This window comes from Roseofilum sp. Guam (genome assembly GCF_017746735.1).
In the GTDB taxonomy this organism is placed as follows: domain Bacteria; phylum Cyanobacteriota; class Cyanobacteriia; order Cyanobacteriales; family Desertifilaceae; genus Roseofilum; species Roseofilum reptotaenium.
Map to the genome: position 1 here is coordinate 1 of NZ_JAGHZN010000061.1, position 57,671 is coordinate 57,671.

Below are 57,671 nucleotides of genomic sequence, written 5' to 3' on the forward strand. Positions count from 1 at the left end.
TTAATTTCACCTGTTGCGTTTTGGGTTGAATGAGAATATTTGCGGGTTTAATATCTTTGTGGATCACTTGTTGCCGATCGAGTTCTTGTAGGGTATCAGCGAGTTGGATGGCAATATCTAAACAAGTTCCTAAATCTAACGATCCATTTTCGGTTAATGTTTTATCTAGAGAGATAGCTCCTTCCTCGGGCATAACTAAGGCGTAACCATTACCATAGCGCTCCAAGCTTAGGGGGACGACAATGCCCGTTGAGTTGAGGTTTTTAGTGATGCCATACTGGTTGCGAAATTGTACCAGTTCGCTAAAACTGGGGTAGGAGTTGCGTAATAATTTGATCGCGACATTTAGGGAGTCGGATAGGCGTGTTCCTTGATAGACTAGGGTTCGCTCTCCTTCATAAATTTTTGAGCCAATTTGATAGCCAGGAAGTGTTGGAGTCATGAGATTGGAGCTTTTTTGCTATTCTCTTATGGTAATGATAGATATTTTATTCGCTTCAACTTCGGGATCGCCATCTCCTCTTTTAGCTGTGGTATCTAATCTAGAAGGGAATCGTTGTTTCCAGAGCAGTAACTCTCCATTCATTTTCTTTAATCTCTTGAATATCTCCATCTTGCACAAGTTCGAGTAATTGTTCTAAAATCTCTTGACTTGGAGGCACGATCGCTTCCAAATCCCCTTGGCTTTCAGGGTCGCGCTCTTGATAGATCCACTCTAATTTCAGAAATTCCTGTAATGCTTTGAGTAATTGGTCGGCTTGCACGGGTTTGGGTAAAAATACATTGGCTCCCGCATCGATTGCCTCCTGTTGATTGCTCTCAAAAATACTGGCAGAAGAGGCTATAGTCACGATATTCTCAAAGGTTTCTGAGGTACGGATCGCCGACAGCAATTCATAACCATTCATCTCCGGCATCATTAAATCGGTGATGACGGCATCCGGTGGGCTTTTTTGCATGTTCTCCCAAGCCTCCCGACCGTTTTCTGCTTCGGTCACTTCAAAGCCGATAGGTTCGAGCAAACTGACGACCACCGACCGATTTTCCCAGCGATCGTCTACCACCAGAATGTGGCGTTTTTCTCCCTGATAGCTGGCGATCGCCCCTTGCTCGACGGTTTTGGCAATCGCGACCCATTCTCTCGATTCCGGGATTTCCATCTCGAACCAAAAGGTACTCCCCCGACCCAATTCACTTTTAACTTGCAATCGAGACCCCATTAATTCGACGATCTGTTGGCTGATAGAAAGCCCTAAACCCGTTCCTTCTGTCTGTTTCTGGCGATCGCCCACTTGCTCGAAGGGTTGAAAGATGGTTTCGAGTTGTTCCGGTTTCATCCCCGCTCCGGTATCGATGACGGAAAAACGGAGGTGGTGGCGTTCGGCAGAGGGGGACTCTAAGACCTCTACAGTGAGGTTGACGGAGCCGCGATCGGTAAATTTGATCGCATTGCCCAAAAGATTAATCAACACCTGTTGCAGGCGTTTTTCATCGATGACAACGGCTTCGGGTAAATTTTCTGGGGGATGATAGATAAATTCTAAGCCCTTGCGATCGGCACGGATGCGACAGATTTCAACGACCCCTTGTAGGAAGGCGGGGAGATAAGACGCATTGGGATTAAGTTCGAGTTTGCGCGCTTCAATTTTGGCCAAATCCAAAATATCGTTAATCAGGTTCAACAGGTGAGAGCCGCATTGATGGATAATACTCACCCCCTGTTTTTCCCTGTCGCCTAAAGATAGGGAGCGATTGAGGACTTGAGTGTAGCCGAGAATGCCGTTGAGGGGGGTTCGCAACTCGTGGCTCATGCTGGCAAGAAAGTCGCTTTTGGCTTGGTTGGCGCGATCGGCAGCGAGTTTAGCCGTTTGAAGTTGTTGGGTGCGCTCTGCTACCTTGCTCTCAAGCGTAATAAACGCATCTTGAAGTTGGCGAGTCATTTGAGTAAAAGCGGCAGCCAATTGGCCGAGTTCGTCTTCTCGTTGAGTATCGAGAGCAACATTAAACTGTCCTGCTGCAACCTGTTGCGTTGCTCCGAGTAATTCCCGAAGTGGTGTGGCAACTCGTTGGCGCAGGACGAGTAAGAGCAGCAAAACTTCTAAAACCAAGGAAGTCAAGCTAATAAATAAGAGAAACCAAGTTGCCCTGAAGGCTTGTTCTCGCAGGAGAGACTCCGGATAAACAGTAATGAGATACCAGTTCGGCCCGTGCAGTCGAGCGATCGCCAAATATTCGCGATCGCGACGATTGTAAACTACGCTATTGGCCCGAGAGGTCTGTCCGGCCAGGGCAAAGAGCCGCAGGAGATGGGCATCTCCTGCGGTTTGCACACTTAAATTTCCTGCCTCGGTTTGAATTTGTGCCATTAAATTCGGCTCGGCAATTAACTGACCGTCAGGACGAACCAACAGGTTATAAGTCCCTTCTAAATGGTCTTCGATGACCCGATGGAGCAGATCGTTCAAGACAATATCGTGTTCGATCGACCCCAAATGACGGCCATCGGAGTCATCAATAGGAGTCACTGCCGACACCATCGAATCATGGGTAACCGGATCGGTATAGACTCCAGTCCACAAAGTTTTGCGTTCGGGATTGTGCTGCCAATCTCCCAGATAAACCGATTCTAGCGCTGTCATATCCAAGTCGCTTTCCGCCGTCAGTCCCCAAGGTGCCTTGGGGTAAAATGTTGTTGTTCCGCCCTCGGGCAATGCGATATAGGTACTGAAAAAGCGATCGCGCCACCCGATCCCATAGCGTTCGACTAAGTCATAGCTGAGGGTCATGCGCTTTTGAAAATCCGGCGTTAGGGTTACGCCTCTCTGGATGAAGGATGTGGCGTGATGGTTCGGGTCAAAGTCTTGAAGTTCAATATCTTCGGGAAGATTGCGGATTGTCCCATCCGTCCAAGGAAAAAAGTGGCGATCGAAGCGTTGTTGCCAGTCGATTGGTGAATCTGCGGTAAATTCTTCGAGAAAGTCATCGTGCAGGAGAATGTGATTATCTTCTGCTAAGACAAAGATGGTTTCTTCTCGCTGGGCGCGCTCGGTAATATAGCTCAGTAGATTAGCTCGAGTATCTTCGGCCAGTTGAGACATGAGATGCCAGTAACTAATAGCCGAAATGGCAATGACGACCAATGCCAGTCGCAAACCCATATTAACCAGGGTATTGAACGTCAAGGATTTGTTGTATTGCTCGCCAGCCTCAAAGGGAGAGCTAAAAAGTTTTTTGAGAAAGAGAAAGACAATTGCAACATTCCTTCCCTTGTTTTTGATGCTTACCATAAAATTTTAGCCTCTTAACTCAAAACGATATTTTCTTTTAATCAAAAACCATTTAACTGATGTGTCTTTTATAGGGAATTTGAATACAGCAGTTTCCTCTGCTATGAAGTACATTAATGACGGTTTTTAACGATAGCTAGAATAGCTCAAAGCGCCACCGAGTCTGTTGTTTGTTCCCCCCATCCCCCCATCACAGCGCAAAGCGCTGTATCTATTCACGATCGCCGAGGGGCATTTCGATTGCAAAGGTCGTTTCTTGTCCGATTTGAGATTGCACGGTAATACTTCCCTGATGCTTTTCCATCACAATTTGATAGGCGATCGCCAGGCCTAAACTGGTTCTTTTACCAATGGGTTTGGTGGTCAAAAAGGGTTCAATGCGAGGGTGCTTTCTCGGTCCATTGCAACCCGAAAGGGTCATCCTTCCACGGTTAGAGCTTCAGACAGGACGGCGAGATTGTTAGAATGGTCATCTACAATTAGGATGAATCCGGAATTCGTGTTTTTTGACACAACCGTATTTCTCCAACGATGATGCAGCACCTTGTTCTCTTCCGAGAGATATCTCGATCCCCTCCAACCGCCCTCAAAAAGGGGGATGAATAGGGGCTTCAAAACCTACTGTCCATCAATACAGCTTCGATCGCTTAGAATTTTTGTCAAGCTCAGTAAGATCATCATTGTTTTATTGTTAAATTCTATAAATATAATAAGTAGTCTAGAAAAAGATTGTGAAAATCTTGTGAAGATTGGTCTCAAATTGATGATTTGATAGAGAAAGAATGACCGATCAATGGGAATAAAAAACTCCGATTGACTGCGTCTTTTTACTTAGTTTCAACCCACAGAATATCGGCTTTATTTTACAGACAGAGAAACAACCAATTCCGTCCCTTTACCTAATTCCGAATTACAAATGATCGCCCCACCATGTTTTTCTTCCACGATAGACTTAGCGATCGCCATTCCTAACCCCGTTCCTTTACCCACTGCTTTAGTCGTAAACCCTTGCTCAAAGATACGTTCTTTAACTTCATCTGGCATCCCCATACCATTATCGGCAATGCAAATGGTGACCTCCTGGGCTGTCGCTGAGGTGCTAATCTTAATCTGATTGGCAATCTCGTCAAAACTTCGTCCTTGGTTGCCCTCATCTAACGCATCAATCGCATTAGCAATCAAATTCATAAATACTTGGTTGAGTTGTCCCGGAAAACATTCCACTTCTGGCAATTCTCCATAGTCTTTGACAATTGCAATCGCTGGACGCTCATCATTAGCTTTTAGGCGATGCTTGAGAATCAGCAGGGTACTCTCGATACCTTCATGCAGATTAAACGGGACTTTATACTCCTTATCTGTGCGCGAAAACGTTCGTAAAGACCTACTAATGTGCCTGATGCGATCAGTTCCTTCTTGCATCGAATCCATCAATTGCGGTAAATCCGAGCGCAAAAACTCCAAGTCTATTGCTTCTCTTTCTGCTTGTATGATTTCACTCGGATGCGGATATTCTTGCTCATAAAGCTCCAGGAGTCCTAACAAATCTTCCAGGTAATCTCCCGCTGGTTCTATATTTCCAGCAATAAATCCCACGGGATTATTAATTTCATGGGCCACTCCTGCCATCAAGTTGCCTAAAGCCGACATTTTCTCGCTCTGCACCAATTGTAGTTGGGCTTGTTGCAGGTCTTCAAGAGATTGTTCGAGTTGATAAGCATAGTCTTGGGATTGCTTGGCGTAGTCTTGGGATTGTTCGTAGAGGCGAGCGTTTTCCAGAGAGATAGCCGCTTGGGAACAGAGCATAGAGAGTAGTTCCACCCGATCTCTGTTAAAGGCTCCAATCGCCAGATAATTTTCCAAATAAAGGATACCGATGAGCTGTCCTTGATTGAGGATAGGCGCACACAGAAAACTAAGGGGTTGTTCTTGCTGTAGATAGGGGTCCCCTGCAAACTGGAGATCGCCAGAGAAATTGTTAACGATAATTGCTTCTTTGCTGCGTTTAACCTTATTAATTACTCTCATGGGAATTTCCAACTCTTCCGATACGTCCGAGCAACATAAATCCCAGTCATTTTGACCACCTTTTTTTGCATATCGGGTAGCCATCTGCCAACCATCGGGCTGTCGCAAGAGTAGAATACCACCATCAGCTCCGGCATTTTCCATCGTTGCTCTCATCAACGCCGAGACCAACTTATCCAGGTGCATTTCGCTCGATAGAGATTGGGAAGCTTTCATCGCCGTTGCCCAATCGAGGATGAAGTCGCTTTTACTGCTACTCAAACCTGTCGTCTGCGTTAAAGTGCTAGTTACGCTTGGATCGTTCTGTAACTGTAAGTAAGGCTGTTGCAGAATGGAGGAAAGTAGCTGGGGATAGGTTCTTTCAAGTTGATCGATTTTGGCCTTTGCTCCCCAGCGGGCGTAGCCGTAATAGGCATCGGTCATGTAACCGATCGCGACCTTTTGTTTGCCCCAATCGAGATAGAATTTTGCGGCCAGTTCGTTAGCTAGCGCTTCTTCCTGGATGTAGCCATTTTCTTTCGCTCCGGCTATGGCCAAGTCGTAGTGTTCGATCGCCTTGAGTTTTTGATTCAAAACCCGATGCTTTTCTGCTGAGATTAACTGGAATTTATGAGCATAGTTCATCGGGGCATGATTGGCCCAGTCTTCCATTTTATTTTGATAAGATAATATTTTTTCATCGGCTTGTTCTTTTTCTTGATTTTCTAAGGTATGATAAACATCAAGCCATGATAAACTAGCATAAAAATAAAATATTGTGACAAAAACTTGTCCTGGAATTCCTTCCAGATATGACTCCACTTGATTACTTAGGTCGATCGCTTGGCTGCTATTGCCAAATAAATAGCAGAGAAAAAGTTTATCTATATAAAATAAAGCTAGAGAACTAAAATGATTTTCTTCCTGGTGGATAGCTCCCATTTTTTCTTCATCGTAGGTCTTCCCTTGGATCAAAGATAATGGTTTATTGCCTTCAATCAAATTCAAAACCATTTGCCGATGAAGTTCATTGAGCTGAAACATCATGGTTTGTTGAAGTTTCTCGATGGCTTGGCTATAATACAACATTTTTTTTTCTAATTCTATGAGATTAAGTCCCGATACAAAAGAATGGGCGCAATAATCATAGGCCGCAAAAGCCGCAGATTCAAAATCTCCTAACTCTAAACCTATTTGATAAGCCTCGATCAGCATTGATAAAGTTGTGTTGATATGTTTTTTCCAATGTTGAACAGAAAGGCAAACGATTTCGATCGTTTTAGCATGGAATTCTCGAGACTCAATTCGCTCCAAGAGATTCAGCGCCAAATTGCCAAAGCTGAATCCCAGATCGATATCGTTAACAATACTGCAAAGAATTAAACCATAGTTTGCATAAGCAGAACATGAAACATCTGTATTACCGTAGTTTATTGATAACTCAACCTGTTTAGCAATAATAATCGGTAGCAAGTTTGGTTGTCCTAAATAGGCTGCATTTAAAATCCCCGAAAGAATTCGCATTGCTGCTAATTGTCGTGCATCGGTTGAGATGGGCAAATCTTTTAATAATCCTATGGAATGAGGGTCAAGTTTGCGATCTAATTCAAATAAAACCCGTTCGATATCACAATCATCAGGGCATTTGGGGATTTTTATATCTAATTGGTCTAGAAATTCTAAGCCAGATTCAATCGCTGTAAATATACGTTTTTCGCTGATGGCTATCTGAATTTTAATTTCATAAGCTTTAGTTTTATCTAAAATGTCTATTGCCCGCTCACAAATCTCAGTATTCATGACTTCTGCCATCTTGAAGTCTCCATTGAGATAAGCTATTTCTGAAGCTAATTCAAACACCGATCGCACAAATTCAAAATCTTGATGCCAATCCTCTTCTGATAGCAAGGAGCGTGAGGTATCAATATATTCATAAGCTGCTGCATAGGCAGTGGAAAGTTTTGCTTTCTTTGCCGCCACCCAATTCAATTTTGCTAATTGATACTTCTCAGACAATTGGGTAATCAGGTCTAGACCGAGATTAATTTGGTTGACAATATCAAAGATTCTCTCGTCAAGATGGAAATCGGGAGTACAAGCGAGTAATTGCCTGCCAATTCTTAAATGAGTACCTTGCTTTTGCTTTTCATGGATTAAAGAATAGGCAGCTTGTTGAACGCGATCGTGTAGAAACTTATAACCAACACAGAGATCTTCAATTGAGGTCTTTCGATCCTGGTTAGCTGGGAAAAACTTATAGGTTTGGCCTAGGGGCAGAACCAATCCCTCTTGCAGCGCCCTCCATAAGGAAGCGGCCACTTCCGTCTGCTCGCGCTCGCTGACAATGGACAAAGTTTCCAAATCAAACGGGTTGCCGATACAAGCGGCTAACTTCAACACCTCTTGAGTGTCTTCCGGTAACTTGTGTAGCTCTGTGGCCATAAACTCAACCACGTCCGAAGTCAATGTCAACTGGCGCACTCTAGTTATGTAGCAGTGCCAATAGCCGAGATCGCGATCAAAGGAAATCAACCCATCTTCATGCAATCCTTTGAGAAATTGAGTAGCAAAAAAGGGATTACCCTGAGTCTTTTGATAGACTAATTCTGTCAAAGGTCGAGCTATTTGTTGGCTACAACTGAGAGTATTTTCCACCAAGCAATTGAGATCTAATTCGGTTAAGGGCGCTAGAGCGATCGTATTAATCCTCACTCCTGATTTAGCGATTTCCTCTAGAGTCAGCATTAACGGGTGGGTAGGAGAGACCTCATTATCTCGATAGGCTCCTAGCAATAGCAGATAATCCGTTTCACTCTCGCTCATCAGCAGTTTGATCGACTTCAGAGATGCCGCATCTGCCCACTGCAAGTCATCAATAAAGATCGCCAACGGATGCTCTTCGGTAGTAAAAACCTGAATAAATTTCTGAAACAATCGGTTAAAGCGATTTTGCACGGCAGTACCAGAAAGTTCGGGTACCGCGGGCTGCTTGCCAATAATTAACTCTAACTCCGGAATCACCTCAATAATCACTTGAGCATTTTCTCCCAAAGCCGCGAGAATTTTGGTCTGCCACTGGGCTAATTGAGCATCTGATTCTCCTAATAACTGCTTCATCAAATCCCGGAAAGCACTCACGAAAGCACTGAAGGGAATATTGCGCTGGAATTGGTCGAATTTCCCTTTGATAAAATAGCCCCGTTCTCGCACAATGGACTTGTGGACTTCGTTGATGACAGCGGTTTTACCGATGCCAGAGAATCCGGCAACGAGCATCATTTCCGTCTGTCCTTTGGAAACGCGATCAAAAGCCTTTAGTAAGGTTTGGACCTCGCTTTCGCGTCCGTAAAGTTTTTCTGGAATCAGGAAGCGGCTACCAATATCTCTCGTGGCCAACTCAAAGGCTTCTATTTTGCCCATTTCTTGCCATTGCTGAAGACAATTTTCTAGGTCGAACTTTAACCCCAATCCACTCTGATAGCGATCTTCAGCATTCTTCGCCAGTAATTTCATCACGATCTGCGACACTACTAGGGGAATTCCAGAAACCGGGTTTCTAACCGATGGCGGTACTGGCTGTTGGGAAATATGACAATGCACCAACTCTATAGGGTCCTTACTGGTGAAGGGTAACGTTCCTGTTAGCAGTTGGTATAAGGTCACCCCCAGGGAATAGAAGTCGCTGCGGTAGTCGATCGCCCGATTCATCCGACCCGTTTGTTCTGGGGAAATATAGGCTAGGGTTCCTTCTAGGACGTTGTAATTCTTGATTTCTTCCACTTCTTTTGGCAACAGGGAGGCAATACTGAAATCAATCAGTTGGATCTGTTGGCTCTCTGGGTGAATCAGAATGTTTGCGGGTTTAATGTCTTTGTGAATGACTCGCTGCTGCTCGAGTTCTTGCAGGATCGACGCTAGTTGAATGGCGATTTTAAAGCAGCTTTCTAAGTCTAATGACTCATATTCTACTAATACTTTATTCAGAGAAATTGCTCCCTCCTCTTTCATGATCAAAGCATAACCATTACCAACGCTCTCTAGGCTTAAAGGTTGGACAATGCCGGGATGATTCAGGTTTTTGGTAATGGCATACTGGTGACGAAACTGTAGGAGTTCGGTAAAGCTAGGGTATGAGTTACGCAGAAATTTGATGGCGACTTTTAAGGAGTCAGAAAGTCTAACCCCCCGATAGACTAGAGTTCGTTCTCCTTCATATAGATTTTCGCCAATTTGATAGCCCGGTAGTTCTAAGATCATTTCTCTAGGAATTATTGCTGTACTTGGAAGGTTATAGTGATATTTATCACCAGCAAAGATCTCGATCGCGCATAGGCAGCGATCGCTCTATGGGAATGTTTACATAATAATTAATATAGAATTTATTGGCTTTAATTGAGGGGAAGGCAGAGCGCTAATTCCGTTGCTTTTCCCATTTCAGAGTTACACGTCATGGTTCTCCCCTAAGTACAAGACAAAAGTTGTATGGGTTGAAAGAGAGAATGAGCAAAAGAGAGTGGCTCAAAGAAAAAGCGGCATCATAGGTCAAAACCATAGCGAAATAAGCTATAGGCACGGCGACCATGAGCTTCAATGATACGAATCGGCTTTTGAGCGGCCATACCAGCCTTCATCGCCCAGACAAAGGACAGAGCTAACAGAGCCAGTAGCTTAGACAGACGAGAGCCATCAGTAAAATGAGTCGATTCCAGACAAAATCCCTGGGTCTTGAGTGCCTTTTTGTCCTGTACTGAGTCTATACATACCGGATTTACTATTACAATTGAAGCCGTTTTATTTGCAGTTGCAGATAATCCTGGCTCGAGGCCTCTTACAGCGCTTTGCGATGTTATGGAGTACAGTTTTTAATATTCAAATGCATGTACCACAACCTTATTCCCTATCCCTCTTTTGTCACTCTAGGCAGAGGAAAATAAGAAATCAGGGTCAAGAGAGAGGAAAGAGGTCAAGACAAACACGATTAATCAAGGAAATTAATCGTGGGAACCCCAAAGATCAGTGAGGAATAGAAAAGACCTCTAACTAATAGAGAATTAAGTTAAAGCAAACTAATTGACTATATTTCATTAAGCGCTGCCAGCTTTCACCAAATCAACCGGCGAGCTGGGTGTATTTTTCTGGTAGTCGGTGACAATTTGTCGGAAGCGATCGCCCTCAATGGTTTCCTGGTCTAATAAAATATCAACCAATTGATCCATTAGGGGGCGATGTTCCCGTAGGAGTTTGCGAGCCTGTTGATGGCAGCGCACGGCAATTTCCCGAATTTGATGGTCAATTTGGGTGGCGACTTCCTCAGAATATTCGGAACGAGTCATTAAATCTCGGCCTAAGAATACTTCATTGCCTTCGCTTTCTAGGGCTAGAGGCCCCAAATCTGACATTCCCCACCGGGTGACCATTTCTCTGGCGAGTTTGGCTACCTGTTCAATATCACCAAAGGCTCCAGCCGTTACTTCCGCATGACCAAAAACTTCTTCTTCGGCAGCTCGTCCGGCAAGAAGGATAATAATTCGATCGAGTAGCCATCCCCGACTGAACAAACCACTATCTAAGTTTTCTTCATTCAAGATTCCTTGAGAAAATCCACCAAGTCCCCCAGATCTAGGAATAATCGTGACTTTGTTCAGAGGGTCTGCATTTTTGAGTAAAGTCCTTGATAGGGCATGGCCAATTTCGTGGTAAGCAAGCAAACGCTTTTTCTTGCTATCGAGTAAGGGTTTGAGGCTCATACCAATACTAACGCGATCGATCGCATCCTCCACTTCCAGAGGAGTTATGGCTTCCTTGCGTCGTCTGGCGGTGAGGATAGCAGCTTCATTAAGAACGTTGGCTAGATCAGCACCGGAAAATCCAGGGGTACGTCGGGCGATAAGCTCTAAAGAGACATCAGCCGAAACTTTCTTATCGCGAGCATGAACCTCTAAAATCCCTAACCGGCCTTTATACGTCGGCAAATCGACCATTACTTGACGGTCAAACCTGCCAGGACGCAAGAGAGCCTGATCCAGCACATCCGGGCGGTTCGTAGCGGCAATGATGATAATGCCACTGTTGCCTTCAAACCCATCCATTTCTGTCAACAATTGGTTGAGGGTTTGTTCCCGTTCATCATTACCTCCGCCAATACCTGTACCCCGTTGACGACCAACGGCATCAATTTCATCGATAAAGACTAAACAGGGAGCATTTTCCTTGGCTTTCTTAAACAAATCTCGTACCCGCGAAGCGCCCACACCGACAAACATCTCTACGAACTCGGAACCGGAAATGCTGAAAAAGGGAACTCCTGCTTCACCGGCGATCGCCTTAGCCATCAGGGTTTTCCCGGTTCCGGGAGGCCCGACTAATAACACTCCTCTAGGGATTTTCGCGCCAATGGCTGTAAACCGCTCCGGTTGTTTTAAGAAGGTGACGACTTCTTGTAACTCTTCCTTGGCTTCTTCCACTCCAGCGACATCATTAAACACCACTCCAGTTTTGGCTTCCATCTGGAATTTGGCCTTAGATTTGCCGAAGCTTAATGCATTGCCCGCCGACTGAGAAGAGCGCTTAATGATCATCATTAATCCGATTACCACCAACAGGATTAACAACAAATTGGCTACACTACTGACCACCATGCGATTATCCGCGCTGGCTTGTTCCCCAAACTTCACCTTATTGGCCTTGAGTTCTTCAATCAATTCAGGATTACGCTCAAAAATGATGACCTCTTGTTTGGTTTGCGATCCGTCTAAGGTCACTTGAGCGCGGTTCTTCGTGGGGTCAATTTCTACAAACTCTACCTCTCCCGCTTCAATTTTTTCCAACAATTGGGTATAACTAAGCTGCTGGGACTGAGCCTGGACTGGACGATTTAAGAGACTCCAGGTGAACAGTAAGGAACTGCTCAGGGCCAAAGTCGCGCCCAGGGACATTCCTTTGCGTTTGAAGGTTTGAGCCATAGTTTTGAATTGAGAACTGTTCATAGCGTCAGATCAGGTGGTGCGATCGCCCAAAAATAGATTAGTGGATAATTTTAGTGTAACTGGGGAATGGGGAATGGGGGAAAGGTAATAGGCAATAGGCAACAAGCGATCTCCGTGTCCCCGTGTCCCCGTGTTCCCCCTATCCCCCTATCCTCCTATCTCCCCATCCTCGGATGACTCCTTGACCGCGCAGTAAGCCGGTATTCGCTCCGGGGCAGATATATTCTAGGGGTTTATCTTTGAATATATCTAACAACCGTTCGACGCTAGTTAATTGTCGCTTCCAGTGGAAAGTTTTGCTCGTGCGTAGAGGGGTGGGATGGCCTTGGGCATTGGGGAGTAGATGGCGACCGGTAAATAAGATTCCCCCTAGGGCCCGATCGTAAAGACACGATGATCCCGGAGAATGGCCCGGAGTCCATAAGGCTTGGATTTGTTCGTCAGAAAACGTTAATTCGTGCTGGAATGGGGTTACACTCAAATTGGGTAAAAGATAAGCCTCCTGTTCTTGGATGATAACTTCACAGTTAAACATTTGTTGAATTTCACGAACTTTGGCGATCGCTCCCCGATGGGTCAAAAACAGGAACTTTACTCCTCCTTGGTTTTGTAAGAAGTCTTGGTTTGTCTGATTCCAAGCGGGACAGTCAATGAGGATATTCGCTGAGTTACCTACAATAAAATAGGAGGTTGCGCCCAAGGTCTCTCGATTAGGGGGAAAGGCAAATCGGTTTTCTAAAATAACTTTAGGTTGTTTTGGAGGCTGGCTCTGCTCCTTGGGATTTGCATGATTTAAAGATGCCATGACTTTGTTATTTCTATTGTTGCTTGGACTGATCACTTATTTTATTGTGCAGCGTGGTGTGGCCAGCAGCACAAGCACTCCGGTGTGGATCTTGTGGTTGGTGATGATGACTCCGGCCTTGGCCTGGACAGTGTGGATATGGGTTCAAGGGGAAGATCAACCGCCGCCTTTGGGGGTGATGATTGCCTTGTTTGTTTTCTCTTCTCTGTTGTATTTGTATCTGATTCAGGTCGGCCGGTCTTCGCCACCGAATCGGGATACTGCTGAGTCAGAGCAGGAGTCCAAGGTTGCCCCTCCCCCTGCCTTGACCGTGGAAGAACAGCGCCAATTGCAACAGTGTTTTCCGTGGTCTGCCTATGCTCTCCATGAGACGGAATGTAAGGGCCAGGTGGTGGTTTGTCGCGGTCAGTTGCGTACCTCTTCAGACGTAGCCTATCAGACAGTGCGGGAGAAAATCGAGGCTCACTTTGGCGATCGCTTTTTGATTGTGTTTCAAGAAGGGTTTGAAGATAAGCCATTTTTTGTCTTGATTCCCAATCCCCAGTTTCAGGCAAAATCTGCCCAACCTCGTCTGACTCGACCGATGATGGCTTTAGGATTGTTGGCTCTAACGGTCTTAACCACTACACTTATGGGAACTCTGGCTTTTTCCGATCTGGTGTCCCCAGAAGTCGAAGATAATCCCAATTTGTTGCTGGAAAATCCCAGTCTTTTGGCTCCCGGCTTGCCTTATGCGATCGCCCTCATGACCATTTTGGGTATCCATGAGTTGGGCCATTATCTCATGGCTCGTCGATACAAAATTAAGGCGACTCTGCCCTATTTTATCCCCATTCCTTTTTTCCTAGGAACCTTTGGAGCCTTTATCCAAATTCGCTCCCCCATACCCCATCGTAAAGCTCTGTTCGATGTGGGAATTGCAGGCCCCTTGGCGGGTTTGATAGTCACGATTCCCATTTTTATGTGGGGGTTGTCCCTCTCCGATGTGATTACCGCTTCGGAAAATACCAGCATGTTTAATTTTGATTCTCTCAATCCTAAAGCGACAGTCCTGTTAGCTATCCTCAGTAAAATTGCTCTAGGAAATCAGTTAACGACCGATATGGCTGTGAATTTGCATCCAGTAGCCGTGGCTGGCTTTTTGGGTTTGGTGATTACAGCCTTGAATTTAGTTCCCGTGGGTCAGTTGGATGGCGGCCATGTGGTTCATGCTATGTTTGGTCAACGAACAGCCGTCGCTATTGGTCAGATCTCTCGGTTATTGGTGCTGATTTTAGCATTTTTGCATCAGGAGTTCCTCTGGTGGGCGATCTTTTTATTGTTAATGCCGATCGCCGATGAACCGGCGTTAAATGATGTGACAGAATTGGATAATGTGCGGGATTTCTTGGGATTATTGGCTTTGGTGATTTTAGTGATGATTGTGTTACCGGCTCCCCCCACGTTAATTGAATGGTTCTATGGCTGATGATATCCGACAGTGGTTAGAGCAAATTCGTCAATTGCAAGAGCAAATGAGGGATGTGCAACAAGAGTGCGATCGGGCCTATGCGAGTGCTGCCAATTGGCAGCGCTTGTATGAAACGGAGGCTCAACAACGCCGAAATGATACCAAACTAGCCGGGCAAAAAATCAAACGGCTTAAAGGTCAGTTGCAGAGTTTGCAGCAACCCCGACCCCAGTTATCGGGGGAAGTTACCCCCGTGGAAGAGGAGGTAGAGAAGCTTGAGTCTGTGGAGGAGATGAAGGCTAAGTTAGTGGAGATCATACAAGAGCGCGATCGACTCTTGCAAACAGTCAACAGCCTATCCCAAGCTCTGCAAACGGAAAAGGAGCAACATATCCAAACTCGCCAAAATTTAACTTCTGCCTTGGGAGATGCGATCGAGCGATTAAATCAATTGAAAAATCGGTGATTCGTAATCAATAACACCAGTTCGACGGTAGTTAAAAAATGATAAAAATCTTGATTAAAAACTATAAACAGGAGCCTCGACTCTCAGCTTAAACTCTTCCACTATCAAGAACCAAAGAGTATGGAATACGACAGGGCTAAGAATTTTGGGGGGGAACATAAACCACTCGTAGTCCCTGATCGTCGAATTCCCTAACCGGAATAATTCCGAAACGATACGCAGAACGAGATTCCCAAGGGATTGTGCTCCAAGAACCACTGCGTATTACTTTCATCACATATTCCCGATCAGACCTCCAGACACCACCATCCTCTGACGCTCCTTCATGGTCCTTGTGCCAATCATCTTCACACCATTCCGAGACATTTCCAAGTAAGTCATACAATCCGAAAGCATTGGGGGGAAATTGCCCGACTGGGGTGGTTTCTTTTCTATATTCTCCTTGGGGTTCGTCGGCATAGGTATAACTAGCTCTGTAATTCGCTAACTCGCTTGTCAGAGTGTCTCCAAAGTAGAAAGCGGTTGATGTTCCAGCTCGGCAAGCATACTCCCACTCTGCTTCGCTTGGAAGTCGGTACTCTCCTCCTGTCAATTTCGAGATCCGCCCGCAGAATTCCATCGCACTGTACCAATCGACTTCTGCTATGGGATGGAGACGCTGTTTTCCTTATCTGCGAAATAGAGAGGATTGGGGTTAAGGTCGAACGCGACCTTCAAATCATGGCGATCAGCAATCGCGCGCCACTGTCGCTGAGTAATCGGATATTTTCCCATAAAGAAATGTTCGAGCGTGACTTTATGTTGGGGTTTGGCAACATCAAGCGCTCCTGTTCCTCGGCTTTCTGCTTCTGAGGCACCCATCAGGAAAGTTCCGCCAGGAATGGCAACCATATCCAAAGTGGTCTCATTGCCCAAATTCTCGATGAAATATTGGGCAGTGTGGTTTTCGCGTTTGATAATTTCACCACGACGATTGACTGTAACCGTTTCAAAGTCGAAAGCTATTAGTTTGTTGCCACTGAGAGATAACTGACTCATGATAACTTTTTAAGTTCTCCCTATCTTTAAGAAAGTAAATACCAACTTCTCAATTTCCTTGGTCTATTTGACCGAGTTTGGGTACTCACTAAAAATCATCTCCATCCATTGCCAGAAATTCATCTCTCGCATTTTCATAGAATTCTCGATCCTGTTCGCTTAAATGCAAACGATGAAAACCCGGCCATTGAAACCCTTGCTCTCGTGCTTCCTTCCACACTCGTTCAAAATATTCTGGAGCGAGACGGTGGTCTGAAAATGGAATTCCTTTATGAATAAAAGATCGGGCTATCCAAAGATCGATTGATTTTTTATAGGCATCAGGATCTAATCCCTGTGGACGCTCATCCTCCCAAACTAAAGAATCTCTCATAATATCATAGTCAGGTTTAAGTGTTGGATCGTAAACCAGAGCTTCAATTAACTCTAAGTTTTCTAAACATTTCAAATCTAAATTCAGTAGGAATCAGACCCAACTTTTCTAAGGCTCTTCTACACAATCTACATCCCGAAGCCTACCGGAAGGTATTCTCGCCATTGCAGCCGTTTTAAATGGCTGCAATGGCGATCAATATAGGTGCTCATGTTCATGTTATAGTTTATTCAACGGACGTGATATGACTCTACTGGGGTAATATCATCTCTTAATACCAAACCTAACAAACACAGTTTCTGAATATGATGGCGTTGACAAAACTGGACTATCTGCTCTTCAGAAATCTCAATGGGGAATTTTGGGGTCACCATATTATTGAATATTCAAAACTAAACTGGGCATAAACTTCTGCAAGTTCCGTAGAGATTTGCTTTGCCAGGTAAACTCTTTTGACCCTAACACCGTGAGCTGAATCTCTATCTCATTTTTTCGGAGATTAGAAACAAATTTAGACAGCACTCGAATCCCCGAACTGTTCAGAAATTCCAGGCTCTGAAAATCTAACGTTAAATCTCCTGCTTTAGAATGAACAATATCTTCTAGGAAATCACTGATATGACTGTACTCCGAAGGATCTCTCAGGCTTAATTTTCCCTCAAAGAACACCGTAGTCAATGAGGAATCATATTGAATACAGTAATCATCCTCTCGTAGTTCTGTAATCATCATTGTTCCTCTTTCAGTGTGATATCGGAATTCTCTCTAACCCTTAATTATAGCACAAAAAAAATAATGAGCAACTTCTATTCATTAGAAGTTGCTTTTCTCTTAATGACTAAAACCGTAATATCATCCACCAGACTTTGTTCCCCAATAAATCCATAAAAATCATTCAATATTGCTTGTTTAATTTCTTCAACCCTTAGATCCCAGTGCTGACGAATCACATCGCATAACTTATCCATTCCATAGGCCTGTTGCCGATCATTTTCGGTTTCCGTAATCCCATCAGTATAAAGAACAATGCCATCTCCAGGATTTAACTCTACAGATACCTGATCTAAAAACGGAATGATTTCCTCATCAAAAGCAATGGGAATCCCTAAATCCATAGTACTCACCTGCTCAATCTCTCCATTTTCTCGAACAACAATCACATCCTCATGTTGCCCTATAATTTGCAGATTTCCTTGATTGTAATTCAAAATCGATAAGGTTAAATCCCGATCTGCTTCCATTCTCTGTACATTGCGGTAGAGGGTGCGATTCAGGATATCAAAAAACTTTACAGTATCCTCTTGCTGACTTTCTTTCAGAGTCCGAATAGCCGTCTGCGTCATCACCATTAAAATCCCACTTTCCAAACCATGGCCTGTGACATCTCCAATACCAATAGTCACGACTCCATCCGTTTCTAAAACATCATAATAATCTCCTCCAATTTCTTCAGCAGGCTGCATAAACCCAGAGATATCTAAATCTTGGATTTGCTCTAGCTCGACTGGTTTAGGTAAAATCATGGCTTGCATCTGTTGGAGGATTTCTAACTCTGAACTCATGCGAGTGTTTTCAACTCGTAATTTCTTATTAAGGGTTTTAATTTTGGCATTGGCTTGCGTTAACTGGGCGGTTCGTTCTCGTACCCGATCTTCAAGTTGAGTATAGAGAAGATAGAGAGATTCAGCCATTCGGTTAAATGACCGCGCCATGAGACCAATTTCATCTGTACTGCGGTCATGAAGGGTTAACTTAGAAGTGGGGTTAGCAGCCGTTTCACTCATGACTCCACAAATGCGGATTAAACGATAGGCAACCAATTGACCAAACCCAAAATAAATCACCAGGGTAGCCACGAAAGTTAAGACTCCTAAAGCAATCCATAGATCGTGTAATGTAGATGCAAAATTAGCCCGTAAATCAGCAATAGGAACATAAATCATCAATGCCCCCACAATATCGCCCACTTGCCATCCAAACCCATTAATAGAACCATACCGTTGAATCATGCTTTTAGGCGCAACTTTCGGGTCTCCATGGCATCGCAGACAACTGGCGAAAACCTGGACTGGACTGGCTGAATAGAAGCGTTCTTCGCGATCTAACGTTGTGTAACCGGTCACTTTGTCTAGTGTAGAATTTTGACGGAATTTTTCAATAATACTCACTTCAAATTCATTCGCTGTATCAATAGGATTGGTGGGATTAATGGTTGCAGCTTTGTAAATATATTCCGGCAGAGCTAAGTTAAACTCTTCGACGACTTCACGGGTAGCAAAATTGGCAGATAAGACTTCAATGGGGACATGGTCTGTGATTTGCTCTACGGCAGGTCGCAGGGAGTAAGTCATATAATCTTGGGTCGCTTGAGTAAAATGTAGCACTAATTCAGTGCGATTTTGAGCTTCTTTTTCCAAAACCTGAGCTTGAAGTTGGTTAATATACCAAGCGCCAGTAGCCATGACGACCACCAAACACACTAGGGTAACCAGAATGAATTTAAAACGGATAGACATTGCTTACTGAAATTCTTTAAGCTGTTGCTGCAATGCTTCTAGTTTAGTCCCTTTTTCAGCTTCGCTCAGGGTATCATCTTGTTTAAGACGTTGGATTTGTTTAGCAACTTCCAGTTCTCGAATGACATTCCAGGTGCGATCGCTCGCTGGATCAAATCCAGACCAAACTAAAGGTTCTAAGATCTCTCGGTCAGTAAATCGATAGAAAAAGTTTTGAATTGCTGTTTTCAGACAATCGGGTAAATCTTGACGATAGGCTAAGGGATCTCCGGGAATAATGGGAGAAGTCCAAATCACGCGAATGTTTTCATAGGCTTCTGGATTAGATTGTTTTAAGCGCTGTAGCGCTTCACTATTATTCGTCGCCACATCGACTTCTTGATTAGCAACTGCTAAAGCAGTATTTTCATGGGAGCCTAAAAATGATACCGATTTGAATATCGCTTGAGGTTCGAGATTATTTTGAATAAATAGATAGTAAGTCGGAACGAGGAAACCCGATGTAGATTGGCTGTCATTAAAGGCAAAGGTCAGATCCTGGGCATTTTGGAAAACCACCTTATCCCCGTTCCCCTGTTCTAGATCAATTTGCACCAGCAAGGGATGATCCTTATGCATCATCAAATGGCCATAATACCCTAAATAGCCTTGACTGCTTACGGTTTGAGCAAAAGCTTCGGCTTGGGATTTTTCTGCGGCTTCGATATAAGATTTCCCTCCATACCAAGCGATTTGAATGTTTTTTTCTCCCATGCTAGTAATAAGCCTACCATAGTCTCCGTAGAAAGGCAGAACTGGCCTAGCGATCGCCTCTCCCATTTTCTCTAACAAAGGAGTCCAAAATGTATCTAAAGTTTCTTCTGATTCAGCCGCTAAAATTCCAAACGTTAATTCAGTTATTTCTGGGGCACAGCTCTCAGCTTGTTCATTGCTCGATTTTTCTCTCTCTGTGACAATTGTTTCTGAGTTAGAAGCTAAATCACAACTCATTAAAAGAGGCGTGGAAATCAGGGAGACTAAAATCAAGGAAACAACTGATTTTTTTTTAAGGAAATCATAAGAATACTTGCCCGATAATAATATTCTGTACACCATGGCATAGGCAAAACAGATTGTCAAGATGACTCGATTACTCTTAAAATGAAGATTACCCAAATTTAATTCTATCTTCAATGTATGACTGCTGATTTACGACAACATGCCCCGGCAACTCAACGGAACCGAGAACCTATCTTAGAGGTTTTAAAGCGAGTCTTACCCCCTAGGGGAACTGTTTTAGAAGTGGCAAGTGGAACAGGTGAACATGCGGTGTTTTTTTCCTCTTATTTACAACCGCGCTCTTGGTTACCTTCGGAATTTAATCTACAGTTACTAGAGAGCATTAAGGCTTGGCAGGAGATACATCCTTGTAATTTTTTGTATCCTCCAATTCGTTTAGATGCCCAAAACCCACCTTGGACTTTAGGTGAATATGAATCAGAAATCACAGCCATGGTTTGTATTAATATGATTCATATTTCTCCTTGGGAAGTCTGTTTAGGCTTAATGGCAGGCGCTGAACAGATTTTGCCTTCCCAAGGTGTTTTATACTTATACGGGCCCTATAAGCTCAATGGGCAACATACAGCTCCCAGTAATGATGCTTTCGATCGCTCTTTGCGCTCCTCTAATCCTCTTTGGGGGGTGCGTAGTTTAGAGGATGTAATTGAGGTTGCAGAAGCTCGCGATTTACGGCATATAGAAACAATAGAAATGCCCGCGAATAACCTGTCGGTAATCTTTGAGAAGAGAATAGGGAATAGGGAATAGGGAAAACCGGGTTCTACACTTAGGTCTTTCATCTATCTTCCCCTCTTCACCTTCGTTTGTAATGGACTATTTTCGTGCAGTTGCGACACGACTGGCTAGGGTCACAAAACAGAGCAGAGGGGCGATCCAATCGCCCCATTGGATATATAAGGTTTTGGTGGTTCTACGCTCAATGGTATCGGCGTGAATTTCATAGGTGTTGCGATTAGAAACCCAGCGAGTTTTACCATTATGTTCGACGAGGGCAGAATAACCGGTATTGGTGGCACGAATGGCGGTGCGATCGCTCTCTATGGCTCGCAGAATGTCTTGGGCGTGATGTTGCCATTGCATGGCGGAGGTATAATGGGCATCGTTAGACGCAGTAATGATAAATTCTCCTCCTTGTGCTGCTTGGCGACGGAAAACCTGGGAAAATGCTGAATCATAACAAATGCCAACAATGGCTTGTCCTACCGGGGTTTGCATCACTTGATTGGGAGAACCTTTAACTAAGGTGGCTTCCAGGGGTGAGAGGCGATTAATTAGTTGGCCAATCACCCATTCAAAGGGGATATATTCACCTAAAGGAACGAGTTTAATTTTATCATATTGACTGATGATTTCACTGGTTCCATCCAGGGTGAAGAGGCTGTTGGTGAGGCGATCGCCGTTTTGCCCAAATGCACCCACCCACACTGGCGTGCCCCAGTCCTGGATAGCTTTGATTAGAGGGGGATAGCCCTGCTTCTGATTCGTCCACAGAAAAGGTAAGGCAGTTTCAGGTGTGAGAACGATATCAACCCCTTGGGCAGCTAATTTTTTGTATCCTTGGGTATAGCCAGCTATGGCGTTTTGCCATCCCTGGGAATAGAGTTTGATTTCATTGGGAATATTGCCTTGAATGATGCCAACTTTGAAGGTTTCTCCGGGTTGTGTGGCTAAGGATTTCTGAGAGAGAAAATAGCCAATTGCATGGGTAGTAAAAAGCAGGATCAATGCCCAAATTAGGGTTGATTTTTTCTGGCTTTTATGATATGTCTTACTAAGAATAAATTCTGCAATTAAGCCATTGACAGCGACTAAAGCGGCTGTAATGGTATTTGGCCCGGACAGTTGCCCTAGGTGCAAAATAGCTAAGTTAAATGGACTTTGAGTATAGGAGAGGGAACTCCACCACAGGTCAGAATGGCTCCAAATGCCTTCTAGAAGACACCACAAAGTCGTTCCAAATAAAACTGTATACGCGCTACTTTTTTCAGAGGTGAAATGGGCGAATAGCATTGCCCACAGGGTCACTAGGGTGCTTCCCCAGAGGGTAATGAAGATCCAGACACTGAGGGCGATCGCCAAACTCGCTAACCAGGGAACCCCTAACCACATCATGGGGTGAATTCCCGTAATCCAAAATAGGGCTACCCCATGAAATCCAATTCCCCAAACCAGAGCATAGCTAAGGGTTTGTTTCCAGGAATCCGATCGCCGAACCAAGACCCAGAGGGGGATGAGGGCAATCCAAGCTAATGGCCAAGCGTTAATTGGAGCAGGGGTGAGTCCCATGAGCAACCCTCCAAGTAGGGAGAGTGCCAAACTGCCTAAGTTTTCACGGATACCAAAATGTTGTTTAGATTGAAGCATTGGATGGGCAAAGCGTTATCCTCATTCTATAGCAAGTAAGTTAGGGAACAGATTGGCGATCGCCTAAAATAGATGAGTCTCTAGCCAATTTCCATGATATCAAGAGGTCAAGATGGTACAGACACCAGCCGTACCGGAAACAGAAACCCTATTACTGGAGTTACCCAAAACTCTTAAGCTTTATGTTACCCAAGAACAGTTTGAAATCCTAGCAGCCAGTAACCGAGAATTACACCTAGAAAGAACAGCAACAGGAGAGTTAATAGTGAATCCACCCACCGGTTGGGAAACGGGAGAACAAAATAGCAGTATTTCTGGTGAGTTGTACTTGTGGTGGCGAAATGCAGGCGAACCCGGGAAAGTTTTTGACTCTTCTACTGGATTTATTTTACCCAATGGTGCTAATCTCTCTCCTGATGCGTCGTTTATGAACTTTGAAAATAAACCTATAATGACATGAACCTTGCACAAGCACTCCACATTGCTGCCCGTCGCTACTGTATAGAAAAATTCAATTATTGGACAGCAGAATACTCTAAAATCGTATTTCATGGAAATTTCTAGCTTGATTGCAAAATTGGGATACTCCTGATTATTTTGTTATTTTATTTTACACTCTTGTAACTTTTCGGTGAGTGCCGCAAATTCATTACCGTTTCCCACAAATATTGTATTATATTTATATCGACCTAATGCAGAAGGTAAATAACCTCTTTTGATTTTTTCAATAGTTTTTTTGTCTAGGTCTCTATAAAGTTCATCTAATGTCAATTTATTGGGTTCTTCTGCATCTTTCCACCCAATTTTATCGCTAAATTTTTTCCTGATTTTACTATCAACATTTTCGGTGTTTGTACTCCCTCCAGCCTCTTGCCAAATTCGAGACTGTGTAACCAATCCAAAATGATTATTTGTTGCGCTCGACCATAAGTCATTAATCGTTTTTATATCGTCACAAAGTAGCATTTTAATATCATTTTTATCGAGCCAATTTCTCTCCTCCCGGTTAGGTATAGCGTTAGTGCTTGCTGCCAATAAGTTATTCATTGTTTCAGCATCAGCACTTTGCCAATCTTGATTATTTAAATAAGTTTCTAGTTGTTGATATTTTTCATCTACTTGTTGAGATGTTTGACTATGCGTAATCAGCCTAAAACCTGTGGCGACTACGCCAAGCCCTACCAAGCCAATTATACCCATCAATATTATCCGCTTGTTAGGCCCAGTAGATGTTGGCTCAATAGAAGTTGATTTTTTCTTAGGATATTTAATCGTAAAAGCTATTCCATTAAATTTCCCAGCACATTCTTCGATTTGTCGAATCCCTGGCTCATTATTTTTTAAATCATCTAAATTATCTCCTAGAGATGCTTTTAGCAAGTTGGATAACTCATTGGCCTGCTCTTGACTCATTTCATCTTTGATGGTTTCAGGCAATATTTGCGCAAGTTCTCTAAGTTCTGAAACTTTGCTATACGCTGATTCTCCTGCTTTAAGTTGTTGAGAAATTTCTGAAAGACACTCCCCAACTCGTGAAAAATAACTGGCAATTATTTCTCTCTTTTCAGCATCAGCTTTTTTTAGTTTGTCACTAAATTCACCTAACGTACTTAAAACTTTAATTATATCCCCTACCATGAACTTTTCCCATATGAAGGATACTGAGCTGTTTTATGTCAAACTGAACCCATAGAATAGCATAGCATAAACAAATAATTACCATGCCACTGGTAGGAGGGAATGCAGTGGGGGCGATCTTTTCTGCTTCAAACAACATTTCCGAGGCATATCGATCGCCCACTTGATGAAATAGGCTGAGTAAATCGCTGGTTCTAACGCCTTCATCTCGTACAGACAAGGCTGCTTCAATCAGCGATCGATCCACCAAGACACTCAAAAATCAAATTGCATCAAATAGATTTGATAATTAATGCTATGGCTGGTAAAGGTTACAGACTGTTTTTATTAACAACTTTACATAGCAGGTGCGGAAGAGCTGTTTTTTCTTTGTAGGGACACGGCAATGCCTTGTCCCTACATTACGTCCTACGCACCAGAGTGCTGGTTTTCGTATTAATCAGCGAGTGTACAGCACTATTTTAGCTTCTGCTAATGAAAGTTGATTAAGGAAATCAGTATGAAATTATTGATTGTAATTGACAAGAACCGATTTCTGGAGTAATCATAGATGAATATTACTATCCCTGATAAAATCCTTCACTCGGCTCAACTGTCTGAAGCAGACATTAAAGTAGAACTGGCTGTCTCACTCTATCAACAAAGGAAACTAAGTACAGGGCAAGCTCGCCGTCTTGCCGGGATGCACTTGATACAGTTTCAACAAGAACTGTCTAAAAGAGGAGTATACATCAATTATGATGTAGAGGATTTTGAGGCGGATATTCAAACTCTAAAAAGGTTAGGAGACTTATGATTGTTGTTAGCAATATCAAGTCCGCTCAATCATCCTAGGGCAGGGCAAGAGTTATAAACTTGAATAGAATCGCTTTCTTCTCCTGCCCACTCTACCCACTTTTCTCCCAATATCGTAGTATCTTTTCGTTAATTGAATTTGAATCATGCATGACTTTCCTTGTTTCAAATCTCAGCCCAATGTAAACTTTAATATGTCAGAAATATGTCAGAAGAGATGAGAAAATCTGGCGAAGAGCGAGCTGGTTATGCTAATGTAATGTTCAAATATCTTCTTGAAGAAATTCAGGAATTTGAGTCTGATTTGCAAGCTGATGAAGAGATAGCTGTTTATTTAGCTTCGTTTGCTGGTGGTATGCCTATTCGTATTGAATCGATCAATTATCGAGACCCCTATTACATAGTTTTATCAGGAACTACTGAAGAAGGTCAAAAGGTACGGCTAGTACAGCACGTAACGCAGATTAGTATATTGTTTATGCCAATAAAAGTGCCATCAGAGGACAACAGAAAAGCAAAACGAATTGGATTTATGGCAAGTGCAGATATGTAGGAGAATAACGCATTCTAAAATTACATCTGTACCTACCAACCGATTACATTCAAAGAGTTCACTTTAGTAAATTCTCGATCCGCAGTCACTAAGCTTGCTGAATGATGTATTGCCATAGCTGCGATCGCCGCATCCGGTAATTTCAGTCGGTAGAGTTGGCGAATTTTGACAATTTCTGCGATTAATCCAGTATCCTTGCTACTCAAACCCACAATATTGACTCGCTGTAGAAACTGATGAAAAAGCTGGCGATCGCGTTCCGTTAACCCAGAAAAAACCAGGAATTCAATCTGACTAACGATCGAGATCCCAATCCAGCTTGCATTCTGGAGTAATTGAATCAGTTGAGGATTTCCCTGTAATAGAGCAATAATGGCATTCGTATCCAACAGATAGCGATTACCATTCATCTCGTAACATCCGTTGTATGGCTACAGCATCTCCTTGCCAAGTTAATTGTCCTGCTAGATCGGAAAAATCATAAGTTTGGCCAATTAATGGGGACAAGTTTTGCTGTTGATTGAGGGTTTTGAATGTGTCTATCATTAGAGAAATTTGTTGGATTTGTTGGGGAGTCAATCCAGTCAGATCGAGGGTTTGAGTCATATTAGGATACGGACTAGGGAGTTTGCCGATAGTTTACCTCAATTTGCAATAATAGACATCTCCTAAAACTTCGTTTTTTAAACGACAGCATTAGGGTTTCAGCCTAATTCTAGGAGATGTCTAATGAATGGGTCCATTATTCGGCTAAGGGTTCGGGGGTCTCTGTTTCAGTGGTTAACTCTACCTCTGGCTCCCCGTCCGTCGTTTCTTCTCCTTGGGTGGGAACTAGGGCAACTGCGGCAATGGTATCGTCCTTATCTAACCGTTGCACTAATACGCCGGTTGCACCACGGGATTGTACGGAAATGGCGTTAGTAGATTGGCGAATAATAATGCCACGGGAGGTGACCATCATTAACTCGTCGTCAGGGTGAACGATGCGCAGAGCAGCTAACTCATCGTTAGCTTTATGGGATTTAAACTTAGTGGCAATAATTCCTTTTCCAGAGCGGTTTTGCAGTCGGAATTGGTTGACGGGAACTCGCTTGCCATAACCTCTAGTGGTGACGACTAATACCCAAGGGCCGAGGGTGGATGTGGTCTCGATGTCTTCAGTTTCTGGCGTATCATTAACCTCTTCTTCTTCCGTCTGATCGACCATTAGCTCACTGAGTACGTTACCGGGAAGGATATCCATGCTAATCAAACTATCGCCGTCAACGAGTTTCATTGCTCTTACCCCGCGTGCGCTTCGACCTAGGGGACGAACTTGATCGGTGTTGGTTCTAAAATGAATGGCTTTCCCCTGGGATGAGGCAATAATAATACTGTCTTCTTCCGTCGCTCGTCTCACCCAACGCAACTGATCGCCTTCTGCTAGGGAAATAGCAATTAACCCATTGGTGCGAATATTACTGAAGGCATCGAGGGCTGTGCGTTTAATGTAGCCTTTCTGGGTGAGCATGACCAAGTATTCATGGTCGCTAAATTCCGACACGGGGATAATGGAGGTAATTTTTTCATCCATGGGAATGGGCAACATTTGCACCATGGGTGTGCCTTTGGCGTTGCGGGAGCTGCTGGGAATTTGATAGGCGAGGAGACGATAGACAACACCGCGATCGCTGAAAAACAGCAGACTATCATGATCGCAACAGGTCAAGAAATGGTCAATGCCATCATCTTCTTTCATTTTCGCGCCCGACTTACCGCGTGTTGCCCGACTTTGGGCATCAAAGGTATCGACAGGCATCCGCTTAATATAGCCCTGTTCCGTAATTAAGATCACCGCTTTTTCATTGGCGATCAAGTCCATATCGACGAGATCCCCTTCAGCTTTTTCGATCTCGGTGCGTCGAGGGGTGGCAAACTTTTGCTTGAGTTCTGCACATTCTGCCTTAATCATCTCTAGGATGCGAGTCCGGTTGGCAAGAATGTCTTTTAAGTCTGCAATCCGAAGTTGCAGTTCTTCGTGTTCTTGACGGATTTTTTCGGCTTCTAGGGCAGTCAGTCGGCGCAGTTGCATTTGCAGAATGGCATCGGCTTGCAGTTCAGAAAGGGAATAGCGCTCTATTAATTCTGCTTTAGCGGTGGGAGTATCGGCAGCATGGCGAATGAGTTCGATAATTTCATCCAGGTATTGCATGGCAATCAGCAGGCCCTGCAATAGATGGTCTCGCTCTTCGGCTTTGCGGAGTTCGTATTGGGTGCGCCGGGTGATGGTTTCGACGCGGAATTCGAGGAAGACGCTGAGGAAGTGTTTAATCGAGAGCAGTTGGGGGTCATTGTTGACGAGTGCCAGCATATTGGCCCCAAAGTTGGTTTGCAGGGGAGTTTGTTTGTAGAGGTTGTTGAGAACAACTCTAGGATAGGCATCGCGACGCAGTTCGACGACGATCCGCATTCCATCGCGATCGCTCTCATCGCGAATATCAGCAATGCCTTCAATCCGTTTATCATTCACCAGTTCAGCGATGCGCTCGATCAAAGCTGCCTTATTCACCTGGTAGGGCAATTGGGTAACAATAATCGCATCCCGTGACGGTCTGCCCCGGTGTTCAATGGTTTCAATGTCAGCAATGCCCCGCATGGTAATCGAGCCACGCCCCAGAGTATAAGCTTCTTGGATGCCGGAGGTTCCCAATATTTTGCCACCTGTGGGGAAATCGGGGCCGGGAATATACTGCATGAGCGCAGTATCGGTTAAATCCGGATTGTCAATCAGGGCCACTAAGCCATCAATCAGTTCTCCCAGGTTATGGGGGGGAATATTCGTCGCCATCCCAACAGCAATACCCGCCGAACCATTAAGGAGCAGTTGGGGAACCCGTGCGGGGAGGACGATGGGTTCTTGTTGCGATCCATCGAAGTTATCGATAAAGTCAACCGTCTCCGATTCAATATCTTGCAGCATGGCTTCTGTAGAAATCGCCTGCAAGCGACATTCCGTGTACCGCATGGCTGCTGGAGGGTCGTTGTCTACGGAGCCGAAGTTACCATGACCGTTAATGAGGGGCGATCGCATGGAGAAGTCTTGCGCCATCCGCACGAGAGCATCATAAACGGCTGTATCGCCATGGGGATGGTATTTACCCAGGACTTCCCCAACGACACGGGCACATTTCCGGAAGGGGCGATCGGGGGTTAATCCCAACTCGTGCATCGCATATAAAATCCGGCGGTGAACGGGTTTGAGTCCATCCCTGGCATCGGGAAGCGCTCGACCTACAATCACGCTCATGGCGTATTCTAGGTATGACCGGGACATCTCATTTCTCAAGTCCGTGGGCACGATCCGATCTAGGGGGATACTCATACGGGGCAAAGCTCCATGCAGAAAACAATTCAGAACTCACAAAACTGGGTATTTTCCCCCCAGGGACTGGGTTTGAGCCTACCAAGTTGTGAGTGCTTACTTATTAAATTTTAACATATTTTCAGAATCGTTTTCTGCCTGGGACTCTGACGGGGGCGATAATGCTGGGCATTGCTTTGCTGTCCGTTTGCCCAAAGGCGATCGCCACTGATGAGTTGCTGCTCATGCCTGACAGAATCCTGTATGGCTAAAGCTTGATTGAAATTTGCATAAACGGTGCGATCGAAGACGATAGATGACTATATCTCTCTCCCCAGAACTGCCATGAGTCCATCTCCTTAGTGAAAATCGAGAGGCGATCGCTTTCATAGTAGAAGATCCCAGCCTCAGCAGTCAGTTATATCGGCATTTAGGCAATGAACGTCAGGTAGAAAGAAGTTGGGTTTGTGGCGATCGCTTCCTGTTTATTCTATACTTTTGTATAAGATCCTATTTGTAAAGTAAATCTTAAGAAGCACTAACTCACTGCTGTAACCTAACTTCAAGCTTAGAGAGTAAGTTGTAAGCTAGAGTTGGGAATAAGTTGCTACAAAGCTAGCTAGCTATAGACTTTACTGTTTCTTTATAAATACGCTCTAAACCCCATTCAGTTGCAATTCAACAAAGTCCAATTTCAAAAACATTAAGTATATGGAGCCATTTCCCGATCTATATGAACTCATAAGTTTCTTTGAAGTAGAACCTAATATTACAGATCCTGATATTATACCTTGGTTCGCTAGTACACTTACTTTTGAAAACCACTTTGCAGATAATAAAATACAGGTTGCTATTGAACCCGCAGATGAATGTATAAGATTCAATTGGAGCAAAGAAAATGTACCAATACTCTTGTTAAACTTAGAAGAAGTTGAATCATTAGTGATTCGCAATGAACGAAATAGGGAAACTTTTATCGCTAGATTCAGAGAGAAAACTGGCATTCTAGATTTTGAATTTATGTTACGACCTCATATTCAAATAAAGTGGGGAAATAAACGATTTTATCCATAGACAAAATAAACATATTTTTCCATTGATGTAGGTGTGGCTATTTGAGTTCCGTCACTCAAATAGCTCAAAGATAAGGGTTGTGATTGAGAATGTCTTGATTCAAGATATCTGCAAGCGGCGATCAAACGAGGATTACAAATTGCGATGGGAGAACTAATCCCAGATCGGGTAGTACAAGAGTTTCTCAAGGGTTTTCTGACTGCGTTTAAGAGTGGGAAGTCTTTCTATCTATCGGTACGAGAAGCACGGGAGAAGTTACAAGGGTTAGAAAAGTATTTTCCGAGTGTCTCTTTGCTACCTGTGATTTGCCAAAATGCGGCGGAAATTCCTCCAACTTGGCAGGAGTTGACTGAGAGGTTGGGGTGAGTAATATCAATTAAAAATTATTACCGTAGGTTGGGTTGGGTTGGGTTTCACAATCATTTAACCCAATCTACATAATGAGGATCGCTATCTACGGAGCCACAGTTACCATGACCGTAATTGACAAAATAGAAATTGAAGTGTAATAATAGTAGATTGTCTGCTTAATCCCTGCTCGGATCAGGTGCAAGCATCCCCAAATGCTGGTAACAACCAGCTACCTGTACGGCAACCCCAAGGAACCAATATCCTATGAGTTACGCAATTATTGAAACGGGTGGTAAACAACTGAGAGTTGAACCCGGTCGCTTTTATGACATTGAACTGCTGGCAGTGGAACCAGAACAAACGGTTTCCATTGACCAGGTGTTGTATATCCAGAATGGCGATGATATGCATGTGGGGCAACCCCTGGTGAGTGGTGCGACGGTGGAAGGAACGGTGATGCGTCATTTCCGCGATCGCAAGGTTTTAGTCTATAAAATGAAACCGAAAAAGAAAACGCGCAAAAAACGCGGACATCGCCAAGAACGCACCCGATTGATGATCAATTCCATTAATGTCAATGGAGAAGTGTTAGCCTCAAATGCTAATGGAGAAGCGTCAGCCTCAACTCCAGCCCCTGCTGAAGCCTCTGACGAAGCTTAATTGCAGGAAAGTTTGTACACTAGATATACACGAACTAATCGATCTCAGAACTCCTATGGCACATAAGAAAGGAACCGGAAGTACGCGTAACGGCCGCGACTCGAACGCCCAGCGCTTGGGTGTGAAACGCTATGGTGGCGAAAGTGTCCTCGCGGGTAATATTCTCGTCCGTCAAAGAGGAACTACCTTCCATGCTGGTAAAAATGTCGGTGTGGGTCGCGATTACACGCTGTTTTCACTAATTGATGGTATCGTTACGTTTGAGCGTAATGGTAGATATCGTAAAAAAGTGAGTGTTTACCCCGCTGAAGCAACTTCATAAATATAGCGCTACGCCCTGGTAATGGGTAATGGCAATAGTAGTTTAGACCAGGCAAGGGGCTTAAGCCCCTTGTTAAACTAGCAGGTAGGGTGGGCAGGAGAAAGGGGCGATATTATGGAATTGCTAGTGCGAAACCCTGCCCACCTACAGGTTTAGCCCTGTCTAAAATATTCCCCTAACTTTAACTTGCATCAAATGCTTGAGCTTTAAGAATGACCATGTTCCTACCTACGAGGGAATTACGGGCTACTAAATGACCTTGGAGATCGAGGATTTCTAAACGGCTAAAATCGAGTTTTCGCGATCGCCGCAACATATCGTTAGCCAGCCGTTTTTGTTGCTCTAAGGGTAAACTATACCAGCGCCAATCGACTTTTAGCACTAAGAGGCTATTCAAGAAATCAGCTTGCAGGGAATTAATTAAGCCCTCTTCATATTTTTCGGTTAAGCGATTAACTTGCTCTTGAATGGTGACAATTAACCGTTGTTCGGGAGTGAGAACGGGAGGGGGAGGTGGCGTAATTTCAACTGGAATGGGTTCGCTAATTTCTTCCTCTTGCTCAACGGGTTCTTCTGTTTCTTCAATTTCTAGGGGTTCGAGGTCGGGTTCGGGTTCTTCGGTGCTTTCTTCTTCAATGGGTTCAGGAAGCAGTTCAGGGATCTCTTCGGGGATAGGTTCGGGTTCTGGGGTGATCGCCTCTGGAGGTGCTTCGGGTTCTGATTCAATCTCTGGGATTTCAACCTCCGGTACTTCAACAGTTTCGGTCGGTTCAGGGGTTTCGGGAACTTGCGCGACTTCTGGAGTAGGACGGGGAATGAAGGAAACTGAGATTACCAGAGAGAGGGCGATCATTGCAGCGATCGCTAAACTGAGGTCAAAATCATTGATTTTGCGATTCCAGGGAGCAGGTAGCCATCCGCGCACCCCTGTTAAAAGCCGATTCCAGAGGGGAAATAGAGGTCTTTGAGGAGCGGAAAGGGGAGAGGTTTCTAGGCGATCGGCGATCGCCTGTAGACGGGTAATGAGCGATCGTAAGATCTTCAGCGTTTGCTGTTTCACCCACGAGGGACTCTCTGCTGGTGGACGCTTAGAAGGTTGCCGTGCCATAATTCCCCTGCATGAAGACCAATGCCTTAATGTAGCATTGTGCGAACAATTAAAAAATAAAAAAACGCTATAATACGAAACAAATTAAATTTCACCTCCCTTATCAGAATGATTATTAGCGCCAGTAGACGAACTGATATTCCTGCCTTTTATCATAAATGGTTTATCAATCGTATTCAAGCCGGTTACTGTGTTGTACCCAATCCTTTTAACTCCCAGCAACTTTCCCGCATTGATTTGACTCCAAAAAATGTTGACGCGATTGTTTTCTGGACTCGCAACCCGCAACCTTTATTGTCATCTTTAGATCTATTAAACGAACTGGGATATAAATACTATTTTCAGTTCACAGTAATGAACAATCCCAGTTTTATAGACCAGCATCAAACTCCTTTATCTTTTGCTATTAAAATATTTCAAAAGTTAGCCAATTTAATCGGCAGTCAAAGAGTAATCTGGCGATACGATCCCATTGTTTTCAGTCAAGATACTGATGTAGATTTTCATCTTCAGCAATATACTTACATTGCCAGTCAACTCTCTAGCTATACCAACCGATGTGTCATTAGTTTTATGGATCGGTATAGCAAAAATAATCATCGTCTCCAAAAGATTGAAACCGAAAAAGCTATTACTTTTTATCCCTTTGAAAAAACTCCACAAGTTTTTGAAAGATTTTTACCCTCAATAGAAAAAATTGCTCAAAAACATAAGATCCAGCTTTTTAGTTGTGCTGAACCCTATGACTTAGAGTCATATAGCATTCACCATGGTAAATGCATAGATGATGATTATCTCCAGGAAATCTTTGACATAGAAGTCAGTCATAAGAAAGATACTGGTCAGCGAGAAGCTTGCGGTTGTGTGAAAAGCCGCGATATTGGCATGTATAATAGCTGCTTATTTGGGTGTCAATACTGTTATGCAACTACCAGCATTGATAAAGCCAGAGAAAATTACCGAGAACATAATCCTAATTCCCCTTCTTTAGTCGGATGGCATGATCTCGAACCTAAATCAAAGGTGAAATAGTTAGAAATTTTCACCCGATAGAATGAAGAATGATCAATTCTCTATTTATTAGAATTTGCCAATAACTAAAAACATAAATTTAATGTGGGAGCGAGGAACTAAACCACCTACGCTCGTTAGTAAGTTTTCTGTCACCATTTGAGGGATTCTTAGTGAAGACGGTATGTCTAATTCATCTAGCATTATGATTTGATAATCATGATTTCTTTGCACAAATTCAGCAATATCTTCTAATATATAGCGGTTTTGGGCATAGCGAAGATCTCCAATCACAATAAAACTGTTTAAAGGGGCACATTCCAGCAAAATTTTAATATTCTCTTTAGTCGTCGATATATTCCATATTTCATTCAGACAATTTTGAAAGACAAAAAGATGACTATTCTCGATCGCTTCTGAAACTGACTCAAAGCTATTAGCCGAGCATAAATCTAAATGGTGAGCATTCCCAGAAAATTGACCTTTCCATAAATTGGGAAGTACGAAATCTTTGGTGATGGCTCGACTCAGTGCCCATTGGTCAGAAGCAATATCATAAACATGGACAAAAATCTCTTTTGTTTGGGGATAATACTTGGTTAAAAACTGAGCTAAACCAGCCACTTCTGGACAAGGCCCTGATCCAAAAAAGCAAGCATTTATTTTTTTCCCAAAAGCGAAAGTTTTTGAACACTGTTGTAAAATTTCATAAGTCATTTGTACATAATGAGGATAATAACGTATTAAGTAAGCTGCTTGAGTTGATGGATCAGAATAATTCACTTTAACCCGATCCGATCTATAAGATTCCCACAACTGCTCTGCTGGTTTTTGTAGAGATTGCAAATATTTTTCAAATGTTTCATGATTTTGGGGATTATAAAAATTGATATTTTTTTCCAACCCCTCTAAAATGTATTTGTATAGTCCTATTTTTTTGATCGGTTTTTCTTGAAATTTTTTCTGGATTTCGGTAGTGTTTTTTTTCTCTTCGCTTTCAGGAATCAACAGCGCATTTTGTAGCCCTTCCACCTGGGCTTGTAATTTTCTTTCTTCCTCTTGAAGTCTCGCGATTTGTTTAACCAGATCTAAGTTTTTATTTCTGAGGCTGAAAACCTTATTTTCAAGGTTTTTTAATTTGGCAGTATTGCTGTGTATATTTTTGAATTCTTGATCGTATTTTTTACTTAAAAGCAAAAAAACAATAAGGGTGGCTGTTGCTCCTATAATTCCACCGATAAAAGCACTGAATGCTAAATTGAGAGTTCCTGCTAAATTAGCTAAAAAAAAGTATTCGATCATCTGACTTGTCCTATTTTAGTAAATCATTGTAGGGTAGGTAGGAGGAGAAGCGGCATCATTCAAATTCTAAAAGCATACTCTACCCACCCTACCCGATAAGGTATATTGTAGGGGCGAACGGCCATTTTCGGCTGTTGCCGACATAAACGCCCCTAGCCCCTACCGCATCTTTGGTACTTTGGAGAATCTGCCATGGCCTATAGCAAATTCGATCTGCTGCGAGTTCAAAATGAGTTGGGTTTAACCCTTCACGAAACCCTTCATTTCTTACCTCCTGTCCCCTCAATTGAAGCCGATACACTTCTGAAAGAAACCTTAGCTGATAGTCTTCCGCTGGCTCTAGCACAGGGAAATGAAAAAGCTCGCAGTGAATGGATTATCAATCCCATTTTAACGGCTGTTCGTCGCTTATCTTCGCATGAAATTAGCGTCTTTTCTGGCCGAGAATTTAATATTGATGAAACACGGCAATTAGTCGGCTATGTGGATTTTTTGATTGCCCGATCGCCCCGTCTTTTAGTCCTAGAAAATCCAGTCGTCATGTTAGTAGAAGCCAAGCCAGAAAATCTCAATGCTGAATTAGGGCAATGCGGGGCAGAAATGGTGGCGGCTCAACTGTTTAATCAACGGACAGATCAGACCATTTATGGTTGCGTTACCAATGGAGAACTGTGGAAGTTTTTGAAATTAGAAGAAGCTCATTTAACCATTGATTTAGAAGCCTACGCGATCGATCCCATAGAGCGATTACTGGGCATTCTCATTCATCTTGCTTGTCGGGGATAAAGCTATATAGGGCTTCGCGCTAGGCAATAGGCAATAGCTTATATCAAATCCTTAAAATGTTTGCATCAATTGATGGCTGAGAGGCAAGGGTCTTAAGCCCCTTGTCTCCCAAGGATCGATTAATGGGAATGTTAAAGAGAAATGGTATTACTAATTCCCCATTATCCATGACTAGCGCTATCCTTGTTGACAAGGGATGTGAATGATAAATTCGGTTCCTTCCCCTGGAATTGAATGGCAATCCATTTTACCCCCATGATTTTTGACCACAATTTGGTAACTAATTGACAAACCTAAACCTGTGCCTTTCCCTACCGGCTTCGTTGTAAAAAATGGATCAAATAAGCGTTGTTTGACCCGTTCCGGGATTCCCATGCCATTATCTTGAATGCGAATTGCTACCCAGTTTGAATCCAGCAATTGGGTAGCAATCCGAATTTGTCCCTCACGAGGCTCTTGTAAATGTCCTTGTTTCGAGCAAAGGGATTCATCGATCGCATCTATGGCATTACTGAGGATATTCATCACTACCTGATTCAGTTGTCCGGCATAACACTCTATTTTAGGTAATTCTCCGTACTCTTTAATTACCTCAATTCCGGGATAATCGGGTTTCACTTTCATCCGATTGTGCAGAATCAGTAAGGTGCTATCAATCCCCTCATGAATATCAACCGACTTCACTGCTGATTCATCTAAGCGGGAAAAAGTACGCATGGATTTGACAATTTCTCTGATCCGCTCCGTACCGACAGTCATGGAATGGAGCAGTTCCGGCAAATCTTCGAGGAGAAAATCCAGGTCTTTGACTTCTGTGGCTTCGGCGATCTCCGGATGGGGTTGGGGATAATGCTCTTGATACAATTGTAGAATATCTACCAAATCCTGCATGTAATTTTCGGCATGTAACAAGTTCCCATAGATAAAGTTCACTGGATTATTAATTTCATGGGCTACTCCCGCCACCATTTGTCCTAGGGATGACATTTTTTCCGCTTGAATTAAATGAGATTGAGTTCGTTTTAAGTCACATAACGTTTCCTGAAGTTGTTGATTTTTTTCTTTTAATAAAGATTCAGAATGGCGCAAGGCATGTTCCGCCTGTTTGCGAGCAGTCATATCAATGCAGATCATGCCCACACCTTTAGATTGACCTTGCTCGGTGGTGAGGGGAAAGTAGTTTTCTAACCAATGACGCACAACACCGGATAACCGTGGTGTTTCATGGGAAACTTCAATATTGAGTAGGGGTTTACCACTGGTTAAGACCTCCCTCAGATGGGGTTCGAGGGTTTTAGCTCGATAGGGATTAATTTCACTAATGGTTTTTGTCAGATGATCGCCGATCGTACTATCATTGGTACTGGCAAGGGTTTCGTTAACTTGCACGAATCTCATTTTTTTGTCCAGAATTGCCATACCAATGGGAGCAGCTTTGAAGAAGGCATTCCAGAGTTGATCTCGCCAGACGAGTTCCTTTTGCAAAGCTTGGCGATCGCTAATATCTCGTCCTTCTGCAATCAGCATTACCACTTTCCCACAGGAGTCCATCACCGGTTTGAGGGAAAAGTCTACCGTGATACTTTGCTGATTTATGCCCAAAAAATCAACTGTACAGCGCAGGGTTTTACCCTTAGCTGCTTGCTTAATTTTAGCTTTGAGTTGTTCCTGATTGGCGTAATCTTGGGGCCACCATGGCGCATTCCATAGATCTTGATCGATAACATCAGAAAGTTGAACCCCTGCAAACTCTAGGATGGTGTGATTCGCTTCTAAAATTTCTCCTTCTGGAGATAATAGCGTCATAAATCCAAACGCAGAGTTGAATATTGCTCGAAAGCGACGTTCACTTTCCTTGAGTGCTTGTTGTGCCTTGCGGCGATCGCGTAAGACGGCTTGGTGTTCGCTCGTATCAGTGACCACTCCCAGAAAGGTCGGAGGAGTAGAGGGGCTAGTATACAGCAAGGAAACTGCTAAGTTCACCCAAGTCATGGAGCCATCTTGATGCAGATAGCGTTTTTCTTGCATGAAGGTTTGCAACTCGCCCTCTAGAAGTTGATCGATCAAGGGGCGATCACCCTCAATATCATCGGGATGAATAATTTCCATCAACGAATGACCTTGCAACTCTTGAGGGGGATAGCCGATCAAACGACCAAACTGAGGATTAATTCTGAGAATTTTTCCCTCTAGAGACCATTCAAGCATACCCGTGGGGGCTTGATTGAAGAGGGTATTTTCTCTATTGGTATCCATGGGAGTCACTTGAGTTTTTAAGGGCGTTTTATAAGAGTTGTCAGATTTCAAAAGGTACATATTAGGTTTGATTTATGATTTTGGGGTTTGTGAATACTTTGAGTATAAGGTAGAGGTATGAAGATGATCTTAATATTGTTTACAAAACGTTATCAAAATAACGTTAGCTTAATGTGTTGGAGTTCAGCTCTCTTGCTTTGTATTTATTGATACAAAGGTTTTTCAAGAAAACATAGGGTCAGGATTGATAGATTGAAGCCTGTTTGATTCCTGTGCTATCCAATAGTCGTGGCGTGGAACAGCTAATTTGAGGAATGAGACAGCTAGGTTTGTTGTTGCGCTTTAGTGTTATGGAAGCTCTGGCAGCTAAAGCGCAATAAAAATCAACAATTGTTAATGATTAATGGTTAATGGTTAATGGTTTCCGGTTTTGTACCTCCAAATAAATTAACAAAGCATTCATATCGGCTGGATTTACTCCACCAATTCTAGAGGCTTGACCCACAGTCAACGGGCGTACGCGATCTAATTTTTCCCGTGCTTCCATGGACAAAGTTTCAATTTGGAAATAATCTAAACTTTCCGGTAGCTTGTGATTGGCATGACGGTTAATTTGGTCAATTTGATTTTGTTGCCGTTGGATATAGCCAGAATATTTAATCTCAATCTCTGCCCCTTGTTTTTCTTCAGAGGCTAACTCAGTATTTCCCAAGCCATAGCGCTCTAAGTCCCCATAATGGAATCGGGGACGGCGCAACAGATCGGCCAGAGTAATCGATCCCTTAATCTTTTGTTCAGTATCGGCTACAATCTTCTGACCAACAGGCTCGTGTTCTTTTACACGGATTTCATACAGTCGTTCTTTTTCCCCAGCAATCTTCTCTTGCTTCTCGGTAAAAAGAGTCCAGCGTCGGTCATCAATCAAGCCAATTTCTCGACCCAAAGGCGTTAACCGGCGATCGGCATTATCAGAGCGTAGCACCAGACGATATTCTGAACGGGAGGTTAACATCCGATAGGGTTCGCGCAGTTCTTTCGTACACAGATCGTCAATCAGTGTACCGACATAACTCTGTTCGCGGGCAAAAATAATCGGCTCTTGTCCGCGTACCAAACGTACCGCATTCACGCCAGCGACTAAGCCTTGAGCAGCCGCTTCTTCATAACCGGTTGTACCATTAATTTGTCCGGCACAAAACAACCCTTCTACCTTCTTAGTCATCAGTGTAGGATAACACTGGGTTGCTGGTATATAGTCATACTCAACTGCATAAGCCGGGCGCAACATCACACACTTTTCCAATCCGGGTAAAGAGCGCAACATCTTCAATTGCAATGTTTCTGGTAAACCCGTAGAAAACCCTTGGATATACAATTCCGGAATAGTGCGTCCTTCCGGTTCAATAAAGATTTGATGGGACTCTTTGTCGGCAAAGCGAACAATTTTATCCTCAATACTGGGACAATAGCGCGGCCCTTTGGCATCCACCCACCCGCCATACACGGGAGAAAGATGCAAATTATCCCGAATGAGTTGATGGGTTTCAGCAGTTGTACGGGTAATGTAACAGTCCATCTGTTCCCGTGGAACCCAAACCTCTGGGTCAAAACTAAACCAACCGGCTTCATCTTCTCCCGGTTGCCGCTCCATTTTGCTATAGTCCGCAGAGCGCTTATCCACACGCGCGGGGGTTCCAGTTTTCAGTCGTCCGGTTTCAAACCCCAAGCGGTTTAGGGTTTCCGTGAGTCCCACGGCGGCAAATTCACCCGCACGTCCGGCATCCATGGATTTTTTGCCCACCCAGATTTTACCGCCCAGGAAGGTTCCGGTGGTGAGAATGACGGCGCGACATCCGAAGGCGACTCCAAAGTAGGTTTCTACGCCGATAATTTCATCATTGTTGCCCAATACCAAGTCGGTGACCATGCCTTCGCGCAAGACGAGGTTGTCTTGGTTTTCGACGATATTTTTCATTACCGCAGCGTATTCGCGCTTATCGGTTTGAGCGCGTAGGGCCCAAACTGCGGGGCCGCGCGAGGCATTGAGGACGCGCTTCTGGAGATAGGTGCGATCGCTCATTTTCCCAATTTCCCCCCCCAAAGCATCCACCTCATGGGTTAATTGGGACTTCGCCGGCCCTCCCACAGCAGGGTTACAGGGTTGCCAGGCAATTTTATCCAGATTAAGCGTCAGCAGAAGGGTGCGACATCCAAGGCGGGCAGAGGCAAGGGCTGCTTCGCACCCGGAATGGCCTGCACCGACAACAACGATCTCAAATTCATCTTGGAAGTCTACGGAAGTCATGGCGTTGCGGTTGAACGGAAAACATAGACTTTTATTGTAGCAATCTGACAACCTGAAGACACTTGATTTTCGGATTGGATGCGCGAATACCAAAGATACGAGCCAAATAATAGTAATCACACTGCTCGGAAAACTCCCATTCTGCTCGACTGACATAAAATGGGATGCGATCGCACTGAGATTCATCTGTCACAGTGGTTTTCGCATCAATATACAAATATTCTGCACCCTGTTCATCAAGAATCACAAAATCATAGGGCTGGCGCTGTTCAGTCTCTTGGTTAAGCCAAATGACGCGACTCTCACCAAAATTTTCAACCAACTGATGATACAAAAAATCTTCTCCCTCTCGGCCAATAGCAGCAATATCTTGTTTATAAGAATTAACATTACTAACTGGTAAATATGGAATAGTAAGAACACTTATTTTTTTTGAAGATCGAACTGATTTGGGTTTAATAAACAGATGCATGACTGCTTCATAAACTCCCAATTCATGCAAGGCAAATATCAAACTGGAATTCTCTCCAAGTTCCACCGCATCTTGTAAAAGATTGATTGCCGATATTTTTTCTTTATTTTCGATTAACTCAGTTACTTCATCTAACGTGACTTCATCTAAAGATATTTCTTTCACTAAAAGATTAAAACTCTCAAACTCCCGATCGGTCATTTCCTGTCTCACAACTTGAAATGCTTTGAATTGCTGTGAATTTTGGGCAAAATCTTCTAGATCTTGCTCAGACACATCTGGGTTTTCTGCCAAACGACTTAATGCCGATAGTTTGTCCTGGTGATTGAGAATTTTGAAGATGTCGGTACTGACTTCCGTATCACTCAATGTCTTCAGAAATAGACTAGCTCTATTACTATAAAAGTAAGGGAATATCCGATCGAGCAAATCATCGGATTGATAATTAGACCATTCAATTAATGTAGTGATTACCCTGGTAAATTGAGAATCTCCAGTTTTATCTTCTCTCTCCCAAGTTTTTAGCGCTCCATCAATATCTATGGCAATATCTTTAATCGTTTTGATCTCTTCTTCCTTATGAAATAGAGTTTCAGCATTAAGAAATCGCTTATCTAATAGAAAATCATTCCAATAGTCAGAAGTCAGCATTTCCAGTGCTTCTTTTAACTCTTCCGGAATATCCTCATCTTTCTTCAGCTCTTCCTTAAGCATAAATTTCCCACATTGATTGGGAAGAAGAGAATAGTCTTGAAAGATTTTTTTATCTTGTTGATGAAGAAAACAAACAAACCGATCTAGCCATGAAATTACTCTATCTTGCTCCCAGTCAAAATATTTCACTAAGCTGTCCAAATTTTCCTGGTTTTCAATATCAACAGCAATAGAGCTAAAAATCCATTCATAAACTAGAGTCCATGAAAAACCTACCAAATTTTGTAAATAGGTTTTATCGGGAATTTGTCCAGGATAAAAATCACGGGAAAATTCCCAAATCTGATGTTTTGTAGAGGTTTCATTTTCTGAGGTAATAAAATAGCTGATTAGATGATATATTGGGCGACTTAAGTTCCAATAATCTGAAGTATCTTCTTTATTACTTGCCGCTTTAATACATGCATTAATTTCATTAGAAATATTTTTGACATCCTTGCGATCGATCTGATTTTCAAACCCTGTGATTCTGCGATCTAAGAGAATTTCTCGACAGGGTAAACTCAGCATTTCCATCACATCTTTCAGTTCTTCTGGAATGCGATTGTCAATGTAGCATCCTTCCTTATTGATCAATCTACCCTTTTGATTGGGGAGAAGGCAATATTTTCTCAGCAACTTTTCATGATGGTCTCTAACAAATTGAAGTACAGAGTTAAGCCATTCCAGAGTTTGATCGATATTCCAATCGAGATGTTCTGCCAGTGCCTCAACCGTTTTGAGTCTATGAATATCTTCTAGAAAATTTTCAAAAGTGTATTTAATATCCTCTGACAATTTCTGACCTAAAGCTGATTTTAGGATGTCGTGCCAATCGAGAATATATTCGGGTTGAGGTAAGTATTCGGGATAAAAATCAGAGGCTAACTGGGCAAAGTGTTGAACTTTTGCTCTACTTTTGTAGCTAGGTATTAGAGCCTCTTTGAGGATGATTCTGATTCCTGCAACCGTATCTACGAAGGTGGTATTACTGAGTAGAGTGACCAAATCATCTAAAATTTTAGAGTTATACCAAGGTTCGTCAATATTGTCGGGAATTTTAGCCGTATTTTTCAATTTTGCCAATAAGTGAACCTGATGCCAATTGGAACTGACTAAATGGAGTAACTCAGCATAAAGTAAGTTGGCTTGTTCTAAAAGCTCTTTATTTTGAGGGGTTTTGATGGGATTATCGGGATTGAGTAAGATACCGTCTCTGGGTTCGGTGGGATTGAATAAGGGACTATTGATGACGACGGGATAGGGAAAAGTTTCGGAACCAATTAGGGGAAATTCACAGAAAAGGGTTGGGATTTCATCGGGAATTTCTTGAATCGAATAAACCTGATTGTCTCGTGGTTCTACTTCAACCGCAAGGGTAAGGGTTTGCTGGGAATTGGATAAGCAAGCGATGGTTTGTTGCTGTTGTGCGGAATTAGTCTTTTGTTGTACAATTGTCACAAGCAACAGGGTATCAATTTGATGACGCTCAAGAGTTTGATAGTGATAGGTTACATCTTGAGTTCGATCGGATACCGTGACAGAGGTAATGGTAGGGATAAAAGCGAGTGCATAGGCGATCGCGTGATGCAAGTCCTCAATACCTGCTTGAGCGACTTTAAAACCAGCTTCATCTAATACATAACGAAAGCAAGTATCACAGGTTTGGTTGGGTTGATAGTTGTCTATGGGGGGATAAGAGCGATCGCTATCAATAGCTTCAAAGATCGAAAACGCAGCATCAACATTTTCAATCATTTCGTCTAAGTCAGTTGGACTTCTATCGAGAAGAATATTAAATGGCTTGTAAACACAGATTTGATCCTCCTGATTTTTCAGAACTCCACTAATTTCAACCTTCCGGGAAAGCAAATGAGTCGTCATGAAGCCTGTGCCAAATTTTCCTGTAGTTTTAGGCGTTTGGTTGTCTTCCCGTTTGCGCTCTTTACTGGAAACTTGTTCAATTAAGTAGGTAATATTTTCAATCGAGAAGGGATTGCCATTGTGTCTAAACTCCACATAGTCTTGAGTCAAGATAATTTCAATCTTAACTTCCTCATGCGCTACATCTTTAGCATTTTGCAGTAATTCCCAAATCCATCGCCGTTTAGAAGATGCTCGATTAAAAAGCTGATCGATTCCATCCAGAAGTTTGGTGGCGATAACTTTCTGATAGGCTTTTTTTCTAGCCTCTTCTGCCTGCTGTCGAATGCCCATGTTTTCCCTGATATGTGAGTTGTTTTTATTGTATCATACTCTAGCTTGACGGCGATCGCCCCCACCATCCCTCACCCATACTATTTCACCTTGAGTTTAGGATATAACTAGATTAAGTCAGTCATAGTGTAGGTTGGGTTGAGAAACGTTTCGGCCCAGTTCCAGATGAGGTTATAGTGAGTCAAACTGCTTCTAGGCTATAATCAATTACACAAAAAAATCACTCATTCAGCCTAAAAAAATTATGAGTTCAACGCCTGAATTACTGAACCGAATTACGCAAAATACCGGTCAATGTGGCGGTCGTCCCTGTATTCGAGGGATGTGAATTCGCGTCACCGATATTTTAGGAATGTTATATCATTTCGCTATGAAGCTGCAACCGATCAATCCTTGAGTAGCAAGGGTTTAGAGCCAATCATGAAGCGCATCTTAAATGGTATTAGCAGAAAATGTTAGCGTTACTGAAATTTTAGAGGACTTTCCCGATCTAGAACTAGCCGATATTCAAGCTTGTTTGATCTTTGCTGCACGACGTACTGATTTTCCGAGACTAACCGCAACTTGCGAGAATTGTTGACGGCGACTTTACCTGATGCGTTAGAGCAATTGTACCAAGGAGAAATAATTGTGGAAATTATGAATATTGCTTAAAATGACCGATCGACAAAAATTGATGAAATTTTTGCAGATGTTCGCGATCGCACTCCTACACCCGAAAAACCTTGCTGGTTATGAGCATAAAATTCCTCTACTGCTGTCTAAGATCCTAATCACAAGGATGCAATCGACTCACTCCTCTCCTAATGCGTAGCCATTCATTCGCTAATCTGGTTTCCCCTGGTTGAATTTGGCGATCGCCTAATTCTGGATTCCGAATATAAAATATCGCATCAGCAACCCGATCTAAATCCTTGCTTGATAAGTTAACTCCATCACGAGATACACTATCATAATTGGCAAGGCCCGCTGAATTAGCCAGTGCTGAATTGGTCAGTCCACTCTCACAGTTATGATTGTGAGGAATGAGAAGCGCTTGCATCACATTTTGAATGGCATTCCATTCTCTGACATACTCCGTTTCATCCGGCCGAATTTTGCGCTCTGACAGTTGGGGATTGACACTATAGAAAAAACGATCTGTCCACAAATCGATCGCTTCTGGCGAGATCGGGTTTCGAGCATCACTGATATATCCGGTTTCTTGCAGAAATATACGTAAATCTACAAAAAATGAACTGCGATCGTCATGGAGATAAACGTTCTGTATCCGTTGCCAGCCATCTTCTGCTTCTTCGAGTAAATATTTTGTTGCTAAATAGGCAGCCAAAATTCCCCGAACATTAGATGGCTCATCTCCATATGTTTCCTTTCGGGTTTGATAAGATTCCCAGAGTTGAGTGGCAGAGCTATCAATCTCTTCAGGAAAACGAGTTGTTACCTCTCTCAAACTGTCTTGATGATATTGCCAAATCCGTGGAGGAAAAGCAGAATCAGCATAAGAGGTAAATGCATAAGCAAAACGAGAATCACGGCTGTAAAATTCTATGATGCCATCATCATCTAAATCTTTAAGGCTAGGTATAGCGACTCCATCTCCCCAGTCATGGGTCATGTAAGTATAGTTTTGAGATGCTCGATCGTAGCGGTAGATGAAGGAATAGAAACAACAGTGAGCGCCACCGGTAAAGAAAGTCAGGACTATTTCAGGTTCTGAATCTCCATCCAAATCTTGAACCCAAGAGGAGGGATCGTTTTCTCTAAAGTAGGGGCGATCAAATTCTTTACTTCGGGTAGGGATAGGCTGATTTAAGATGATTTTACCGTCTCGAATAAGTTTTAAGCGTAAATTTAAAACTCGAAAATCATCTTCCTTTTGGTCATAGGAAACTTCGGCTTGCACATGACGAAATTCCGCCCTCTCAATCACAGCATGTACTTTCTCTGGAGTTAAAACGAATAAAGAACTCATTACAGCAGAAAGTCCACAGGTTAATAAGGAGGATATTTTCATCTTAGGTTTAAATTATCATTACAAGCTTATCATTACAATCTTACTCTAGCTCATGGTAGAGTGTGTTAATTATATCATCGAGCAGACAGAGCTGCAAGCAGCGATCGCCATGACAAGTCTTAAAACAGACTAAATCTAAACGTTATGTAGACTGGCTCTCCAAAATCACTCTAATTCTTTCCCGAAACAACCGCACCGCAGATCGTTGTCCAACCGCTTTACTCTGCTCGATAAAACTGGGGATTTCATCCAAAGGTAAAAAGGGAAAAGCCAGACTTTTATCCGACCGTTGATATTCTCCCTCAATCAGTTGATAAACTTGCAGGGTTTCCTTGGTATATCTCCACAGTTCCGGCACTCCCAATGCTGCATAAATCGTAAATTTCTTCAGGGATGAGCGAGTATAATCTGACTCAATTGCCAAATCTGGAGGGGGATCGTTAGGCAGTTTAATAATTTTATCTCTGACTAAAGCTTCATTCTGAATATAAAAGCAAGTATCTGGCTCAATGGCACGACTTAAATCTTCTCGTTCTAAGAGCAAGGCACCGACATCCATCACCTCAATTTCTAATTCATCGGCGATAGTATCAATAAAACGTGCTATTAGTCGATTAGGGACTTCATGCTGTTGTAATGGCATCCTCAGTTCTAACACTCCTTTATCATAAGCAATTCTCCACGCCCGATCCTCGCCAACATCTGCCATCAGTGCCTGATACGTTGACCAGCTTACATTTCGTAAAATGATGCGATTTTCTGGGGAAACTTGCTGTGGTTTAGGAGCTAATGTTGTAGTTTGCATCCGTAGTATCCTTGGGCATTTGATTTAGCAATACCTTCGCCAATCGTTAGGAGTTACGGGGCAATTGGCTCTAAGCCCCTTGTCTAAGCCTAGTGAAAGCCAAGCTACGGAAAAATGTCGAAGGTATTCATTCAGTGTAACATTTTTTAAGCATAAGAGCAATAGAGTTTTTGCCATCGCTTAATCGAGAATTTCTCGAATTATTTGCCGAAATAACCGCACTGCCGATCGCTGTCCTATCTCTTTACTCTGCTCGATAAAACCGGGTATTTCATCCACAGGTAAAAACGGGAAAGCGAGACTTTTATCCGACTTTTGATATTCTCCATCAATCAGTTGATAAACTTCCAGGAGTTCCTTGGTATATCTCCACAGTTCTGGCACTCCCAATGTTGCATAAATCGATGCTTTATTCATCGAGGAATGGGTATAGTCAGACTCGACTGCTAAATCTGGCGGTGGAACTTCATCTAGATTAATACTTCTGCCTCTAACGAGAGCTTCACTCTGAATATAGAAACAGGTAGCGGGTTCAATAAAACGATTTAAATCTTCCCGCTTTAAACTTAAAGATCCCAAACTTCTCAGTTCAATTTCCAACTCATCGACTAAGACTTCTACAAAGTTCTCAATCAGTCGCTTGGGTTCTTCATGTTCTTCTAAAGGCATCCTAATTTCTAACACTCCGCGATCGTAGGTGAATCGACAAGCCCGATTTTCTCCAACTTCTGCGAGCAAGGCAGTAAATGTTAACCAGCTTACTCCGTTTAAAATAACTTTTCCTCCTGGGATAACTGGCTGTTCTGTGGGAGGCGGTTTTGTGGTTACCATCTCATACTACCTCAATAAATTTATCCATTTATATCCTGTTTAACCCACAGCATAATCAGTCATTTCTCGCATAATAGGAGGGAAAAAACCGAAAACTATATCGTGTTTAGGTACACCCAAGTCAACTAAATCTGCTGCCATATCATGCTCGGTTGAGTTAGCAAAAATCCAGATTTTTTCATTGCGGATATCCATATGCATGACACAATGATGTACCCAGCGCTCATTAAGCCAACCGAGATGGACAATTGGATAGTGATTTCGCTCGGTGTCAAAAATAGTTAAAACTTCAATCTCACCATAAGCTGGCTTAACTTTTGCGTAATCGATTAGCAATTGCTGCACAATTTGTTGATAGTGGGTTAATTGATCGCTCAGTTCTTCCATAGTAAAATCGCCTCTGATTCAACATTGTAAACGATAAGTTTGACAGAATTTTCTTTGGGTTGGATAAATTACTCAACTAATTATATTATAGAGCTATCTAAAATCTCTTGGTTTGTAAATTACGTTAGGTTTCACTTGCGGACAATCCAATCTACGGGAAAATAGTGAAGATATGATTAAGGGAAGAAGTTTTGTTCTGTTTTGCTGATTAGCGTCCTGTGATGGGGTATCCTAAGTGACGATCACCATAACCGATCGCGGCAACACTAATCACTGAATGAGAGGAAATTCATGACTGAGCCGTCTCACACCACTAAATTGAATCCTAGCTCTAGTTTTAGCGTCAAAATTCGGGTTAAACTCCGAAATCGTGCCGGAGCCTTAGCTAAGGTAACTGGGGCGATCGCATCTATTGGAGGGAGTTTAGGGGAAATTAATCTTTTGGAACGCACCCTTGATTTTACGCTGCGGGACATTACGGTTGATGCTGGCTCTACGGAACAAGCAGAGGAGATTGTCCAAGGGATTAAAGCCATACCGCATGTTGAAGTGCTGGATGTGTCGGATAAAACGTTCGATCTGCATAAAGGTGGGAAGATTACCATTGATAGCAAAATAGCCATTAAAGGTCAGTCTGACTTGGCTATGGCTTATACTCCTGGGGTCGGTCGGATCTGTAAGGCGATCGCCGAAAATCCAGAAAAAGCCTTTGATTTAACCATTAAAAGTAATACGGTTGCCATTGTCACTGATGGTAGTGCTGTCCTAGGATTGGGGAATCTGGGCCCCTTAGGTGCGCTGCCGGTGATGGAAGGAAAAGCCATGCTGTTTAAGGATTTTGGTGGACTCGATGCCTTTCCGGTTTGTCTGGATACCCAAGATACCCAAGAGATTATTGAAACGGTAAAACGGATGGCTCCTGTATTTGGTGGAGTGAATTTGGAAGATATTAGCGCTCCCCGATGCTTTGAAATTGAGCGTCGTTTGAAAGAAGAGTTGGATATTCCCATTTTCCACGATGACCAACATGGAACGGCGATCGTCACTCAAGCGGCGCTCTATAATGCCCTGAAATGGGTGAAAAAGAGCCTGGGAGAGGTGCGAATTGCGATCAATGGGGCCGGAGCGGCTGGGGTGGCGATTGCCCATCTATTGCAAGAAGCAGGAGCCAAAACCATCATCATGTGTGACTCGAAGGGCATTGTGTCTACCGAACGGTCAGATTTGAACGCGGCTAAACAGGAGTTTGCCGTGGCGGAGTCGGGATCTTTAGCCGATGCCATGAAAAATACCGATGTCTTTATTGGGGTGAGTGTACCAGGGGTGCTGACTCCAGGAATGGTAAGTACGATGGCAAAAGATGCGATCGTGTTTGCCATGGCTAACCCCATTCCGGAAATTCAACCAGAGTTAGTCACAGATCGCGTAGCAGTTATGGCTACCGGACGCAGTGACTATCCGAATCAAATCAATAATGTCTTAGCCTTCCCTGGGGTCTTCCGAGGTGCTTTAGATTGCCGCGCCCGCAGTATTACTCGCAAAATGTGCATTGAAGCAGCAGGGGCGATCGCCTCTTTAGTCAGTCCCATTGAGCTGAGTCCCCATCATATCATTCCTTCTGTATTCGATTCTCGCGTTGCTACTGCCGTATCTGCTGCGGTGCAACAAGCAGCCCGGGCCGAAGGTATTGCCCAGTGTTAAAACAGGATGGGGGATAGGGGGATAGGGGGATAGGAGGATGGGGGAATATACAACGATCTCCCCTTCTCCTGCTAACCCTACCTATCCCTTGAATGAATTACCCGAACTTGATGTAACCCCCAATAACTATGAAAACTGTTTCCTATTGGATCGGTGCTAGTGTTAGCACTCTTATTCTTGGATCTCCCTTCGTCGCTTGGGCAGGGCCAACGCTATACTACGAAAAATTATGGTTAGATCTGTCAGTTTCGGCTTGTTTGCAGAGAGCAGAAGAGGCGATCGCCTCTACCGAGGTTCCGGTGTTAAATGTCAATGACACTCGCGTGTTAGCCGTCAGTCCTACCGTCTCGGTGGCGATCGACTGCGAGGCGATCGACACTAAAACCCGCATTATCATTATGGTCAGTAGCGATGGCAATGAACCCATGATAGCCATTAACTTAACCCAAACGTTGAAAGAAGCCATGAGCGACATCAATCATAAAGATCCAGAGTCAAACTAAATCCAGGTAATATGGATTCGCCAGATAACTCTGTAGGCAAACTTCGCACTTCTACCTCTTTTTGTGGCCGATAAATTTCCACTTGTTGCTGTTGGGGATTAATCAACCATGCCAATTGTACCCCCGCATCGATATATTCAGTCATTTTGGCACGCAACTGTTCTAAACTATCCGTTGCTGACCTTAATTCGATCGCAAAATCGGGCGCAATGGGTGGAAATTTGCGTCGTTGTTCGGGAGTTAAAGCTAAATAGCGTTCCCGGCGAATCCAAGCCGCATCTGGAGAACGATCCGCACCATTGGGTAGCTTAAATATAGTCGAGGAACTGAAGGTATAACCCAGGTCAGTTTGTCGATTCCAAATTCCCAAATCAGTGATTAAATCTGCTTCTCGCTTTCCGCTATCGCCTCCTACAGGGGACATAATAATCAGTTCTCCTCTAGCATTTCGTTCAAAGCTAAAATCACGGTTATTTTGACATAAGTGATAGAATTGCTCGTCACTGAGGTTAACGGTATCTAAATTTAATGTCAAAGGACTCATAACATTACCTCTAACCTGAATATTGATTAATATTGTATCATGCTTTACGGATTGAGCTGTTTTAATACTAACCCATTTGCGTCCTAAATAGAAAACGATAGCGTTTCTCTCTTCTATGAGATACAGCTTGAAGCCTTCAACCCTAAGCCATACAAGCTATTGCCTATTCCCTATTGCCTATTCCCTAGAGCGAAGCGCTATAATACGTTGATATTTTTGTTTATCTGTTTTTGCTTTAAAAGCAACCTCAAAACCAGAACCATGTTTCATTCTCCTGACTCTATGCATACAGTAGATTACCTCCGCATCAGCCTAATTGACCGATGTAATTTTCGGTGCGACTATTGTATGCCTGCGGATGAAGAACTCAACTATATCTTAAGTCAAAATCTCCTCGCATCTGACGAGATTCTTACCCTCTTGAAAGAGGTTTTTATTCCCCTTGGTTTTACCCGCTTTCGCTTAACCGGAGGTGAACCCTTACTACGTCCGGGAGTGGTGGATTTGGTGCGACAAATTGCCCAACTGCCCCAAACCCAAGATTTAGCCATGACTACGAATGGATTTTTACTCGATACCTTGGCGCAAGACCTGTATGATGCCGGTTTGAGGCGGATTAATATTAGTCTTGATTCCCTAGAACCAGAGACATTTGACAAAATTATCGGAAATCGGGGTAAAAGTCGCTGGGAACGAACATGGGCAGGGATTCAGAAGGCATATGAAGTAGGGTTCAACCCCTTAAAATTGAATGTGGTAGTGATTCCTGGGGTGAATGACCATGAGGTGTTAAATTTAGCGGCATTAACTCTAGATCGCCAATGGCATGTCAGATTTATCGAGTTTATGCCCATTGGCAATGGTCATTTATTTACCGAGCGAGCCTGGATACCTTCGGAGGAATTACGCCAAAGAATTCGGGAGTGTTGGGGACTTACAGAGGGTGAGGTGCGTGGAAATGGGCCGGCAGATGTGTTCCAAATTCCTGGCGCTCAGGGGACATTGGGGTTTATTAGTCAGATGTCCGAGTGTTTTTGCGATCGCTGTAATCGAATGCGGTTATCGGCTGATGGTTGGTTGCGTCCCTGTCTGCTCAATGAAACTGGACAGATCGATCTCAAAAGCGAGTTGCGATCGCAGGTTCCTTTAACCGAATTACGCCAACAAGTCGCCGATCTCTTACAGATTAAACCAGAGATTAATTTCAAACAACGGGAATCGGGTACAGAAGGCGCTTACACCCGCACCATGTCCCAGATTGGAGGATGAGAGCGCTAGGGGGAAATCACTCAAGCTTCTGGCGTTAAATTCAGGCCGCGATACACTTGTTCAATGGGAAAACGGAGGTTAATACTTGTGAGTTCTATGGTATCCCCTTCTTGATAGTTGATAATGATCCATTCTCCGGCATCATTTTTATGATACAAATCCATGGCTATGTGAGTCGAACTAACCAGTAAATAATCGATTAAGGCGGGATTCTGGCGATACATCCTAAACTTCCCACCGCGATCGTAGGCTTCCGTACTTTGAGATAAAACTTCCACAATTAAGCAGGGATAAGTGAAAGAGTTAGGGTTGTTTTTGTCGCGATCGTCGCAGGTAACACTAGCATCGGGATAAGTGTAGTTCTGAGTGTCAAGCATATTAATCTTGATATCTGAATTGCCTGTAATACAACCACTTCCTTCTAAATGAGCCTCAAACATCGCTGTAAATCGGATACCAATGCGCCCATGATTGACGCTACCGCCTCCCATGGCATAAACTTGACCTTCTATATATTCATACTTTTCTAGTTGTGCTTCTTCCCAAGCAAAATACTCTTCAGGAGTGAGATGGGGATAGTTATCTTTAGCTGCAATCATAATTATTAATTTTAATGGTTAATTTCTCAAAGATATTTGAACTGTAGGAAAAAAGCCTTAACCTTCTGGCGTTAAATTCAGGCCGCGATACACTTGTTCAATGGGAAAACGGAGGTTAATACTTTTGAGTTCTATGGTGTCCCCTTCTTGATAGTTGATAATGATCCATTCTCCGGCATCATTTTTATGATACAAATCCATTTCTATATGAGTCGAACTAACCAGTAAATAGTCGATTAAGGCGGGATTCTGGCGATACATCCTAAACTTCCCACCGCGATCATAAGCTTCCGTACTTTGAGATAAAACTTCCACAATTAAGCAGGGATAGGTAATATATTGGCTTGTATTTTTATCTCGCTCATCACAGGTCACACTAACATCCGGATAGGTATACTGATGAGTCTCAGCGATATTAACTTTCAGATCGGAATTGCCGGTTTCACAACCACTCCCTTCTAAGTGATTGGAAAATAAAGTGGTAAATTTGACGGAGATCAAGCTGTGATTTTTGCTGCCGCCTCCCATGGCATAAACTTGACCTTCTATATATTCATACTTTTCTAGTTGTGCTTCTTCCCAAGTGAAATACTCTTCAGGAGTGAGATGGGGATAATTATCTTTAGCTGCAATCATAGTTATCAGGAATGGAAAATAGAGTCTTTCCCCATCATAACATTGGCCACTATAGCAATTCTCTCTTCTATAGAGTACAGTGTGAAGCCTGAGATTCTAAACAATACCAGCTACTCTCTATTCCCTAGGGCGAAGTGCTATCCATTGACCACTATGATAATATGAAAGATATCTTAAATTATAAATTATCTATATCTTTAATCATTCATGAAACTCAAAAAATATAGGTTACTATTGATCGGTGTCTTCTTGTTTACGCTGCTGGGTTGTCTGTCCAGTGGAGGAAAAGAACTGCACGAGTTTAACCCAACAATTCGAGTACCTGCGGAGTGGGAAACCCATGCAGGTACATGGATGCAATGGCCAAGTGCTTATGAGTCAGAGATGCGTCCAGAATTTGCCCAGATTATCGATATTATTCAAGATTACGAACCGGTTCACCTGTTGACCAGTAGTGAGGCTGAAAAAAGGAGAGCCAAACAATTTTTGTTAAAAAAAGGAGTTCCCAATACCCAAATCACTTGGCATATTGTGCCCGTAGATAATGCTTGGTTGCGGGATAATGGGCCCATTTATGTGACGGATGGAATCGATCTGTGGATTCAAAATTGGAGATTTGATGCCTGGGGAGGGAACTTTGGCTCAGATATTGAGTACGAAAATGACAATCGGGTTCCCATTTATATTGGAGAATATTTGGGTTTGCCCGTTGAAGATTATCAAGATTATGTGTTAGAAAAAGGCAATTTAGAATTCAATGGCGCAGGGACATTAGTGCTAAATTGGGATTGTCAGGACGATCGCAATCCTGGAATGACTCAAAGGGAACATGAAGCCATTCTCAAGCAGGCTTTTGGGGTTCACACCATCATCTGGGCCTATGGACATCACCGAGATGATGGAACCACAGGTCACATTGATGGGATTGCACGGTTTGTTGACCGCAATACCTTGATGGTTGCAGATTACGAACGCTCAAAGACGGAACGGAATTTAGTAAGAGATGCTAAAAAAGCAGGATTAGAGGTCGTTCGCTATCCGGGTAATCCAAACTGGTTGGTCGGTAACGGATTTGTCTTAGCAATGGGGGAAGGAGAGGAGAGGATTGACGCTGCATTAAAATCTGAACTGGAAGTTCTATTTCCCGATCGCCAAGTTCACTTAATCGATGCAGAAGCGATCTTCGATTCAGGAGGCGGTATCCATTGTGTCACCAACGATCAGCCTGCATAATCTTTAGATTCAGGCGATTCCCTATCATTTGGAAACGGCCCACGATCGCACTTGTCCTAAAGTTACCGGAGTGCGATCACATGGCCAAAGGGAGAAATTTTGCGATCGCGCTTACCAAATGACTGGCGAATAGAAATCGGCTATTTTGCGATCTGCGGTAATAATAGCAGCGTTATTTTTCTGAGCCATTGCAACAATAACCCGATCTGCCGGATCTCGATGCTCCCATGATAATCGAACACTTTCTAGCCAAATTTCTTCATCTATCGGGACAAGACGAATCACATCAGACTTTTTTAAGGTGGCAAGATACTCATCAATATCCACCCCCAAATCTAATTTATTGTTTTTAATTTTAATAGCAATTTCCCAAATTGATATTGATGCAACCAGACCATTTTTATCTTGTTCCATGCGATCGCTGGCTTCTTTGGCTTTGGGAGAAAGGCGAGCAGGATCTAAACTCCACCAAATCAAAGCACAAGTGTCGAGAACAATTTTTATATTTCCTGCCATTCTTCAGTTGTTGGGTTGGTTAAGTCTTCCAAGTATTTAACTTTTCCTCGCATATTTTTAAATAACTCTGAAGTCGGGAGCGACTTTTTATAGGGGGAAATTGTAATAATCGGTTGATTTCCATCGGTGACTACAACTTCTTCCCCTTCCAACTCGACCAGGTGCAACACATTAGACAATTCACCGATTAATTGGTTTTTGTTAATTATTTTCATAAAAAACATAAAACGATGTAAACTATATCTATTATACCAAATTTAGTCAACCCATGAAATGTACAAGCCAAGTTGGAGGTAGCTCTCGTCTGGCTCCCCTTCCCCTCTGCTCCCTGCTCTCTTGCCTCCGCTCCTGTAAATTTAGGACAAATTGATAACCTCAATCGGTAAAAAAGCCCATGTTGTAATCAAAGTAGATGAATTATTTTGGCTGAATTTCTTAACCGCTAAATGTCAAGGCTGGGATTTGTCTACTGAACAAAATAAAGGGGCAGTATTGCACAAAATCACAAATCCAACCCCTGCTGTTTATATTTATCAATTAACAATCCTTGATAATACCTTTTAGATTCATGGAACAGGGGTGGGAAATACCTATCTGAAACACCGTAAATTCCGAATATCTGGCACATCCAGTCTTTTCTACAATGGTCTCAAAGCATTAAAATGAAGTATCTGAAGAGACTATGCAACCCAATAATCCCAATCAATTTACAGAAAAAGCGTGGCAGGCGATCGCCCAAACTCCGGATATTGCCAAAAGCTATCAACATCAGCAACTCGAAAGCGAACACTTAATGAAAGCGCTCCTCGAACAGAATGGGTTAGCCACCAATATCTTATCCAAAACCCAGGTGAATCTACCCGCCTTTCGGGAGCAAACGGAAGCCTTTCTCCAACGACAAGCCAAAGTCCAGGGAGGGGGAGGATCGGTTTATCTTGGTCGTTCCTTAGATACCTTGCTCGATCGCGCCCAAACCTATCAGAATCAGTATGAGGATAGTTATATTTCCATTGAACACCTCTTACTAGCCTTTCTCCAGGATGACCGCTTTGGTAAAAGCTTGTGCAAAGATTTTAAACTGGATGAAGCCAAACTCCAGCAAACCATTCGCGACATTCGAGGAACCCACAAAGTGACCGATCAAAATCCTGAAGGCAAATATGAAGCCCTAGAAAAATATGGCCGAGACTTGACCGATGCCGCGCGGCAAGGTAAGCTAGACCCCGTGATTGGCCGGGATGACGAGATTCGCCGCACCATTCAAATCCTCTCGCGACGCACCAAAAACAACCCCGTGTTAATTGGGGAACCTGGAGTCGGAAAAACGGCGATCGCCGAAGGATTGGCACAGCGCATCGTTGCTGGAGATGTGCCCCAGTCCCTCAAAGACCGTGCCTTAATCGCTCTAGACTTAGGCGCACTCATTGCTGGAGCCAAATATCGAGGCGAATTTGAAGAACGACTCAAAGCCGTACTCAAAGAAGTTACGGATTCTCAAGGTAATGTTATTCTCTTTATTGATGAAATTCATACGGTTGTCGGTGCAGGGGCAACCCAGGGAGCCATGGATGCTGGTAACCTGCTCAAACCCATGTTAGCGCGGGGAGAATTGCGCTGTATTGGTGCAACTACGCTTGATGAATACCGCAAGTATGTTGAAAAAGATGCTGCCTTAGAGCGTCGCTTTCAACAGGTGTATGTCGATCAACCCAGCGTTGAAGATACGGTATCCATTTTACGCGGACTCAAGGAACGCTATGAAGTGCATCATGGGGTGAAGATTTCCGATAGTTCCCTAGTTGCAGCCGCTACCTTATCGACTCGGTATATTAGCGATCGCTTCCTTCCCGATAAGGCGATCGATTTAGTCGATGAAGCCGCCGCCCGGTTAAAAATGGAAATCACCTCCAAACCCGAAGAACTTGATGAAATTGACCGCAAAATTTTGCAGCTAGAAATGGAGCGTCTTTCCTTACAAAAAGAAAATGATCCCATTTCCTTAGAACGATTAGAGCGCTTAGAAAAAGATCTCGCTAACCTGAAAGAACAGCAACATGCCCTCAATTCCCAATGGCAATTAGAAAAAGACAGGATTGACAATCTTCAGAACATAAAAGAAGAAATCGATCGCGTCAACGTTGAAATTCAGCAAGCTGAACGTAATTACGACCTCAACCGCGCCGCAGAATTAAAATATGGCAAACTAACGACCCTGCAAAAACAACTCACTGAAGCCGAAACCCATCTTGCTGAATCGCAAACTACGGGCAAATCCCTACTCCGTGAAGAAGTAACTGACTCAGATATTGCTGAAGTCATCTCCAAATGGACCGGCATACCCATTAGTAAACTCGTAGAATCGGAAATGCAAAAACTCCTCAATTTAGAGGATGAATTACACCAACGTGTCGTAGGACAATATGAAGCCGTAACTGCCGTTTCTGATGCTATTCAACGGTCTCGCGCAGGTCTATCTGACCCCAATCGACCGGTTGCCAGTTTTATTTTTCTCGGCCCCACAGGAGTCGGAAAAACTGAACTGGCAAAAGCCCTCGCGGCCTATCTATTCGACACCGAAGAAGCCCTCGTTCGGATTGATATGTCCGAATATATGGAAAAACATGCCGTTTCCCGATTAATTGGCGCACCTCCCGGTTATGTTGGCTATGATGAAGGTGGACAATTAACGGAAGCCATTCGCCGCCGTCCTTACTCCGTCATTCTCTTTGATGAAATTGAAAAAGCCCATGCCGATGTCTTCAACATCATGCTCCAAATCCTTGATGATGGCAGGGTTACAGACTCGCAAGGGCATACCGTAGATTTCAAAAATACGATTATTATCATGACCTCTAATATCGGCTCCCAATACATCTTAGATCTGGCGGGAAATGACGATAATTATGAGGAAATGCAAACTACCGTGATGGAAGCTTTGCGTTCCACATTCCGCCCAGAATTTCTCAATCGCATTGACGAAACGATTATTTTCCACTCGTTGAAAAAAGAGCAACTACGAGAAATTGTGCAACTGCAAACAGTACACTTAGAATCTCGGTTAGCAGAGCGGAAAATCGCCCTAAAATTATCAGATACTGCCCTGGATTTCCTGGCAGCCGTTGGTTACGATCCGGTTTATGGAGCCAGACCCTTAAAACGAGCGATTCAACGGGAGTTAGAAACCAAGATAGCTAAGGGGATTTTACGAGGTGAATTTACCGAAGGTGATACGATCTTTGTGAATGAAGAAAATGAGCGCTTAACGTTGCAAAGCTTGAGTGCAAGTTTAGTCAAAACTTAAATCTAGTCTGGAGATCTAGAAACCCGCTTTTCTCAAAAAACGGGTTTCTGGCGTATCTAAGAACATTGGGCAACGGTTTGATTTTCTTTTAGAGC

General features: G+C 43.3%; 49 protein-coding genes and 4 pseudogenes (1 of these 53 running past the window's edge). 19 read left to right on the forward strand and 34 right to left on the reverse strand.

Going from position 1 to position 57,671, the window contains the following annotated elements; all coding sequences use genetic code 11:
• The 7 genes and pseudogenes from J7529_RS20605 to J7529_RS20635 form a co-directional block, all read right to left on the reverse strand.
• The coding region (locus J7529_RS20605; RefSeq protein WP_318730507.1) for a serine/threonine protein kinase at nt 1-442 on the reverse strand (442 nt) is incomplete at its 3' end.
• 100 nt (nt 443-542) lie between these two features.
• Nucleotides 543-3,287, reverse strand: coding sequence for an ATP-binding protein (locus tag J7529_RS20610; RefSeq protein WP_318730508.1), 2,745 nt, complete (start codon nt 3,285-3,287; stop codon nt 543-545).
• A 211-nt stretch (nt 3,288-3,498) separates the two neighbouring features.
• Entirely contained in the window at nt 3,499-3,708 is a 210-nt protein-coding gene (locus tag J7529_RS20615) for an ATP-binding protein (RefSeq protein WP_318730509.1), read from the reverse strand.
• A 437-nt stretch (nt 3,709-4,145) separates the two neighbouring features.
• Nucleotides 4,146-9,551, reverse strand: a complete 5,406-nt coding sequence (locus J7529_RS20620; RefSeq protein WP_318730510.1) for an AAA family ATPase — start codon at nt 9,549-9,551, stop codon at nt 4,146-4,148.
• Between the two features lie 203 nt (nt 9,552-9,754).
• Nucleotides 9,755-10,027: pseudogene (locus J7529_RS20625) on the reverse strand (IS4 family transposase); the annotation flags it as partial.
• Nucleotides 10,028-10,378: 351 nt separating this feature from the next.
• Nucleotides 10,379-12,280, reverse strand: a complete 1,902-nt coding sequence (gene ftsH / locus J7529_RS20630) for an ATP-dependent zinc metalloprotease FtsH (RefSeq protein WP_318730511.1) — start codon at nt 12,278-12,280, stop codon at nt 10,379-10,381.
• Between the two features lie 139 nt (nt 12,281-12,419).
• On the reverse strand, nt 12,420-13,085 hold the full coding sequence (locus J7529_RS20635) for an MBL fold metallo-hydrolase (protein ID WP_271939623.1): 666 nt from the start codon (nt 13,083-13,085) through the stop codon (nt 12,420-12,422).
• Here J7529_RS20635 and J7529_RS20640 point away from each other — a divergent pair.
• Both J7529_RS20640 and J7529_RS20645 read left to right on the forward strand, forming a co-directional pair.
• Nucleotides 13,084-14,553 carry a site-2 protease family protein gene (locus tag J7529_RS20640; protein ID WP_318730512.1) on the forward strand — a complete coding sequence of 490 codons (1,470 nt, stop codon included), beginning with the start codon at nt 13,084-13,086 and terminating at the stop codon, nt 14,551-14,553. The genes J7529_RS20635 and J7529_RS20640 overlap by 2 nt on opposite strands.
• Nucleotides 14,546-15,001 (forward strand): hypothetical protein, encoded by a 456-nt coding sequence (locus J7529_RS20645; RefSeq protein ID WP_318730513.1) that lies wholly within the window; start codon nt 14,546-14,548, stop codon nt 14,999-15,001. Before J7529_RS20640 ends, J7529_RS20645 begins: the two co-directional genes overlap by 8 nt.
• Before the next feature lie 136 nt (nt 15,002-15,137).
• Here J7529_RS20645 and J7529_RS20650 read toward each other — a convergent pair whose 3' ends face one another.
• The 6 genes from J7529_RS20650 to phnD form a co-directional block, all read right to left on the reverse strand.
• On the reverse strand, nt 15,138-15,620 hold the full coding sequence (locus tag J7529_RS20650) for a formylglycine-generating enzyme family protein (RefSeq protein ID WP_318730514.1): 483 nt from the start codon (nt 15,618-15,620) through the stop codon (nt 15,138-15,140).
• Nucleotides 15,621-15,643: 23 nt separating this feature from the next.
• Nucleotides 15,644-16,039 (reverse strand): formylglycine-generating enzyme family protein, encoded by a 396-nt coding sequence (locus J7529_RS20655; protein ID WP_318730515.1) that lies wholly within the window; start codon nt 16,037-16,039, stop codon nt 15,644-15,646.
• An 88-nt stretch (nt 16,040-16,127) separates the two neighbouring features.
• A complete protein-coding gene (locus J7529_RS20660) occupies nt 16,128-16,487 on the reverse strand; it encodes a hypothetical protein (protein ID WP_318730516.1) in 360 nt (119 codons plus the stop codon).
• A gap of 300 nt (nt 16,488-16,787) precedes the next feature.
• Nucleotides 16,788-17,144 (reverse strand): slr1659 superfamily regulator, encoded by a 357-nt coding sequence (locus J7529_RS20665; protein WP_318730517.1) that lies wholly within the window; start codon nt 17,142-17,144, stop codon nt 16,788-16,790.
• 74 nt (nt 17,145-17,218) lie between these two features.
• Complete coding sequence (locus tag J7529_RS20670; protein WP_318730518.1) at nt 17,219-18,928, reverse strand: DUF3365 domain-containing protein; 1,710 nt, start codon at nt 18,926-18,928, stop codon at nt 17,219-17,221.
• A 3-nt stretch (nt 18,929-18,931) separates the two neighbouring features.
• Nucleotides 18,932-20,047, reverse strand: a complete 1,116-nt coding sequence (phnD, locus tag J7529_RS20675; RefSeq protein ID WP_318730519.1) for a phosphate/phosphite/phosphonate ABC transporter substrate-binding protein — start codon at nt 20,045-20,047, stop codon at nt 18,932-18,934.
• Nucleotides 20,048-20,104: 57 nt separating this feature from the next.
• Between phnD and J7529_RS20680 the strand changes: the two genes are divergently transcribed.
• The gene (locus tag J7529_RS20680; protein WP_318730520.1) at nt 20,105-20,737 is read left to right on the forward strand and encodes a DUF938 domain-containing protein; all 633 of its coding nucleotides are present in this window, start codon (nt 20,105-20,107) and stop codon (nt 20,735-20,737) included.
• Nucleotides 20,738-20,803: 66 nt separating this feature from the next.
• Here J7529_RS20680 and lnt read toward each other — a convergent pair whose 3' ends face one another.
• Nucleotides 20,804-22,354, reverse strand: coding sequence for an apolipoprotein N-acyltransferase (gene lnt / locus J7529_RS20685; protein WP_318730521.1), 1,551 nt, complete (start codon nt 22,352-22,354; stop codon nt 20,804-20,806).
• 112 nt (nt 22,355-22,466) lie between these two features.
• Between lnt and J7529_RS20690 the strand changes: the two are divergent.
• Nucleotides 22,467-22,811: pseudogene (locus J7529_RS20690) on the forward strand (Uma2 family endonuclease); the annotation flags it as partial.
• A 143-nt stretch (nt 22,812-22,954) separates the two neighbouring features.
• On the opposite strand, the gene J7529_RS20695 reads toward J7529_RS20690, so the two are convergent.
• Both J7529_RS20695 and J7529_RS20700 read right to left on the reverse strand, forming a co-directional pair.
• Entirely contained in the window at nt 22,955-23,992 is a 1,038-nt protein-coding gene (locus tag J7529_RS20695) for a GUN4 domain-containing protein (RefSeq protein ID WP_318730523.1), read from the reverse strand.
• Nucleotides 23,973-24,251, reverse strand: a complete 279-nt coding sequence (locus J7529_RS20700) for a hypothetical protein (protein ID WP_318730524.1) — start codon at nt 24,249-24,251, stop codon at nt 23,973-23,975. Before J7529_RS20700 ends, J7529_RS20695 begins: the two co-directional genes overlap by 20 nt.
• Nucleotides 24,252-24,542: 291 nt before the next feature.
• Here J7529_RS20700 and J7529_RS20705 point away from each other — a divergent pair, with 291 nt between their 5' ends.
• A complete protein-coding gene (locus tag J7529_RS20705) occupies nt 24,543-24,788 on the forward strand; it encodes a UPF0175 family protein (protein ID WP_318730525.1) in 246 nt (81 codons plus the stop codon).
• Nucleotides 24,789-24,992: 204 nt separating this feature from the next.
• A complete protein-coding gene (locus tag J7529_RS20710; RefSeq protein ID WP_318730526.1) occupies nt 24,993-25,340 on the forward strand; it encodes a DUF6173 family protein in 348 nt (115 codons plus the stop codon).
• Nucleotides 25,341-25,372: 32 nt separating this feature from the next.
• On the opposite strand, the gene J7529_RS20715 is transcribed toward J7529_RS20710, so the two are convergent.
• The 3 genes from J7529_RS20715 to gyrA all read right to left on the reverse strand — a co-directional run bounded on the left by J7529_RS20715 (nt 25,373) and on the right by gyrA (nt 28,701).
• Nucleotides 25,373-25,750, reverse strand: a complete 378-nt coding sequence (locus J7529_RS20715; RefSeq protein ID WP_318730527.1) for a PIN domain-containing protein — start codon at nt 25,748-25,750, stop codon at nt 25,373-25,375.
• A complete protein-coding gene (locus J7529_RS20720) occupies nt 25,740-25,946 on the reverse strand; it encodes a hypothetical protein (protein ID WP_318730528.1) in 207 nt (68 codons plus the stop codon). The genes J7529_RS20715 and J7529_RS20720 overlap by 11 nt, the downstream gene beginning before the upstream one ends.
• A 136-nt stretch (nt 25,947-26,082) precedes the next feature.
• Nucleotides 26,083-28,701: a DNA gyrase subunit A gene (gene gyrA, locus J7529_RS20725; protein WP_318730529.1), complete on the reverse strand. Its 2,619-nt coding sequence runs from the start codon at nt 28,699-28,701 to the stop codon at nt 26,083-26,085.
• A 690-nt stretch (nt 28,702-29,391) separates the two neighbouring features.
• On the opposite strand from gyrA, the gene J7529_RS20730 reads away from it, so the two are divergent.
• The 4 genes and pseudogenes from J7529_RS20730 (at nt 29,392) to rpmA (ending at nt 31,087) form a co-directional block, all read left to right on the forward strand.
• Nucleotides 29,392-29,754, forward strand: a complete 363-nt coding sequence (locus tag J7529_RS20730; protein ID WP_318730530.1) for a hypothetical protein — start codon at nt 29,392-29,394, stop codon at nt 29,752-29,754.
• A gap of 138 nt (nt 29,755-29,892) precedes the next feature.
• Nucleotides 29,893-30,105 (forward strand): annotated as a pseudogene (locus tag J7529_RS20735) (hypothetical protein); the annotation flags it as partial.
• A gap of 264 nt (nt 30,106-30,369) precedes the next feature.
• Entirely contained in the window at nt 30,370-30,765 is a 396-nt protein-coding gene (gene rplU / locus J7529_RS20740; RefSeq protein WP_318730532.1) for a 50S ribosomal protein L21, read from the forward strand.
• A gap of 55 nt (nt 30,766-30,820) precedes the next feature.
• The gene (rpmA, locus tag J7529_RS20745) at nt 30,821-31,087 is read left to right on the forward strand and encodes a 50S ribosomal protein L27 (RefSeq protein WP_318730533.1); all 267 of its coding nucleotides are present in this window, start codon (nt 30,821-30,823) and stop codon (nt 31,085-31,087) included.
• Nucleotides 31,088-31,268: 181 nt separating this feature from the next.
• On the opposite strand, the gene J7529_RS20750 is transcribed toward rpmA, so the two are convergent.
• A complete protein-coding gene (locus tag J7529_RS20750; RefSeq protein WP_318730534.1) occupies nt 31,269-32,195 on the reverse strand; it encodes a hypothetical protein in 927 nt (308 codons plus the stop codon).
• Nucleotides 32,196-32,303: 108 nt separating this feature from the next.
• Between J7529_RS20750 and J7529_RS20755 the strand changes: the two genes are divergently transcribed.
• On the forward strand, nt 32,304-33,227 hold the full coding sequence (locus J7529_RS20755) for a DUF1848 domain-containing protein (RefSeq protein ID WP_318730535.1): 924 nt from the start codon (nt 32,304-32,306) through the stop codon (nt 33,225-33,227).
• 48 nt (nt 33,228-33,275) lie between these two features.
• Here the strand turns inward: J7529_RS20755 and J7529_RS20760 are convergent, their stop codons facing one another.
• Nucleotides 33,276-34,508 (reverse strand): hypothetical protein, encoded by a 1,233-nt coding sequence (locus J7529_RS20760; protein WP_318730536.1) that lies wholly within the window; start codon nt 34,506-34,508, stop codon nt 33,276-33,278.
• A 192-nt stretch (nt 34,509-34,700) separates the two neighbouring features.
• Between J7529_RS20760 and J7529_RS20765 the strand changes: the two genes are divergently transcribed.
• Nucleotides 34,701-35,294 (forward strand): hypothetical protein, encoded by a 594-nt coding sequence (locus J7529_RS20765; RefSeq protein WP_318730537.1) that lies wholly within the window; start codon nt 34,701-34,703, stop codon nt 35,292-35,294.
• 177 nt (nt 35,295-35,471) lie between these two features.
• Here the strand turns inward: J7529_RS20765 and J7529_RS20770 are convergent, their stop codons facing one another.
• The 3 genes from J7529_RS20770 to J7529_RS20780 form a co-directional block, all read right to left on the reverse strand.
• The gene (locus tag J7529_RS20770; protein WP_318730538.1) at nt 35,472-37,601 is read right to left on the reverse strand and encodes a PAS domain S-box protein; all 2,130 of its coding nucleotides are present in this window, start codon (nt 37,599-37,601) and stop codon (nt 35,472-35,474) included.
• 349 nt (nt 37,602-37,950) lie between these two features.
• Complete coding sequence (mnmG, locus tag J7529_RS20775; RefSeq protein WP_318730539.1) at nt 37,951-39,855, reverse strand: tRNA uridine-5-carboxymethylaminomethyl(34) synthesis enzyme MnmG; 1,905 nt, start codon at nt 39,853-39,855, stop codon at nt 37,951-37,953.
• Between the two features lie 31 nt (nt 39,856-39,886).
• Nucleotides 39,887-43,237, reverse strand: coding sequence for a DUF3883 domain-containing protein (locus J7529_RS20780; RefSeq protein ID WP_318730540.1), 3,351 nt, complete (start codon nt 43,235-43,237; stop codon nt 39,887-39,889).
• 244 nt (nt 43,238-43,481) lie between these two features.
• Here J7529_RS20780 and J7529_RS24835 point away from each other — a divergent pair.
• Nucleotides 43,482-43,817: pseudogene (locus tag J7529_RS24835) on the forward strand (DUF433 domain-containing protein).
• Between the two features lie 189 nt (nt 43,818-44,006).
• On the opposite strand, the gene J7529_RS20790 reads toward J7529_RS24835, so the two are convergent.
• The 4 genes from J7529_RS20790 to J7529_RS20805 form a co-directional block, all read right to left on the reverse strand.
• Entirely contained in the window at nt 44,007-45,251 is a 1,245-nt protein-coding gene (locus tag J7529_RS20790; protein ID WP_318730542.1) for a hypothetical protein, read from the reverse strand.
• A gap of 142 nt (nt 45,252-45,393) precedes the next feature.
• Nucleotides 45,394-46,056, reverse strand: a complete 663-nt coding sequence (locus tag J7529_RS20795; protein WP_318730543.1) for a Uma2 family endonuclease — start codon at nt 46,054-46,056, stop codon at nt 45,394-45,396.
• Nucleotides 46,057-46,236: 180 nt separating this feature from the next.
• Nucleotides 46,237-46,887: a Uma2 family endonuclease gene (locus tag J7529_RS20800; RefSeq protein WP_318730544.1), complete on the reverse strand. Its 651-nt coding sequence runs from the start codon at nt 46,885-46,887 to the stop codon at nt 46,237-46,239.
• A 39-nt stretch (nt 46,888-46,926) separates the two neighbouring features.
• Nucleotides 46,927-47,274, reverse strand: coding sequence for a XisI protein (locus J7529_RS20805; RefSeq protein ID WP_318730545.1), 348 nt, complete (start codon nt 47,272-47,274; stop codon nt 46,927-46,929).
• Nucleotides 47,275-47,565: 291 nt separating this feature from the next.
• Here J7529_RS20805 and J7529_RS20810 point away from each other — a divergent pair, with 291 nt between their 5' ends.
• Complete coding sequence (locus J7529_RS20810) at nt 47,566-48,975, forward strand: NAD-dependent malic enzyme (protein WP_318730546.1); 1,410 nt, start codon at nt 47,566-47,568, stop codon at nt 48,973-48,975.
• Nucleotides 48,976-49,103: 128 nt separating this feature from the next.
• On the forward strand, nt 49,104-49,478 hold the full coding sequence (locus tag J7529_RS20815; RefSeq protein ID WP_318730547.1) for a hypothetical protein: 375 nt from the start codon (nt 49,104-49,106) through the stop codon (nt 49,476-49,478).
• Here the strand turns inward: J7529_RS20815 and J7529_RS20820 are convergent.
• On the reverse strand, nt 49,450-50,022 hold the full coding sequence (locus J7529_RS20820; RefSeq protein ID WP_318730548.1) for a Uma2 family endonuclease: 573 nt from the start codon (nt 50,020-50,022) through the stop codon (nt 49,450-49,452). The two genes, J7529_RS20815 and J7529_RS20820, sit on opposite strands and share 29 nt — an antisense overlap.
• 282 nt (nt 50,023-50,304) lie before the next feature.
• Between J7529_RS20820 and moaA the strand changes: the two genes are divergently transcribed.
• On the forward strand, nt 50,305-51,291 hold the full coding sequence (moaA, locus tag J7529_RS20825) for a GTP 3',8-cyclase MoaA (RefSeq protein WP_413038949.1): 987 nt from the start codon (nt 50,305-50,307) through the stop codon (nt 51,289-51,291).
• Between the two features lie 20 nt (nt 51,292-51,311).
• On the opposite strand, the gene J7529_RS20830 is transcribed toward moaA, so the two are convergent.
• Entirely contained in the window at nt 51,312-51,890 is a 579-nt protein-coding gene (locus J7529_RS20830; RefSeq protein ID WP_318730550.1) for a Uma2 family endonuclease, read from the reverse strand.
• Nucleotides 51,891-51,947: 57 nt separating this feature from the next.
• Nucleotides 51,948-52,526: a Uma2 family endonuclease gene (locus tag J7529_RS20835; protein WP_318730551.1), complete on the reverse strand. Its 579-nt coding sequence runs from the start codon at nt 52,524-52,526 to the stop codon at nt 51,948-51,950.
• Between the two features lie 207 nt (nt 52,527-52,733).
• On the opposite strand from J7529_RS20835, the gene J7529_RS20840 reads away from it, so the two are divergent.
• Complete coding sequence (locus J7529_RS20840; protein WP_318730552.1) at nt 52,734-53,759, forward strand: agmatine deiminase family protein; 1,026 nt, start codon at nt 52,734-52,736, stop codon at nt 53,757-53,759.
• Between the two features lie 111 nt (nt 53,760-53,870).
• Here J7529_RS20840 and J7529_RS20845 read toward each other — a convergent pair whose 3' ends face one another.
• Nucleotides 53,871-54,275 (reverse strand): type II toxin-antitoxin system VapC family toxin, encoded by a 405-nt coding sequence (locus J7529_RS20845; RefSeq protein WP_318730553.1) that lies wholly within the window; start codon nt 54,273-54,275, stop codon nt 53,871-53,873.
• On the reverse strand, nt 54,260-54,490 hold the full coding sequence (locus J7529_RS20850; protein ID WP_318730554.1) for a prevent-host-death protein: 231 nt from the start codon (nt 54,488-54,490) through the stop codon (nt 54,260-54,262). Before J7529_RS20850 ends, J7529_RS20845 begins: the two co-directional genes overlap by 16 nt.
• A gap of 151 nt (nt 54,491-54,641) precedes the next feature.
• On the opposite strand from J7529_RS20850, the gene J7529_RS20855 reads away from it, so the two are divergent.
• The gene (locus J7529_RS20855; protein WP_318730555.1) at nt 54,642-54,839 is read left to right on the forward strand and encodes a hypothetical protein; all 198 of its coding nucleotides are present in this window, start codon (nt 54,642-54,644) and stop codon (nt 54,837-54,839) included.
• Nucleotides 54,840-54,957: 118 nt separating this feature from the next.
• A complete protein-coding gene (gene clpB, locus J7529_RS20860; RefSeq protein WP_318730556.1) occupies nt 54,958-57,576 on the forward strand; it encodes an ATP-dependent chaperone ClpB in 2,619 nt (872 codons plus the stop codon).
• Between the two features lie 56 nt (nt 57,577-57,632).
• On the opposite strand, the gene J7529_RS20865 is transcribed toward clpB, so the two are convergent.
• Nucleotides 57,633-57,671 carry the 3' end of a hypothetical protein gene (locus J7529_RS20865; RefSeq protein ID WP_271939713.1) on the reverse strand. 333 nt of this gene lie beyond the right edge of the window, so only the last 39 of its 372 coding nucleotides appear in the window; its start codon lies beyond the right edge, outside the window — the gene reads right to left on this strand; its stop codon occupies nt 57,633-57,635.

Excerpts from the sequence above, each read along its gene's own strand:
- J7529_RS20640 (WP_318730512.1), top strand. The coding sequence starts at position 13,084 with ATGACTTTGTTATTTCTATTGTTGCTTGGACTGATCACTTATTTTATT.
- J7529_RS20820 (WP_318730548.1), bottom strand. The coding sequence starts at position 50,022 with ATGAGTCCTTTGACATTAAATTTAGATACCGTTAACCTCAGTGACGAG.
- J7529_RS20850 (WP_318730554.1), bottom strand. The coding sequence starts at position 54,490 with ATGAAAATAATTAACAAAAACCAATTAATCGGTGAATTGTCTAATGTG.
- J7529_RS20695 (WP_318730523.1), bottom strand. The coding sequence starts at position 23,992 with ATGGTAGGGGATATAATTAAAGTTTTAAGTACGTTAGGTGAATTTAGT.
- J7529_RS20840 (WP_318730552.1), top strand. The coding sequence starts at position 52,734 with ATGAAACTCAAAAAATATAGGTTACTATTGATCGGTGTCTTCTTGTTT.
- J7529_RS20670 (WP_318730518.1), bottom strand. The coding sequence starts at position 18,928 with ATGTCTATCCGTTTTAAATTCATTCTGGTTACCCTAGTGTGTTTGGTG.
- J7529_RS20645 (WP_318730513.1), top strand. The coding sequence starts at position 14,546 with ATGGCTGATGATATCCGACAGTGGTTAGAGCAAATTCGTCAATTGCAA.
- J7529_RS20815 (WP_318730547.1), top strand. The coding sequence starts at position 49,104 with ATGAAAACTGTTTCCTATTGGATCGGTGCTAGTGTTAGCACTCTTATT.
- J7529_RS20610 (WP_318730508.1), bottom strand. The coding sequence starts at position 3,287 with ATGGTAAGCATCAAAAACAAGGGAAGGAATGTTGCAATTGTCTTTCTC.
- J7529_RS20830 (WP_318730550.1), bottom strand. The coding sequence starts at position 51,890 with ATGATTGCAGCTAAAGATAACTATCCCCATCTCACTCCTGAAGAGTAT.
- J7529_RS20635 (WP_271939623.1), bottom strand. The coding sequence starts at position 13,085 with ATGGCATCTTTAAATCATGCAAATCCCAAGGAGCAGAGCCAGCCTCCA.
- J7529_RS20620 (WP_318730510.1), bottom strand. The coding sequence starts at position 9,551 with ATGATCTTAGAACTACCGGGCTATCAAATTGGCGAAAATCTATATGAA.
- moaA (WP_413038949.1), top strand. The coding sequence starts at position 50,305 with ATGCATACAGTAGATTACCTCCGCATCAGCCTAATTGACCGATGTAAT.
- J7529_RS20650 (WP_318730514.1), bottom strand. The coding sequence starts at position 15,620 with ATGGAATTCTGCGGGCGGATCTCGAAATTGACAGGAGGAGAGTACCGA.
- J7529_RS20710 (WP_318730526.1), top strand. The coding sequence starts at position 24,993 with ATGTCAGAAGAGATGAGAAAATCTGGCGAAGAGCGAGCTGGTTATGCT.
- J7529_RS20795 (WP_318730543.1), bottom strand. The coding sequence starts at position 46,056 with ATGCAAACTACAACATTAGCTCCTAAACCACAGCAAGTTTCCCCAGAA.
- clpB (WP_318730556.1), top strand. The coding sequence starts at position 54,958 with ATGCAACCCAATAATCCCAATCAATTTACAGAAAAAGCGTGGCAGGCG.
- rplU (WP_318730532.1), top strand. The coding sequence starts at position 30,370 with ATGAGTTACGCAATTATTGAAACGGGTGGTAAACAACTGAGAGTTGAA.
- J7529_RS20720 (WP_318730528.1), bottom strand. The coding sequence starts at position 25,946 with ATGACTCAAACCCTCGATCTGACTGGATTGACTCCCCAACAAATCCAA.
- J7529_RS20665 (WP_318730517.1), bottom strand. The coding sequence starts at position 17,144 with ATGATGATTACAGAACTACGAGAGGATGATTACTGTATTCAATATGAT.
- J7529_RS20730 (WP_318730530.1), top strand. The coding sequence starts at position 29,392 with ATGGAGCCATTTCCCGATCTATATGAACTCATAAGTTTCTTTGAAGTA.
- lnt (WP_318730521.1), bottom strand. The coding sequence starts at position 22,354 with ATGCTTCAATCTAAACAACATTTTGGTATCCGTGAAAACTTAGGCAGT.
- J7529_RS20750 (WP_318730534.1), bottom strand. The coding sequence starts at position 32,195 with ATGGCACGGCAACCTTCTAAGCGTCCACCAGCAGAGAGTCCCTCGTGG.
- J7529_RS20780 (WP_318730540.1), bottom strand. The coding sequence starts at position 43,237 with ATGGGCATTCGACAGCAGGCAGAAGAGGCTAGAAAAAAAGCCTATCAG.
- J7529_RS20805 (WP_318730545.1), bottom strand. The coding sequence starts at position 47,274 with ATGGAAGAACTGAGCGATCAATTAACCCACTATCAACAAATTGTGCAG.
- J7529_RS20655 (WP_318730515.1), bottom strand. The coding sequence starts at position 16,039 with ATGAGTCAGTTATCTCTCAGTGGCAACAAACTAATAGCTTTCGACTTT.
- gyrA (WP_318730529.1), bottom strand. The coding sequence starts at position 28,701 with ATGAGTATCCCCCTAGATCGGATCGTGCCCACGGACTTGAGAAATGAG.
- J7529_RS20765 (WP_318730537.1), top strand. The coding sequence starts at position 34,701 with ATGGCCTATAGCAAATTCGATCTGCTGCGAGTTCAAAATGAGTTGGGT.
- J7529_RS20715 (WP_318730527.1), bottom strand. The coding sequence starts at position 25,750 with ATGAATGGTAATCGCTATCTGTTGGATACGAATGCCATTATTGCTCTA.
- mnmG (WP_318730539.1), bottom strand. The coding sequence starts at position 39,855 with ATGACTTCCGTAGACTTCCAAGATGAATTTGAGATCGTTGTTGTCGGT.
- rpmA (WP_318730533.1), top strand. The coding sequence starts at position 30,821 with ATGGCACATAAGAAAGGAACCGGAAGTACGCGTAACGGCCGCGACTCG.
- J7529_RS20810 (WP_318730546.1), top strand. The coding sequence starts at position 47,566 with ATGACTGAGCCGTCTCACACCACTAAATTGAATCCTAGCTCTAGTTTT.
- J7529_RS20680 (WP_318730520.1), top strand. The coding sequence starts at position 20,105 with ATGACTGCTGATTTACGACAACATGCCCCGGCAACTCAACGGAACCGA.
- J7529_RS20615 (WP_318730509.1), bottom strand. The coding sequence starts at position 3,708 with ATGACCCTTTCGGGTTGCAATGGACCGAGAAAGCACCCTCGCATTGAA.
- J7529_RS20705 (WP_318730525.1), top strand. The coding sequence starts at position 24,543 with ATGAATATTACTATCCCTGATAAAATCCTTCACTCGGCTCAACTGTCT.
- J7529_RS20835 (WP_318730551.1), bottom strand. The coding sequence starts at position 52,526 with ATGATTGCAGCTAAAGATAATTATCCCCATCTCACTCCTGAAGAGTAT.
- ftsH (WP_318730511.1), bottom strand. The coding sequence starts at position 12,280 with ATGAACAGTTCTCAATTCAAAACTATGGCTCAAACCTTCAAACGCAAA.
- J7529_RS20800 (WP_318730544.1), bottom strand. The coding sequence starts at position 46,887 with ATGGTAACCACAAAACCGCCTCCCACAGAACAGCCAGTTATCCCAGGA.
- J7529_RS20790 (WP_318730542.1), bottom strand. The coding sequence starts at position 45,251 with ATGAAAATATCCTCCTTATTAACCTGTGGACTTTCTGCTGTAATGAGT.
- J7529_RS20845 (WP_318730553.1), bottom strand. The coding sequence starts at position 54,275 with ATGGCAGGAAATATAAAAATTGTTCTCGACACTTGTGCTTTGATTTGG.
- J7529_RS20760 (WP_318730536.1), bottom strand. The coding sequence starts at position 34,508 with ATGATCGAATACTTTTTTTTAGCTAATTTAGCAGGAACTCTCAATTTA.
- J7529_RS20755 (WP_318730535.1), top strand. The coding sequence starts at position 32,304 with ATGATTATTAGCGCCAGTAGACGAACTGATATTCCTGCCTTTTATCAT.